The organism is Comamonas sp. A7-5, from assembly GCF_039581385.1.
Lineage (GTDB): Bacteria > Pseudomonadota > Gammaproteobacteria > Burkholderiales > Burkholderiaceae_C > Comamonas > Comamonas thiooxydans.
This window is the reverse complement of record NZ_JBCPWO010000011.1, coordinates 1-54,113: the sequence shown is the minus strand read 5'-3', so window position 1 is coordinate 54,113 and position 54,113 is coordinate 1. Positions and strand designations below refer to the sequence as shown.

61 protein-coding genes (1 of these 61 running past the window's edge) are annotated in these 54,113 nt (G+C 62.1%); 36 read left to right on the top strand and 25 right to left on the bottom strand.

The window, feature by feature from the left end; all coding sequences use genetic code 11:
* Together AAIL67_RS17865 and apbC are read right to left on the bottom strand one after the other, a co-directional pair.
* Positions 1–307 carry the 5' end (the start) of a LysR family transcriptional regulator gene (locus AAIL67_RS17865; protein ID WP_063665002.1) on the bottom strand. 635 nt of this gene lie to the left of the window's left edge, so 307 of the gene's 942 nt are visible here — the first part of the coding sequence; it begins with the start codon at positions 305–307; its stop codon lies off the left edge, out of view.
* Complete coding sequence (apbC, locus tag AAIL67_RS17860) at positions 307–1,398, bottom strand: iron-sulfur cluster carrier protein ApbC (protein WP_003065831.1); 1,092 nt, start codon at positions 1,396–1,398, stop codon at positions 307–309. Before apbC ends, AAIL67_RS17865 begins: the two co-directional genes overlap by 1 nt.
* A gap of 123 nt (positions 1,399–1,521) precedes the next feature.
* On the opposite strand from apbC, the gene AAIL67_RS17855 reads away from it, so the two are divergent.
* From AAIL67_RS17855 to soxZ, 11 genes are all read left to right on the top strand, one after another.
* The gene (locus AAIL67_RS17855; protein WP_003065830.1) at positions 1,522–2,091 is read left to right on the top strand and encodes a restriction endonuclease; all 570 of its coding nucleotides are present in this window, start codon (positions 1,522–1,524) and stop codon (positions 2,089–2,091) included.
* Positions 2,092–2,184: 93 nt separating this feature from the next.
* A complete protein-coding gene (locus AAIL67_RS17850; protein WP_343484495.1) occupies positions 2,185–3,471 on the top strand; it encodes a patatin-like phospholipase family protein in 1,287 nt (428 codons plus the stop codon).
* A 75-nt stretch (positions 3,472–3,546) separates the two neighbouring features.
* Complete coding sequence (locus AAIL67_RS17845) at positions 3,547–5,292, top strand: diguanylate cyclase (RefSeq protein WP_343484494.1); 1,746 nt, start codon at positions 3,547–3,549, stop codon at positions 5,290–5,292.
* A 229-nt stretch (positions 5,293–5,521) separates the two neighbouring features.
* Positions 5,522–7,669: a methionine--tRNA ligase gene (gene metG / locus AAIL67_RS17840; protein WP_034405108.1), complete on the top strand. Its 2,148-nt coding sequence runs from the start codon at positions 5,522–5,524 to the stop codon at positions 7,667–7,669.
* Positions 7,670–7,853: 184 nt separating this feature from the next.
* Complete coding sequence (locus AAIL67_RS17835) at positions 7,854–8,123, top strand: hypothetical protein (RefSeq protein ID WP_238585691.1); 270 nt, start codon at positions 7,854–7,856, stop codon at positions 8,121–8,123.
* Positions 8,124–8,462: 339 nt separating this feature from the next.
* Positions 8,463–8,792 carry a c-type cytochrome gene (locus AAIL67_RS17830; protein WP_034391663.1) on the top strand — a complete coding sequence of 110 codons (330 nt, stop codon included), beginning with the start codon at positions 8,463–8,465 and terminating at the stop codon, positions 8,790–8,792.
* Complete coding sequence (locus AAIL67_RS17825; RefSeq protein WP_045838587.1) at positions 8,792–10,069, top strand: NAD(P)/FAD-dependent oxidoreductase; 1,278 nt, start codon at positions 8,792–8,794, stop codon at positions 10,067–10,069. The genes AAIL67_RS17830 and AAIL67_RS17825 overlap by 1 nt, the downstream gene beginning before the upstream one ends.
* 173 nt (positions 10,070–10,242) lie before the next feature.
* On the top strand, positions 10,243–11,265 hold the full coding sequence (locus tag AAIL67_RS17820) for a YeeE/YedE family protein (RefSeq protein ID WP_224648769.1): 1,023 nt from the start codon (positions 10,243–10,245) through the stop codon (positions 11,263–11,265).
* Positions 11,266–11,452: 187 nt separating this feature from the next.
* The gene (locus tag AAIL67_RS17815) at positions 11,453–12,784 is read left to right on the top strand and encodes an FAD/NAD(P)-binding oxidoreductase (RefSeq protein WP_343484493.1); all 1,332 of its coding nucleotides are present in this window, start codon (positions 11,453–11,455) and stop codon (positions 12,782–12,784) included.
* A 159-nt stretch (positions 12,785–12,943) separates the two neighbouring features.
* Positions 12,944–13,432 (top strand): thiosulfate oxidation carrier protein SoxY, encoded by a 489-nt coding sequence (locus tag AAIL67_RS17810; protein WP_034355701.1) that lies wholly within the window; start codon positions 12,944–12,946, stop codon positions 13,430–13,432.
* Positions 13,433–13,622: 190 nt separating this feature from the next.
* The gene (soxZ, locus tag AAIL67_RS17805) at positions 13,623–13,952 is read left to right on the top strand and encodes a thiosulfate oxidation carrier complex protein SoxZ (RefSeq protein ID WP_343484492.1); all 330 of its coding nucleotides are present in this window, start codon (positions 13,623–13,625) and stop codon (positions 13,950–13,952) included.
* Positions 13,953–14,116: 164 nt separating this feature from the next.
* Here the strand turns inward: soxZ and AAIL67_RS17800 are convergent, their stop codons facing one another.
* Both AAIL67_RS17800 and AAIL67_RS17795 read right to left on the bottom strand, forming a co-directional pair.
* Positions 14,117–14,824, bottom strand: a complete 708-nt coding sequence (locus AAIL67_RS17800; protein ID WP_063664993.1) for a YitT family protein — start codon at positions 14,822–14,824, stop codon at positions 14,117–14,119.
* A 321-nt stretch (positions 14,825–15,145) separates the two neighbouring features.
* Positions 15,146–15,652, bottom strand: a complete 507-nt coding sequence (locus AAIL67_RS17795; RefSeq protein WP_343484491.1) for an outer membrane protein assembly factor BamE — start codon at positions 15,650–15,652, stop codon at positions 15,146–15,148.
* A 106-nt stretch (positions 15,653–15,758) separates the two neighbouring features.
* On the opposite strand from AAIL67_RS17795, the gene AAIL67_RS17790 reads away from it, so the two are divergent.
* From AAIL67_RS17790 to AAIL67_RS17770, 5 genes are all read left to right on the top strand, one after another.
* Positions 15,759–16,217, top strand: coding sequence for a hypothetical protein (locus AAIL67_RS17790; RefSeq protein WP_343484490.1), 459 nt, complete (start codon positions 15,759–15,761; stop codon positions 16,215–16,217).
* A 377-nt stretch (positions 16,218–16,594) separates the two neighbouring features.
* Positions 16,595–16,801, top strand: coding sequence for a DUF3460 family protein (locus AAIL67_RS17785; protein WP_003051953.1), 207 nt, complete (start codon positions 16,595–16,597; stop codon positions 16,799–16,801).
* A gap of 70 nt (positions 16,802–16,871) precedes the next feature.
* Positions 16,872–17,729 (top strand): ScpA family protein, encoded by an 858-nt coding sequence (locus tag AAIL67_RS17780; RefSeq protein WP_003065796.1) that lies wholly within the window; start codon positions 16,872–16,874, stop codon positions 17,727–17,729.
* Positions 17,730–17,865: 136 nt separating this feature from the next.
* Positions 17,866–18,504 (top strand): 7-carboxy-7-deazaguanine synthase, encoded by a 639-nt coding sequence (gene queE / locus AAIL67_RS17775; protein WP_224648779.1) that lies wholly within the window; start codon positions 17,866–17,868, stop codon positions 18,502–18,504.
* Positions 18,505–18,642: 138 nt separating this feature from the next.
* A complete protein-coding gene (locus tag AAIL67_RS17770; protein WP_034391679.1) occupies positions 18,643–19,008 on the top strand; it encodes a 6-carboxytetrahydropterin synthase in 366 nt (121 codons plus the stop codon).
* Between the two features lie 165 nt (positions 19,009–19,173).
* Here AAIL67_RS17770 and AAIL67_RS17765 read toward each other — a convergent pair whose 3' ends face one another.
* The gene (locus tag AAIL67_RS17765; RefSeq protein WP_343484489.1) at positions 19,174–20,202 is read right to left on the bottom strand and encodes a porin; all 1,029 of its coding nucleotides are present in this window, start codon (positions 20,200–20,202) and stop codon (positions 19,174–19,176) included.
* A 347-nt stretch (positions 20,203–20,549) separates the two neighbouring features.
* On the opposite strand from AAIL67_RS17765, the gene panD reads away from it, so the two are divergent.
* The 3 genes from panD (at position 20,550) to AAIL67_RS17750 (ending at position 22,139) form a co-directional block, all read left to right on the top strand.
* A complete protein-coding gene (gene panD, locus AAIL67_RS17760) occupies positions 20,550–20,930 on the top strand; it encodes an aspartate 1-decarboxylase (RefSeq protein ID WP_003065787.1) in 381 nt (126 codons plus the stop codon).
* A 38-nt stretch (positions 20,931–20,968) separates the two neighbouring features.
* Complete coding sequence (locus AAIL67_RS17755) at positions 20,969–21,334, top strand: 5-carboxymethyl-2-hydroxymuconate Delta-isomerase (RefSeq protein ID WP_034355716.1); 366 nt, start codon at positions 20,969–20,971, stop codon at positions 21,332–21,334.
* Positions 21,335–21,455: 121 nt separating this feature from the next.
* On the top strand, positions 21,456–22,139 hold the full coding sequence (locus tag AAIL67_RS17750) for a tRNA-uridine aminocarboxypropyltransferase (RefSeq protein WP_224648781.1): 684 nt from the start codon (positions 21,456–21,458) through the stop codon (positions 22,137–22,139).
* Positions 22,140–22,166: 27 nt separating this feature from the next.
* On the opposite strand, the gene yiaA is transcribed toward AAIL67_RS17750, so the two are convergent.
* The 6 genes from yiaA to AAIL67_RS17720 form a co-directional block, all read right to left on the bottom strand.
* Positions 22,167–22,685, bottom strand: coding sequence for an inner membrane protein YiaA (yiaA, locus tag AAIL67_RS17745; RefSeq protein WP_224648782.1), 519 nt, complete (start codon positions 22,683–22,685; stop codon positions 22,167–22,169).
* Between the two features lie 197 nt (positions 22,686–22,882).
* Positions 22,883–23,455, bottom strand: a complete 573-nt coding sequence (locus AAIL67_RS17740; protein WP_003065778.1) for a DUF4274 domain-containing protein — start codon at positions 23,453–23,455, stop codon at positions 22,883–22,885.
* Positions 23,456–23,504: 49 nt separating this feature from the next.
* Positions 23,505–24,137: an aminotransferase class IV gene (locus AAIL67_RS17735; RefSeq protein WP_034355724.1), complete on the bottom strand. Its 633-nt coding sequence runs from the start codon at positions 24,135–24,137 to the stop codon at positions 23,505–23,507.
* On the bottom strand, positions 24,134–25,318 hold the full coding sequence (gene pabB / locus AAIL67_RS17730; RefSeq protein ID WP_034377893.1) for an aminodeoxychorismate synthase component I: 1,185 nt from the start codon (positions 25,316–25,318) through the stop codon (positions 24,134–24,136). The genes AAIL67_RS17735 and pabB overlap by 4 nt, the downstream gene beginning before the upstream one ends.
* Positions 25,319–25,480: 162 nt before the next feature.
* Positions 25,481–25,780: a DUF4148 domain-containing protein gene (locus AAIL67_RS17725; protein ID WP_343484488.1), complete on the bottom strand. Its 300-nt coding sequence runs from the start codon at positions 25,778–25,780 to the stop codon at positions 25,481–25,483.
* Between the two features lie 131 nt (positions 25,781–25,911).
* Positions 25,912–26,646 (bottom strand): Crp/Fnr family transcriptional regulator, encoded by a 735-nt coding sequence (locus AAIL67_RS17720; RefSeq protein WP_034355733.1) that lies wholly within the window; start codon positions 26,644–26,646, stop codon positions 25,912–25,914.
* Between the two features lie 204 nt (positions 26,647–26,850).
* On the opposite strand from AAIL67_RS17720, the gene panB reads away from it, so the two are divergent.
* Both panB and panC read left to right on the top strand, forming a co-directional pair.
* Positions 26,851–27,720, top strand: coding sequence for a 3-methyl-2-oxobutanoate hydroxymethyltransferase (panB, locus tag AAIL67_RS17715; RefSeq protein ID WP_003065769.1), 870 nt, complete (start codon positions 26,851–26,853; stop codon positions 27,718–27,720).
* 38 nt (positions 27,721–27,758) lie between these two features.
* Positions 27,759–28,598, top strand: a complete 840-nt coding sequence (gene panC / locus AAIL67_RS17710) for a pantoate--beta-alanine ligase (RefSeq protein ID WP_343484487.1) — start codon at positions 27,759–27,761, stop codon at positions 28,596–28,598.
* 153 nt (positions 28,599–28,751) lie between these two features.
* Here panC and AAIL67_RS17705 read toward each other — a convergent pair whose 3' ends face one another.
* Positions 28,752–29,153 (bottom strand): hypothetical protein, encoded by a 402-nt coding sequence (locus AAIL67_RS17705; RefSeq protein ID WP_034391691.1) that lies wholly within the window; start codon positions 29,151–29,153, stop codon positions 28,752–28,754.
* Between the two features lie 98 nt (positions 29,154–29,251).
* Between AAIL67_RS17705 and AAIL67_RS17700 the strand changes: the two genes are divergently transcribed.
* Positions 29,252–29,701 carry a MaoC family dehydratase gene (locus AAIL67_RS17700; RefSeq protein ID WP_012839648.1) on the top strand — a complete coding sequence of 150 codons (450 nt, stop codon included), beginning with the start codon at positions 29,252–29,254 and terminating at the stop codon, positions 29,699–29,701.
* 91 nt (positions 29,702–29,792) lie between these two features.
* Positions 29,793–31,274, top strand: a complete 1,482-nt coding sequence (locus tag AAIL67_RS17695) for a SulP family inorganic anion transporter (protein WP_343484486.1) — start codon at positions 29,793–29,795, stop codon at positions 31,272–31,274.
* A 20-nt stretch (positions 31,275–31,294) separates the two neighbouring features.
* On the opposite strand, the gene AAIL67_RS17690 is transcribed toward AAIL67_RS17695, so the two are convergent.
* Entirely contained in the window at positions 31,295–31,666 is a 372-nt protein-coding gene (locus tag AAIL67_RS17690) for a polyhydroxyalkanoate granule-associated phasin (RefSeq protein ID WP_003072662.1), read from the bottom strand.
* An 87-nt stretch (positions 31,667–31,753) separates the two neighbouring features.
* Positions 31,754–32,680 (bottom strand): LysR family transcriptional regulator, encoded by a 927-nt coding sequence (locus AAIL67_RS17685; RefSeq protein ID WP_343484485.1) that lies wholly within the window; start codon positions 32,678–32,680, stop codon positions 31,754–31,756.
* Positions 32,681–32,786: 106 nt separating this feature from the next.
* Between AAIL67_RS17685 and lysA the strand changes: the two genes are divergently transcribed.
* Both lysA and AAIL67_RS17675 read left to right on the top strand, forming a co-directional pair.
* A complete protein-coding gene (gene lysA, locus AAIL67_RS17680) occupies positions 32,787–34,034 on the top strand; it encodes a diaminopimelate decarboxylase (protein WP_343484484.1) in 1,248 nt (415 codons plus the stop codon).
* Between the two features lie 240 nt (positions 34,035–34,274).
* Positions 34,275–35,165 carry a DMT family transporter gene (locus AAIL67_RS17675; protein ID WP_343484483.1) on the top strand — a complete coding sequence of 297 codons (891 nt, stop codon included), beginning with the start codon at positions 34,275–34,277 and terminating at the stop codon, positions 35,163–35,165.
* A gap of 110 nt (positions 35,166–35,275) precedes the next feature.
* Here AAIL67_RS17675 and AAIL67_RS17670 read toward each other — a convergent pair whose 3' ends face one another.
* The 4 genes from AAIL67_RS17670 to AAIL67_RS17655 form a co-directional block, all read right to left on the bottom strand.
* A complete protein-coding gene (locus AAIL67_RS17670; protein WP_343484482.1) occupies positions 35,276–36,286 on the bottom strand; it encodes an NAD(P)H-dependent glycerol-3-phosphate dehydrogenase in 1,011 nt (336 codons plus the stop codon).
* 116 nt (positions 36,287–36,402) lie between these two features.
* Complete coding sequence (gene secB, locus AAIL67_RS17665) at positions 36,403–36,864, bottom strand: protein-export chaperone SecB (protein ID WP_003066740.1); 462 nt, start codon at positions 36,862–36,864, stop codon at positions 36,403–36,405.
* A gap of 197 nt (positions 36,865–37,061) precedes the next feature.
* Positions 37,062–37,319, bottom strand: a complete 258-nt coding sequence (grxC, locus tag AAIL67_RS17660) for a glutaredoxin 3 (RefSeq protein WP_003066738.1) — start codon at positions 37,317–37,319, stop codon at positions 37,062–37,064.
* Between the two features lie 73 nt (positions 37,320–37,392).
* Positions 37,393–37,800: a rhodanese-like domain-containing protein gene (locus AAIL67_RS17655; protein ID WP_003066735.1), complete on the bottom strand. Its 408-nt coding sequence runs from the start codon at positions 37,798–37,800 to the stop codon at positions 37,393–37,395.
* A gap of 285 nt (positions 37,801–38,085) precedes the next feature.
* On the opposite strand from AAIL67_RS17655, the gene gpmA reads away from it, so the two are divergent.
* From gpmA to AAIL67_RS17635, 4 genes are all read left to right on the top strand, one after another.
* Positions 38,086–38,829 carry a 2,3-diphosphoglycerate-dependent phosphoglycerate mutase gene (gpmA, locus tag AAIL67_RS17650; protein WP_003066733.1) on the top strand — a complete coding sequence of 248 codons (744 nt, stop codon included), beginning with the start codon at positions 38,086–38,088 and terminating at the stop codon, positions 38,827–38,829.
* A gap of 132 nt (positions 38,830–38,961) precedes the next feature.
* Positions 38,962–40,473: a S41 family peptidase gene (locus tag AAIL67_RS17645; RefSeq protein WP_034355765.1), complete on the top strand. Its 1,512-nt coding sequence runs from the start codon at positions 38,962–38,964 to the stop codon at positions 40,471–40,473.
* Positions 40,474–40,548: 75 nt separating this feature from the next.
* Entirely contained in the window at positions 40,549–41,316 is a 768-nt protein-coding gene (locus AAIL67_RS17640) for a HesA/MoeB/ThiF family protein (RefSeq protein ID WP_343484478.1), read from the top strand.
* Positions 41,317–41,422: 106 nt separating this feature from the next.
* Positions 41,423–41,803 (top strand): response regulator, encoded by a 381-nt coding sequence (locus tag AAIL67_RS17635; RefSeq protein WP_034355771.1) that lies wholly within the window; start codon positions 41,423–41,425, stop codon positions 41,801–41,803.
* 58 nt (positions 41,804–41,861) lie between these two features.
* Here the strand turns inward: AAIL67_RS17635 and AAIL67_RS17630 are convergent, their stop codons facing one another.
* Positions 41,862–42,494 (bottom strand): response regulator transcription factor, encoded by a 633-nt coding sequence (locus AAIL67_RS17630; protein WP_003051886.1) that lies wholly within the window; start codon positions 42,492–42,494, stop codon positions 41,862–41,864.
* A 133-nt stretch (positions 42,495–42,627) separates the two neighbouring features.
* Between AAIL67_RS17630 and AAIL67_RS17625 the strand changes: the two genes are divergently transcribed.
* From AAIL67_RS17625 to AAIL67_RS17605, 5 genes are all read left to right on the top strand, one after another.
* Positions 42,628–43,977 (top strand): CHASE3 domain-containing protein, encoded by a 1,350-nt coding sequence (locus tag AAIL67_RS17625; protein ID WP_063664983.1) that lies wholly within the window; start codon positions 42,628–42,630, stop codon positions 43,975–43,977.
* Between the two features lie 158 nt (positions 43,978–44,135).
* Positions 44,136–44,297: a DUF1328 domain-containing protein gene (locus tag AAIL67_RS17620; RefSeq protein ID WP_003051882.1), complete on the top strand. Its 162-nt coding sequence runs from the start codon at positions 44,136–44,138 to the stop codon at positions 44,295–44,297.
* Positions 44,298–44,458: 161 nt separating this feature from the next.
* Complete coding sequence (locus AAIL67_RS17615) at positions 44,459–45,001, top strand: hypothetical protein (RefSeq protein ID WP_082877425.1); 543 nt, start codon at positions 44,459–44,461, stop codon at positions 44,999–45,001.
* A 68-nt stretch (positions 45,002–45,069) separates the two neighbouring features.
* On the top strand, positions 45,070–45,390 hold the full coding sequence (locus tag AAIL67_RS17610; RefSeq protein WP_063664981.1) for a BON domain-containing protein: 321 nt from the start codon (positions 45,070–45,072) through the stop codon (positions 45,388–45,390).
* Between the two features lie 121 nt (positions 45,391–45,511).
* Positions 45,512–46,567 (top strand): putative zinc-binding metallopeptidase, encoded by a 1,056-nt coding sequence (locus AAIL67_RS17605; protein ID WP_063664979.1) that lies wholly within the window; start codon positions 45,512–45,514, stop codon positions 46,565–46,567.
* A gap of 4 nt (positions 46,568–46,571) precedes the next feature.
* On the opposite strand, the gene coaD is transcribed toward AAIL67_RS17605, so the two are convergent.
* From coaD to AAIL67_RS17585, 4 genes are all read right to left on the bottom strand, one after another.
* Entirely contained in the window at positions 46,572–47,066 is a 495-nt protein-coding gene (coaD, locus tag AAIL67_RS17600; RefSeq protein ID WP_034377907.1) for a pantetheine-phosphate adenylyltransferase, read from the bottom strand.
* Positions 47,067–47,226: 160 nt separating this feature from the next.
* On the bottom strand, positions 47,227–47,937 hold the full coding sequence (rsmD, locus tag AAIL67_RS17595; protein WP_343484473.1) for a 16S rRNA (guanine(966)-N(2))-methyltransferase RsmD: 711 nt from the start codon (positions 47,935–47,937) through the stop codon (positions 47,227–47,229).
* A complete protein-coding gene (locus AAIL67_RS17590; protein ID WP_343484472.1) occupies positions 47,934–49,286 on the bottom strand; it encodes a pitrilysin family protein in 1,353 nt (450 codons plus the stop codon). Before AAIL67_RS17590 ends, rsmD begins: the two co-directional genes overlap by 4 nt.
* Positions 49,287–49,303: 17 nt before the next feature.
* Positions 49,304–50,773: a pitrilysin family protein gene (locus tag AAIL67_RS17585; protein WP_343484471.1), complete on the bottom strand. Its 1,470-nt coding sequence runs from the start codon at positions 50,771–50,773 to the stop codon at positions 49,304–49,306.
* Positions 50,774–50,801: 28 nt separating this feature from the next.
* Between AAIL67_RS17585 and ftsY the strand changes: the two genes are divergently transcribed.
* A complete protein-coding gene (gene ftsY / locus AAIL67_RS17580; protein WP_343484470.1) occupies positions 50,802–51,959 on the top strand; it encodes a signal recognition particle-docking protein FtsY in 1,158 nt (385 codons plus the stop codon).
* A gap of 107 nt (positions 51,960–52,066) precedes the next feature.
* Here the strand turns inward: ftsY and cutA are convergent, their stop codons facing one another.
* Together cutA and AAIL67_RS17570 are read right to left on the bottom strand one after the other, a co-directional pair.
* Positions 52,067–52,441 (bottom strand): divalent-cation tolerance protein CutA, encoded by a 375-nt coding sequence (gene cutA, locus AAIL67_RS17575; RefSeq protein WP_034355786.1) that lies wholly within the window; start codon positions 52,439–52,441, stop codon positions 52,067–52,069.
* Between the two features lie 42 nt (positions 52,442–52,483).
* On the bottom strand, positions 52,484–53,488 hold the full coding sequence (locus AAIL67_RS17570) for a 2-dehydropantoate 2-reductase (RefSeq protein ID WP_343484469.1): 1,005 nt from the start codon (positions 53,486–53,488) through the stop codon (positions 52,484–52,486).
* 239 nt (positions 53,489–53,727) lie between these two features.
* On the opposite strand from AAIL67_RS17570, the gene AAIL67_RS17565 reads away from it, so the two are divergent.
* Complete coding sequence (locus AAIL67_RS17565; protein WP_063664967.1) at positions 53,728–53,940, top strand: hypothetical protein; 213 nt, start codon at positions 53,728–53,730, stop codon at positions 53,938–53,940.
* Positions 53,941–54,113 lie beyond the last annotated feature (173 nt).

Below are 54,113 nucleotides of genomic sequence, written 5' to 3'. Positions count from 1 at the left end.
TGGCCGTAGGCACGGCAGCCATGCGCAGCAGACCCTTGAGCTGGCCGGCTGCGGCGCTCAGATCCTGTCTCAGCGCCTCCTCGGCCCTGAGCATGGACAGTGCCGTGGCCAGCACCTGCTCGCCCTCGGGAGTCAGCCCGCCAAACACGCGGCCGCGCCTAACGATGACGGCACCGAACTCGTCCTCCAGCGCCTTGAGCGCATTGGACAGTGCAGGCTGCGTGATATGGCAGGCCTGCGCCGCCCTTGCGAAATGGCGGTGCTCGTTGAGCGCCACCAGATAACGCATGGAGGTCAGAAGGTTCATCAGGTATTGCTGCTCACCGTGATCGTGGGGAACTTGCTGGAGAAGTCCTTGGCCTTGAGAGCCACCTTCACGGCCAGATCGCGTGCCACCTTTTTGTAGACCTGTGCGGCTTCGCTCTCGGGCTCGGCCACCACCGTGGGCTTGCCGCTGTCGGCCTGCAGACGGATCTGCAGCGACAGGGGAAGCGCCCCCAGATAGTCGATGTTCTGCTCGCCTGCCATCTTCTTGCCGCCGTCGGCGCCAAAGATATGTTCGACATGGCCGCAGTTGGTGCAGACATGGGCAGCCATGTTTTCGACCAGGCCGAGAATCGGCACGCCGACCTTCTCGAACATCTGAATGCCCTTCTTGGCATCGATCAGGGCGATGTCCTGGGGCGTGGTCACCACCACGGCACCCGTCATGGGCACGCGCTGGGACAGCGTCAGCTGGATGTCGCCGGTTCCGGGCGGCATGTCGACCAGCAGATAGTCCAGATCCTTCCAGTTGGTCTGGCGCAGCATCTGCTCCAGCGCCTGGGTGGCCATGGGGCCGCGCCAGATCATGGCCTGGTCGTTGTTGACCAGCAGACCGATGGACATGACCTGGACGCCATGGTTCTCCAGCGGCTCCATGGTCTTGCCATCATGGCTTTCGGGCTTGCCCGAAACACCCATCATCATGGGCTGGCTGGGGCCGTAGATGTCGGCATCCAGAATGCCCACGCGAGCACCTTCGGCGGCCAGCGCCAGCGCCAGATTGGCCGTGGTCGTGCTCTTGCCCACGCCGCCCTTGCCGGACGAGATGGCGATGATGTTCTTCACGCCGGGCAGCAACTGCACGCCACGCTGCACGGCATGCGAGGCCACCTTGGTGGTGATGTTGACCGAGACATTGCCCACGCCCGCCACAGTCCTGGCCGCAGCGATGAACTGGCTGCGCAGGGCAGGCTGCAGGCTCTGGGCCGGATAGCCCATCTCCACATCGAACGAGACGTCGTCACCGGCAATCTGCAGATTGCGCAGGGCGCGCGTGCTCACAAAGTCCTTGCCTGTGTGCGGATCAAGCACGGTGGCCAGCGCGCTCAGAAGCGCTTGTTCTGTAACAGCCATTGGATTTAGTTTTCCAGAGGTTTCTTCAATGAGGGATAGTCTAGCGAAGCTGTCCAACCCCTGTGCACAGGAGACAATGCAGCCCTTTGCCCAAGATTTGAGAGACAGCCCGTGAAATTGAAGATGGCCGAAAATTCCCTGTTTGCAGTCCTGATGCGTTCACGCTGGTGGATCAGCTTTGCGATCTGCGCTGCGGTGGTGCTGGTGTCGCTGGCGGTGTTCCCCAAGGACATTTCGCCTTTTGCCGCTCTGGGAGCCTTCCCGTTCTTCGTCGTCGGCTGCATTGCCTGCTACAAGCAGCTGCGGGCCCCCAGCCCGGCCAGGCTGGAGCAGATTCAGCAGGTGATCGCCGAGCAGTCCTGGGCCGACTTCAGTGCACAGTTGCAGACAGCCTGGCAAGCCGAAGGCTATGAGGTTCAGCGCCTGAACCAGGCCGGTGCCGATCTGCTGCTGACGCGCAACGGCCAGACCAGCGTGGTCGGCGCGCGCCGCTGGAAAGCCGCCGCCCATGGCGTGGAGCCGCTGCGCGAGCTGCAGGCCGCACAACACAAGCTGAAAGCCGATCTCTGCGTTTACGTGGCTCTGCAGCCTTTGGGCGAAAATGCCGCCAGCTGGGCCGCGCAGAATCAATTGGTGGTGCTGGATGCCAAGTCCATCGCCACGCTGATTGCCAAGAACCAGAAAAAGAGCTGACGGCCGCCGCAGACTGTCACCAGGGCCGCCGCCGGCCCGCTCGATGGCCCGGCCCACCTACCGCCCGCGGCCCAATCCGGGCACACTGCAGCCATGGCGGCAGTGCAGTTCTCTCCCACCCTCCCATCCAGTCTTGCCGAAGCAGAGCGGCAGAGCTCCATAGGCCCTAGCTCCAGCATCGGGCAGACCGGCCTGTTGCTCAGCGGCGGCGGCGCCCGGGCTGCCTACCAGGTCGGCGTGCTGGCCGCCATCGCCGAGCTGCGCCGCGCTCGCGGTCTGCAGCATGGCCCCAATCCCTTTCCAGTGCTTGCAGGCACATCGGCAGGCGCCATCAATGTCGCAGCCCTGGCTTGCCATGCCGATGCCTTTGACAGCGCAGTGCGGCGCATGTTGCATGTCTGGGGCCATATGCATACCGAGCAAATCTACAAGGCCGACTCGCTCAGCGTGCTGCGCAGCGGCGCACGCTGGCTGACGCTGTTGTCGCTGGGCTGGGCGCTGGCCCGCTGGAGCCGCATGCGCCCGCGCTCGCTGCTGGACAATGCTCCGCTCAAAACCCTGATGAACAGCGGCCTCATGCCTTTCGAGCGCATCCCACAGCTCATCGACAGCGGTCATCTGCACGCCCTGGCCATTACCGCATCCAGCTACAGCAGCGGTCAGCACATCACTTTCTTTCAGACTCGCGAGGCCTTGAGCCCCTGGGTGCGCGACCAGCGCAAGGCCGTGCAGACCCTGCTGACCGCCGATCACCTGCTGGCCTCGTCGGCCCTGCCCTTCATATTTCCAGCCATGCCGCTGCCCATGGACGGACATCTCGAGCATTTCGGCGACGGCTCCATGCGCCAGACTGCGCCCCTGGCACCAGCGATTCATCTGGGCGCCAGCAAACTGCTGGTCGTCGGCGCGGGCAGACGCCACGAGCCTGTGAGCAGCCAGCCGCAGGTCGATGCCAGCTATCCCACACTGGCCCAGGTGGCCGGGCACGCGCTGTCCAGCATTTTTCTGGACACGCTGGCTGTGGACATAGAGCGTGCCGAACGCATCAATCACACGCTGAGCCTGATTTCTCCGGCCGAGCGCATTCACAGCCGGCTGCGCCCTATCGAGGTACTGGCCATCACCCCCAGCGAGCGCATCGACGATATTGCCACGCGCCACATCGACAAGCTGCCGCTGCCGGTGCGCACCCTGCTGGCCACGCTGGGCGTGCGCTCAGGCACGGGCAACCCCATGCGTGACGGTGCGCTGGCCAGCTACCTGCTGTTTGAGCAAGGCTATACCCGTGAACTGATAGCACTGGGCCGCAAAGACGCACTGGCCCGAAGTGAGGAGCTGTGCGCCTTCCTGGGTTGGCCTCAAGAATGTAACAAATGTTAATGATGCGAAAGGAGCCAGGCAAATGATGCGTGAGACACTTTGCATGACCTTCATCATCTTTCCGGCAATCGCCTAGTGACTCCATCCCCACAGCCCATCCGCGCTTCCAAATCGCTCAAGCTCTCGCTGATCCTGCCTTTTGTTGCACTGATTGCGCTGCTGACATCGGCCCTGGGCATGCTCTGGTACTGGACGGGCAGCAACACGGTGTCCGCCTTGTCCGAACAGGTGATGGAAGAGAAAGCCGAGCGTATCGCGCTGATCGTGGATCGTCACCTGCACCCGTCCAGCGCCGTGCTGGAGGCTGCGTTTCCCAGCGGCCAGCCCGTAGCTGCCGACATCCGCGAACATATTCCCGACCTGATCTCCCGGCTGTGGGTGGCGACCTCGCTGCATACCCGGCCCAATGACTATGTTTACTACGCCAATATCGCGGGCCAGGGCATTGCTCTCAAGCGAGTGGCTCCAGAACTGGGCCAGTTGCGCCTCAAGATTCAGCCCGGCGAGCACCGCAGCTACTTCAAGGTCGCCGGCATGCATGCCGAGCCGATCTACGAATCCACCGAAACCAATCTGTTCGAGCCGCGCCAGCGCCCCTGGTTCAAGCTTGCCGCGGAGTCGACCGATGTGATCTGGACTCCTGCCTATATCGACTTCAGCGCCAAGGACCTGGTGCTCACTCGCGCACGCCGCATTCTCTCCAGCAAGGGCAGCCTAGAGGGTGTGATTGCCACTGATATTTCGCTGCGCGCGCTCAACGAATTCGTCAACCAGCTGCATCTAAGCGAACATGGCCGCGCCTTCATCATCGAGGCCGACGGCTCCCTGATCGCAGCCACCGGCATGCCCAACATCCACCGGCGCGAAGACGGCAAGCTGGAGCGCATGAGCGCCGCCAACAGCCAGGACCCGCTGATTCAGGCGGTGTACGACAAAATCCAGGGCGCCTTCCAGTCCTCGCTGTCCAGCGACGGCCCCGGCACGGCCCTGCTCGAAGATGACAGGCACAACCATATTCGCATTGCCTACCGGCGCCTGAGCAATGGAGCCGGTCAGGACTGGATGGCCGTGGTGGCCGTGCCGCACAAGGACATGCTGGCCGGCGTCTACCGCCATATGGCCCTGGTGGGCAGCCTGGGCCTGCTGGCCCTGGTCGTGGCCGTCGTCATCGGCACCCGCATCTTCGGCGCAGTGGCCAACGATATGCGCTCGCTGACCCGCGCCGTGCGCCGCGTGGGCCTGGGCGAAATCGACACGCCGATCGAAGTGCAGCGCCGCGATGAAATTGGCGAGCTGGCCCACAATTTCCACCGCATGCGCCACAGCCTGTTTACCGATCCACTGACCGGAGCCAGCAACCGCAGCGCACTGCAGCATATTCTGACCACACTCACCCGCCCCCTGCCCGGCCAGAACATGGCCGCCCCGTTTGCCCTGCTGTTTGTGGACCTGGATCGCTTCAAGCCGCTCAATGACCGCTGGGGCCATGACAACGGCGATCTGGCACTGGCCGAGATCAGCCTGCGCCTGCGCAATCTGCTGCGCCCGGATGACGTCGTGGCGCGTCTGGGCGGTGACGAGTTCATCCTCATCCTGCGCGGCGTCAGCGACGAGGAGCAGGTTCAGGCCGTGCGCCTGAAGATAGAGCATGCGCTGCAGCAGCCGCTGGGCACGCTGCAAGGCATTCCCGAGGGCGAAGCCGTGACTGTGGGCGCATCCGTGGGGCAGGCCCTGTATCCCAGGGATGCCCAGGACGCGCAAAGTCTGCTCAAGGTGGCCGACCAGGACATGTACCGCAACAAAAGGCCTGCGGTGAGTTGAGCGCAGCCTCGGCTATCGCTTCCAATTTTGAAGCTGCTTACGCTTTATATTCATAGAATTACTATTATTTTTACATTGAAAACAATATTTGAACTACGTAATTAGCTATAAAAAACAAAGCAACTACCGTTCCCGAACGAACTCGGTGGGCGCCGCCGCAAAACCCGCGCCCGCACCCTGGCGCCAAGCCCTTCTAGAATGACAGGTTCTCTGTGAAAGCTGTTTCCTCATGACCGCACGCAAACTATTCGTCACCACCGCCCTGCCGTACGCCAACGGCAACTTCCACATCGGCCACATCATGGAATACATCCAGGCCGACACCTGGGTGCGTGCGCAGCGAATGCAGGGCAATGCGGTCAACTTCGTGGGTGCCGACGACGCCCACGGCGCGCCCATCATGATTGCCGCCGAAAAGGCCGGCAAGACGCCCCAGCAGTTCGTGGCCGACATCGCCGCCGGCCGCAAGCAGTATCTCGACGGCTTCCATATCGCCTTCGACAACTGGAGCAACACCGACAGCGCCGAAAACCACGAGCTGTCCAAGCAGATCTATCTGGACCTGAAGAAGGCCGGCTTCATCGAAACCCGCACCATCGAGCAGTTCTTCGATCCCGAGAAGAACATGTTCCTGCCCGACCGCTTCATCAAGGGCGAATGCCCGCGCTGCCACGCCAAGGACCAGTACGGCGACAACTGCGAAGTCTGCAGCTCGGTTTACGCGCCCACCGACCTCATCAACCCGTTCTCGGCCCTGTCGGGTGCCACGCCGGTGATGAAGTCGTCCGAACATTTCTTCTTCAAGCTCTCCGATCCGCGCGCCGTAGAGTTCCTGACCGAGTGGACGCAGAACGGCAAGCATGTGCAGCCCGAAGTGGCGGCCAAGATCAAGGAATGGTTCGGCGTGCGCACCAACCCCGACGGCTCGACCAGCGAAGGCCTGGACGACTGGGACATCAGCCGCGACGCGCCTTACTTCGGCATCGAGATCCCCGACGCGCCGGGCAAGTACTTCTATGTCTGGCTCGATGCGCCCGTGGGCTATCTGGCATCGCTCAAGGAACTGCTCAACCGACGCGGCGAAGACTACGACGCCTATATGGCCGACCCCGACCTGGAGCAGTACCACTTCATCGGCAAGGACATCATCACCTTCCACACGCTGTTCTGGCCTGCGATGCTCAAGTTCAGCGGCCGCAAGACTCCGACCAGGATCTGCGTGCACGGCTTCATGACCGTGAACAACGGCGAGAAGATGAGCAAGAGCCGCGGCACCGGCCTCGACCCGCTCAAGTACCTGTCGCTCAAGATGAACCCCGAGTGGCTGCGCTACTACCTGGGCGCCAAGCTCAACGGCAAGAACGAAGACATCGACTTCAATCCCGAAGACTTCATGCTGCGCGTCAACTCCGACCTGATCGGCAAGTACGTCAACATCGCTTCGCGCGCCGCAGGCTTCATCAGCAAGCGCTTTGACGGCAGGCTGGGTCAGGTAAGCGAAGACGGCCAGGCCCTGCTGGCCGCTCTGCGCGAGCAGCAAACCGCCATCGTCGCCGCCTACGAAGCCCGCGACAGCGCCCGTGCCGCGCGCGAGATCATGCTGCTGTGCGACAAGGTCAACAGCTATGTGGACGCCAACAAGCCCTGGGAACTGGCCAAGAAGGAAGGCATGGATGCCCGCCTGCACGATGTGTGCACGACCTGCATCGAAGCCTTCCGCATCCTGACCATCTACCTGAGTCCCATCCTGCCCGGCGTGGCCGCCGAAGTGGCCCGATTCCTCATCGTGCCGCCCGAGAGCTTTGCCGACGTGGTCAAGCCTCTGGGCGCAGGCCACCAGATCGGCATCTACCAGCATCTGATGCAGCGCGTCGATCCCAAGCAGCTCGAAGCCCTGTTCGAAGCGCCCGCCGGCCAGGCCGCCCCCGCCGCCGAACCCGCCAAGGCCGAGAAGAAGGCGGCCAAGAAGGCCGAGCCCGTGATCGACCCCAATGCCCCCGGCGGCGAGCCGCTGGCCGAGACCATCAGCATCGACGACTTTGCCAAGGTCGATCTGCGCATCGCCAGGATTCTGGAATGCAAGACGGTCGAAGGCTCGACCAAGCTGCTGCAGCTGACGCTGGACGTGGGCGAGAAGGACGAAAACGGCCAGCCCAGGACCCGCAACGTGTTCAGCGGCATCAGCAGCATGTACCAGCCTGAGCAGCTGCAGGGCAAGCTGACGGTGATGGTGGCCAATCTGGCTCCGCGCAAGATGAAGTTCGGACTGTCCGAAGGCATGGTGCTGGCCGCCAGCCATGCCGACGAGAAGGCCCACCCCGGCATCTATGTGCTGGAACCCTTCCCCGGCGCCCAGCCCGGCATGCGGATTCATTGATCTCATGATCCCCCCTGAGTCGCCTTCGGCGCCTTCCCCCCGAGGGGACGATACCTTCGCCGCGAGGCGGCAGGGCCGCCTTAGGCGCTTGCCCGGTGTCTCCTCCCGGGGGCGTGCCTCATCAGGCTCCTGCGGCTTCTGGCTGGCTGGAGCTTTTTTATGCCTGGCGCTTTCGGGCTGCACCGTGATCGCCGTCACCGGCACTGCCATCAGCGTGACAGCCGGGGCCGTGGGCCTGGCCGCCGATGCCGCCATCGGCACAGCCAAGATCGTGGGCAAGGGGGTTGGCAAGGCCGCCGATGCCTTGATGGATGAGGATCAGCCCGATGCCAGCGGCGTGAATATTCGCTACCGCGATCCGTCGGCAAGCGCTCCCGCAGCGGCAGAAATGCCGGCAGCGACCGCCAACACCATACCTGCCGCGCCCTCTGACGGACTGCCGCCGCAAAACTGACGAATCACCCGTATCCGTTCACAGGAAACCGCATCGCGCTACACATCAGATAGCGCAATGCGGTTTTTTCATGCCCTGGCGCGCACCCACAAGCACAAGCGCAGCGCATAACTAAATAACCAATAACTTCCTGTTACACCACCGGGATATTGAGCTTGTCAGAGCCGGTCCGCTTCCTAGAATCCGACTCCATCAGCTCTGCCTGCTCCGCCCCTGCCCAGAAGAATGCTCGACATTCGCCACACATAACAAAGGCCGCGCACATTCAGGCATCGAGGTCATAAATCCCCCACGCGGCCTTGCGTGGGGACAACGGGAGGCCCCATGCGATCGAAACCCTTGCTCACTTCAGCGCGCTCTGCGCTATGGCTGGCTCTTGCCCTGGCAGCGCCGCTGCCCAGCCTGGCCAGCTCTGCTGCCACCTCCTTGCGTGTGCAGGATGTGGCCGTGCTGGCTGCCAGCTGCGCCAACTGCCACGGCCCGGACGGCCGCTCCACGGGCGTCATTCCCCAGCTGCGCGGCCTGCCCGAGGCCCATCTGCTGCAGCGCCTGCAGGCCTTCAAGGCCGGCACCGCCAAGGACGCCACCGTCATGACCCGTCTGGCCAAGGGCTACGACGATGAGCAACTCAAAGCGCTGGCCCAGTGGTTCAGCAAGAAGGGCCAGTAATGCAGATCAATCGTCGTCAAATTCTCGGCGGTGCCGCCGCCGGCGCAGCCAGTTTCGCCGTGCCCGCCATCGTCCAGGCCAAGGCAGCTTCGGCCCACGTGGTCGTGATCGGAGGCGGCTTTGGCGGAGCCACGGCCGCGCGCTATCTGCGCCAGTTCGCACCGCATATCCAGGTCACACTGGTGGAGCCGGCCGAGCGCTTCTATACCTGCCCCTTCTCCAATCTGTACCTGGCCGGCCTGCGCAGCTGGGACAGCATAGGCCACGGCTACGGCGGTCTGCGCAAGGCCGGCGTGAACGTGGTCCATGCACGTGCCGACCAGGTCCTGACCGACTCCAGGCGCGTGCTGCTGTCCAACGGTCAGGCGCTGAGCTATGACAAGCTGGTGCTCTCGCCCGGCATCGACATGCGCTGGAATGCACTGGAAGGCTATGACGAGGCGGCCGCCCAGCTTGCTCCCCATGCCTGGAAGGCCGGAGCGCAGACCCAGTTGCTCAAGAAGCAGCTCGAAGCCATGCCCGACGGCGGCAAGTTCGTGATGGTCATCCCTGCCAACCCTTTCCGCTGCCCGCCCGGTCCCTACGAGCGCGCGGCCATGGTGGCGCACTACCTCAAGAAGCACAAACCCCGGTCCAAGATTTTGCTGCTGGACGACAAGGATGCCTTCTCCAAGCAAGGTCTGTTCATTCAGGGCTGGAAAGCGCTTTATGGCGACATGATCGAATGGGTCAAGCAGGCCGATGACGGCAAGGTCACACGCGTGGATGCCAAGAACCTGGAAGTGGAAACCGCGTTCGGCACCAGGCACAAGGCCGATGTGCTCAACGTCATCCCGCCCCAGAAGGCCGGCTTTATTGCCGACCGTGCCGGCGTGACCAATGCCAGCGGCTGGGTGCCCGTCAAGCCCGAGTCCTTTGAGTCCACTCAGGTCCAGCATGTCTATGTGCTGGGCGACGCCACGATTGCCGCGCCCATGCCCAAGTCCGGCTTTGCCGCCAATACGCAAGGCAAGGTGGCCGCTGCCGCGATTGCCGCCGAACTGAGCGGCCAGCCCCTGCCTGCGGCGGCCTTTGCCAATACCTGCTACAGCCTGATCGGCACCGACTACGGCATCTCCGTGGCCGGCGTCTACCGCACGGCGGCGGGCAAGCTGATCGAGGTGCCAGACTCCGGCGGCGTGAGCCCCTTGAACGGCGATGCCGCCTTCCGCAAGGCCGAGGCCGACTACGGCGCAGCCTGGTACAAAGCGATCAGCGCGGATATCTGGGGTGGTTGAATAGAGGCATCCGCGCCTTCCCCCTTCTCTCGCGACGCTTCGCTTGCGGGAAGGGGGACGCTGGCTTTGCTGCGGGGCGGCCCTTGCTCGCCAGCCCGAGCGAAAGTTCACGCTTCATGCGCTGGATGCGAATCTCTGCCACCCGCCCTCCTCTGCTTTATTGAACGACTGATATGTTGTTGTGGTCTGTTTTTTTGCTGGGCATGGCCTTCGGCGTCGCCGCGCGTCTGGGACGTTTCTGTCTGCTGCGCGGCCTGCGCCAGCAAATGGGGCGAGATACCGAAGTCGCTGCGGGCCAGGCACCTGCATTGCAGGCCTTTGCGCTGGCTCTGGCAGTGGCCTTGCTGGCCTCGCAGGGGCTGCAGGCTCTGGGAATGCTCGATCTGAGCCAGGCCGCCATTGCGCGGCCCAGCTTTTCCATGGCTGGCGTGCTGATTGGTGGTTTGCTGTTTGGCATCGGCATGGTGCTGGCACGCGCCTGCGGAGCACGCTCTCTGGTGCTGCTGGCGGGAGGCAATCTGCGCTCTCTGGTCACCCTGGTGTTTCTGGCGCTGGGCGCGCAACTGGCCATGACCGGTGTGCTGACGCCTCTGCGCCTGTGGCTGCAGGACATCACCCCCCTCACTCTAGCTCACGCCACCTTGCCCGCCTATCTGTCTTCCTTGAATACATGGCTGCTGACGCTTGCGCTGGCCTTGCTGCTGCTGGCCTACGCCCTGCTGCGTCCCGGCCTGCGCCAGAGCCGGCTGCAGTGGGGCAGCGCGTTGCTCATCGGCCTGCTGGTAGCTGCCGGCTGGTGGATCACCGCGCATATCGGGGTCGATGAATTCGAGTCGGCCCGCCTCACCTCGCTGAGCTTCATCGGCCCGATTGCCGAGGCCCTGCTCTACCTGCAGCTGTCCGTGGGCCGCGAGCCCGGCATAGGCCTGGCACTGACGGCGGGCGTGCTCGCCGGCGCCTTTCTCGCAGCCCTTGGCAGCCGCACGGCGCGCTGGGAAGGCTTTGACTCCACCAGCCGCCTGGCTGCCAGCGCCGGTGGCGGCCTGCTGATGGGCATTGGCGGCGTGCTGGCCGCAGGCTGCTCCATCGGCCAGGGGCTAAGCGGGCTGTCCACGCTGTCGCTGGCCAGCTTTGCGGCCGTTGCCGGCATCCTGCTCGGAGCGCTTCTCAGCCTGCGCCTGCTGCGCCAGCAATAGCGCTGGCTTCGCTTGGGTATTCGCCGACGCCGGATCAGGGCCTGCTCCTAGAATCTGCAGCCACCAGCTCTGCTTGTGCCGCGTGTCGGCTGAGAGGCAATCCCATCGCGCTGCGCCCAAGCTTGCTTCCCTCCCCCGAATCCGAGGCCTTGATCAGGCCTTCATTCCCATTACAGGAGCAATGCTCATGCAACGTCGCCATTTCCTCTGGACTCCGCCCGCACTCGCCCTGGGCGCCGCTGCCGGCCCGGCAATGGCTGCACCCGCCATCATCAGCAGCCAGTCGCCCATCCTGCCGCGCAAGGGCAAGGGACCGCGCATCGTGATCTGCGGCGGCGGCTGGGGCGGCCTCACGGCGGCACGCTATCTGCGCGAGCTGATTCCCGCTTCCGACGTCGTGCTGCTGGAGCGCAATCCGACCTTCTGGTCAGGCCCCATGAGCAACAAATGGCTGGTGGACATAGTTGGCACGGACTTCGTGAACCGCGACATGCTGCACCCGGCCAACAAATACGGCTACACGCTGCTGCAGACCGAAGTCACGGGTTTCGAGCGCGACAAAAAGCTGGTGCGCACGGCCCATGGCCTGATCGAGTACGACTTCCTGATTCTCTCGGGCGGCATTCGCAACGATTACGAGGCCTGGTTTGGCAACGACCAGCACGCCATCGAGTACACGCGCACCCACTTTCCCAACGCCTACATCCCCAATCAGGAAATGCTCTCGCTCAAGAGCAAGGTCAAGAACTTCAAGGGAGGCACGCTGGTGATGACGCTGCCGCCTCCACCGCATCGCTGCCCGCCCTCGCCCTATGAGCGCGCCTGCCTGATCGCCTGGCATATCAAGAAGAACAAGATTCCCGGCAAGATCCTGATCCTCGACCCCAAGCCCAAGATCGCCCCCATCGGCGTGGGCTACAAGCAGGCTTTCGAGGAGCTGTACGTAGACATCATCACCCATGTGCCCAATGCCGGCGTCAAGGAAGTGGACCCCTTCAACAAGCAGATCAAGACCGCTGCAGGCGACTTCAAGTTTGACGATGCCATCCTCATGCCGCCCCACCAGGCCGCAGACATGGTCTGGAAGGCAGACCTCATCGGCAAGGATGCGGCCACCGGCAAGCCCACGGGCTGGGCCGATATGCACAACCGCCTGTTCCACGCCAAGAGCGACGACCGCGTGTATTTTGTCGGCGATCTGATGGGCGCGATCTCGCCCCAGTTCGGCCACTACCCCAAGAGCGGCCATGTGGCCAACTACATCGGCAAGATCGTCGCCCGGAACATTGCCGAGCGCGTGGCCGGCAAGGAGGTCGTGGCCCGGCTGCCCGACAACCTCTGCTACATGATGGTCAACGGCGACCCTCAGGAAGAAATTTCGGTGAAGTTCGAATACGAGGTGGACGCCAGCGGCCAGGTCAACCAGACCCAGATCGACATGGACGTGCGCACCTCCGATCTCGTCAAGGAAGACTTTGCCTGGATCAACGGCAAGTTCGGTGATTTCTTGGGCACTTAAATCTCCCCCTGAGCGGCTTTGCCGCTTCCCCCTCTCTCTTCGGGAGGGGGACGACGCCCTCTGCTAGGCGCCCCCGCCGCGAGGCGGCTCTTGCTTGGCGTCTCTCGCTTGGAGCCGGTGCGAGTTTTGAAGTTCTGTTGATTGGATTGAAGAAAAGCAATGTTCAAGAACACCACCCGTAGAAGCATGGTGCTGAGCGCGGCGGCAGCCGGGGCCAGTCTGGCTCTGCCCGCCCCTGCTCTCGCCCAGGCCAAGGCTCCGTTGGTCGGACCGCTGGCCCCCAACCCGGCCGAGTTCAGAAAAGCCATGGAGCAGTTCACGAGCGGCAAGCCTGGCCTGGCCGAAGGCCTGCAGCTCGATGTGCCCGTGCTGGCCGACAACCCCAGCGCCGTGCCCGTCAAGGTCAAAGTGACGCTGCCCATCACCGAGCAGGACTGGTGCGAGGAGATCATCGTGCTGGCCGAGCTCAACCCCTCGCCGCTGACCTGCCGCATGCAGTTCACTGCAGCAGCCGGAACGGCCGAGGCGGCGGTGCGCATACGCCTGTCCCAGTCGCAGACCGTGCATGCCCTGGCACGCATGAAAAGCGGCAAGATCCTGGTCGCCAAACAGGCAACGACCGTGGCCGCCAGCGGCTGCGGCATGTGAATCTGGAAACACCCCCTGAGTCGCTGCGCGCCTTCCCCCTCTGTTGTGCCACGCTTTGCGTGGCCGAGGGGGACACCGCCCGCGCGGCAGGGCGGCCTTTGCGCGGCGGTTGCTGGCCCAGGCCCGCTTCTGGTATGGAGCGTAGTTGCATCCACATTCACGATAGATGCCTGAACTGAAAGGAATTTTGATGAATAAACCACCCCGCGTATGGGTCAGCAATGCCACCCCCAAGAAAGGCGAAGTGCTGCGCGTGCGCGCGCAGATGGAACATGTGATGGAAAGCGGTCTGCGCACCGACCCGGCCACGGGCAAGGTGCGCCCGCGCAATATCGTCAGCCGCTTTGAAGCCAAGCTGGGCAATACCTTGCTGTTTGCCTGGGAGCCAGGTATTTCGATTGCCCAGAACCCTTATATCGAGTTCACCTTTGTGGCGCGCGAAAGCGGCGAGCTGAATATGCAGTGGAAGGACGAGCAAGGCCAGACACTGAGCGCCCAGAAGACAATCAGCGTCACCTGATCGCGAGAGCCATGAGAAATGGCTCCCCACGCTTGCCCACTAGGTGTGGCTGGGCCCTCGGAGAGGGCCTAGGCGGCCCCGGCGTTTTATCTTGGGGTGGCCCGGCGATGAAAAAGCCCCGCCCGGTTTGCACCGGAGCGGGGCTTTTTCATGAATGACAGACCTCAGTTGCCCTGATAGCGGCCGGGGCGATGACTGATCCACAGAAACATGCTCATGATCACCGCCGCAAGCACCGAATACGCCACACGCTCCAGCGGCACGACGACCAGCGCCAGCAGCACAACAGTGCAGTCGATCATCATCTGCACCTTGCCGGCGCGAATGCCGTAGCGGTCCTGCAGATAGAGCGAGACGATGGTGGCCCCGCCCAGGCTGGAATGATGGCGTGCCAGGAACAGGCAACCCGATCCCATGAGCAAGCCTCCAGCCACGGCCGCATAAAGCGGATTCAGGTAGTCGATATGAATGAAGCGCGGGCCCACATCGGCCATCAGCGCCAGCATGGCAACCGAGACAAAGGTCTTGATCGTGAATTCCGCGCCCATGCGCTTCCAGGCAAACCAGTAGAACGGCAGATTGATGACGAAGAAAATGGCACCGAAAGGCAGTCCCGTCACATAGTGGAGCAAAAAGGCCACGCCCGCCGTGCTGCCCGTGAGCAGTCCCGCCTGCGCAAACAGCATCATGGTGATGGAGACAAACAGCGAGCCCGTGAACAGGGCCTGCGCGTCCTCGAAGCGGCCATGGCGCAGGCCCGAAGTGGCCGGTGCAGCAGCAGCGGGGGCATCCATGCGGCCGGCCAGTGCAGAGCTGGCCGAAGAAGATAGCGGTGTGGACATGTCGGGTAAGACAGCAAGATTGATGCCCATGATCTCGATAAAGACCGGGGCGAGCCGGTGCGGATAACACCGGGAAACCCCTTAATTTTACGGATGGACTCATGCTGTATGCACATGATTTGCTGCAACGCAACAAATCTCGAAGGGGAATTTCAGGCGCAACTCCGCCGTATATTTCACTCTTTTCGGCTTCCGTCGCTTACAGTTAAAGCGCCAATAGCTATCAATTCAGAAGCATCTCGACTCCCCCGCCACCACAGCATTCAGCCCCTCTTCAGACCAGAGGCAAAAAAGCCCTGTCTGCGCCATCGCAAACAGGGCTTTGAACAGATCCGGTGGCTTTGCAGGCGATCAGCCGCGCGACTCGTCGGGCAGGCGCTCGCGGTTGAGCGTGCGCAGCACCCGGCCATCGGAGCCAAAGGTGACCGTGAACTGCATCTCGCGAGTGGGTGGATCGATGTAGTTCCAGTCCCAGTCGGTTTCCTGCTTGAGCTTGTAAGTCATCATCTTGGCGGGCTTGCCCAGCATGCGGCGCACCTCGTTTCCCTCCATGCCGGGCACGACCTTGGCAAACACATGCGGAGCCAGCACCTGGCGCAGCGCACTCATCTTGCCGTCCGCGCCTATGGTGATCATGTAGTTCCTGGCGCCGGCAGGCTGACGGTTGTACTCGAAGGTTCGCGAGCCATCTTCCTCGTTCCAGATGCGCTCGGGCTCGCCAAACTTCGCACGCACATCGGCCTCGGTGGACAGGCCTTCCTCCAGCTCCTTGATCTTCTGCTCGTCACAGCCCAGCAGCGCCAGGGTGCTGATTGCAGCCGCCGCCAGGGCCGCCGTCAAACGGGAAAAAATATTCATGGGCTTGAATCACAATGCTTGCCAGACAGAATGCGAATTCTGACATCAAGCCACCCGCGCACACGCGCCACTTTTGCAAACGCTTGTCAAAACGGAGTCATCCCCAGTGAGCACAACCCTAGAACAACTGTTTTCCCAATTCAGCAGCGCAGCACAGGCGGCCCGGGATCAGCAGGACAAATGGCTGATCATTGATCCCGTCTACGAACACCTGGAGACACTGCAGGACGCCGCACTGGAGCAGGTCCTGCCCCATATCCTGGCGCTGATCGAAACCTATCCCGAACTGGACTACGGCGGCCCCGGTCCGTTCGGCAGCCTGATCGAGGAGCACCCCATGGCCTCCTACACCCCAGCCTTGCTGGCGTCGCTGGAGCGCCAACCCAGCGTGCAGGTGATAGGCTGGCTGGACCGCACCATGCGCGTGGACGAGGACTTCCAGCGCAATGATCCGAACCCGGTCGGATCCGCCGAATTTGCCGCTGTGCTGCGCAAGATCGTCGATTCGCCATTGGCCTCGGACGACTGCAAGGAGTTCGCGCAGATCTGTCTCAAGGATCTATAAGAACGAGCTTGCGATCTCTACGCAGCCGCGTTGGAGCGCAATCGGGATGAGTTCGAAGCGGTGGCTCGCCGCTTGCACCGGGGTGCAAGCAAGGGCCAGCGCGCAGAAATCGCCCGATTTCGCTCCAACCCTTCGGGACAGTGTCTTTGCGGACGTCCGGTCAGGGGCGGTCTGCGGCGTTGCCTCGCCGTCCGCGCAAATCCTCGCAACAGCAGAGCTATTGCTGCGGTATCGCGCGCAGGGTGCCGCCCCCTGGCATCCCATCCCGCAAAGCCTCTGTCGCGGCGCGAGGAGATCGCAAGCACGTTCTAAAGGCCCGGTGCGGGCCTGGCGCCCGCGTCGGGCTAAAATCCGCTGTTCTGAGAGGTTTTACACATATGTCTTTCTTCCGCCGCCCCGACTACCGTTCCGACACCACCAACTTCATCAACGACCTGAAGCAGCAAAAGCCCGAGCTGGACAAGCAACAGCAAGCCGGTCGCGCCCTGCTGTGGGACAAGGACGTGAACTATGAAGTCTGGGAAGATCTGCGCGCCGGTCGCGTGGAACAACAGCCCTACGTGTACCAGACCAACCACTCCTGATCTTTTCGATGAAATCAGCCTCAAGCGCTTACTCATCAAGCGCGCTCAGCTCTGCAATCCATAGCAGACCATGAGCGAGGCTGAAGAACAGACCCTGTTGCCGGGCCAGAACCCGGACGCTTCTGATCCGTCGCCTTCGGTCGTCGATCAGGTGGCCCTGGCACGCCTGTACGGCGAGCCGCTGTTTGCGCTCCCCCAGGATCTCTATATCCCGCCCGATGCGCTGGAAGTCTTTCTCGAAGCCTTTGAAGGCCCGCTGGACTTGCTGCTCTACCTGATCCGCAAGCAGAACTTCAATATCCTCGACATCCCCATGCTGGACGTGACGCGCCAGTACATGACCTATGTGGACGAGGTGCGCAGCCGCAATCTGGAGCTGGCAGCCGAATATCTGCTGATGGCGGCCATGCTCATCGAGATCAAGTCGCGCATGCTGCTGCCGCCCAAGAAGCAGGAGGACGGCGAAGAAGCCGAGGATCCGCGCGCCGAGCTGGTGCGCCGCCTGCTCGAATACGAGCAGATGAAGCTGGCCGCCCAGCAACTGGGACAGCTGCCCACCTACGGGCGCGACTTTCTCAAGGCCACGGTCTATATCGAGCAAAGCCTGCAACCGCGCTTTCCGGATGTGGAAATCGGCGAGCTGCAAGCCGCCTGGCGCGACATCCTCAAGCGCGCCAAGCTGGTGCAAAGCCACAAGATCACGCGCGAAGAGCTGTCGGTGCGCGAGTACATGAGCCAGATCCTCAAGCAGCTGCAGGGTCAGCGTTTTGTGGAGTTCGAGCGCATCTTCAATCCGGAAAAAGGCTCGACCGTGCTGGTCGTCACCTTTATCGCCATGCTGGAGCTGGCCAAGGAAACGCTGATCGAAATCACCCAGGCCGAAGCCTACGCGCCCATTTATGTGCGCCTGGCCTATACCCCGGTGTGAGGCCGGAGAACAGTTGCAGGGCCTCGGCCTTGTAACCCTATGGCCCACCAGAAGTTCAGCAAGGGCTTACATTCGCATCCTGGGCTGCAGCACGCCAGCCTCCTGTTCCACCGCGCCTTGACGCGACACACACGACATGACATACAGCGTCAAAGAAATTTTCTACACCTTGCAAGGCGAAGGCGGCCAGGCCGGCATGCCAGCCGTGTTCTGCCGCTTTGCGGGCTGCAATCTGTGGACCGGCCGTGAGCAGGACAGGCCCAAGGCCATCTGCCAGTTCTGCGACACCGATTTTGTCGGAACCGACGGCACGCTGGGCGGCAAGTTCGCCACGGCCGATGAACTGGCCGAGCGCATTCTGGGCCAGTGGCCCGCCGACGACAGCCGGCACCGCATGGTGGTGTTGACGGGCGGCGAGCCTTTGCTGCAGGTCGACCAGGCCCTGATCTCAGCCCTGCATATGCGCGGTTTTCGTATCTCGGTGGAAAGCAATGGCACGGTGGCCGCACCCGAAGGCATAGACTGGCTGTGCATCAGCCCCAAGGCCGGTGCGGACTGGATTCAGCGCAGCGGGCAGGAGCTCAAGCTGGTCTGGCCTCAGCCCACGTTCGATCTGGCGGCCATTGAAGCCAGCACCGAGTTCCAGCACTATTTTCTGCAGCCCATGGACAACGCCCAGCAGGGCAGCAATATTGCCGCCTGTATCGCGCAATGCATGCAGCGCCCCGGCTGGCGCCTGAGCCTGCAAACCCACAAGCTCACGGGAATTAGATGACCCCCCTGAGTCGCTTCGCGCCTTCCCCCCGGGGGGACGACGGCCTTTGCTGCGGGGCGGCCCTTGCTGGCCGTGCGCCATGGGGTTCGTTCCCAGCTCAAAGGCCGAAGGCAATGCTCAGCGCCACCGATCACTGATATGCAGTTCACCGTTCACCAGCGTTTTTTCTTCGATGCCGCCCACACGCTGGAGCGCGCTATCGAGACCGAGGGCAGCCGCCGTATTCACGGCCACACTTATTGGGCGGAAGTCAGCGTGAGAGGCCCGCGCAATCCGGACAACGGCATGGTCATCGACCTCGGCCACCTGCGCGCGCGCCTGGAGTTGCTGCGCGATCAACTAGACCATCACTTTCTCGATGAAGTGCCGGGCCTGGGCAAGCCCACGCTGGAAAACCTCTGTCTCTTCATCGCCAATGCCCTGGCCGATCTTGAGCCCGCGCCCAGCCGCATCCGCGTCTGGCGCGACAGCATCGGCGACGGTTGCGTGCTCGATCTGTCCTGAAGACAGCCGCCGCATAAGCCCCGAAACACCCCCCAAAAAAAAGCCCCGCTATTGCGGGGCCAGCTTGCTGAGAGTCAGACGGCTTCCCCACCAGGAGGCCTAACTCGGCAAGATCATCAGGCAGCAGAGTGCGGCAGCCGCCACAGCTCTTTGCTGCCCATGCTCTTAGAAATTGTGGCGCAGGCCGATTTCGTAGCCCGTCAGGCTCTTGCCCACAGCGGGTGTAGGGCTCAGCGACGAACCCAGCTTGCGGGAAGCCTTGTCGTCGTTGCTCATGCGTGCCACGGCCGCATAGATTTCGGTGCGCTTGGACAGCTTGTAGCCATAGCCCAGGGCAAGACGCTGGGAGTCCGCATCGCTTTGCTTCTTGTCCTTGTACCAGGTATAGGCTGCGCGCAGTTCGCCGGCGCCCAGAGGCATCTTCACGCCCAGGCTGTACAGATCGACACGCTTGCCGTTGCCGCGGTCGGACGCGATCAGCAGCATGGGAGTGACAACGCCGAAGTTGTAGGAAGCGCCCAGATTCATGGTCTTGTAGTCCACGCCAGCGGCAGCCGTGCCGCCGCGGGCGATGCCGTAGGCTGCGGCAACGTTCAGGGGACCGTTGGCATAGCCCAGACGCAAGCCGGTGGAGCTGGCCAGGCTGTGGTCGTCGGCCTGCTCGCCGAAGCTGTGGGTCAGCTGACCGTAGACGCCACCCAGCTTGGGCAGCAGATAGCTGATGGCATTGGAGTTGCGCTTGGGGTTGGAGCCTTCGGAGGTGCCTGCAGCCGAGCCGCTGATCAGGTTATGGCCGTTGATGGCGCCCATGCCGGTGTCGCCAAAGGCATGGAAGGTTTCCAGGTTCTGGTAGGCGGGGGTCTTGTCGCGACCCAGGCGGACTTCACCGAAGTTGCCCAGCAGGCTAACGGTGGAGCGGCGATCGAACTTGAAACCGGAAGCCGTGCCGTCGTCCACGCTCAGGCTGCCCTCCAGCCAGAAATCGGCCTTCATGCCGCCGCCCAGATCTTCCACGCCGCGAAAGCCCAGACGGCTGCTGGAGTTGCCGCCGTTGGCCAGGCCGGAAACGCTTTTGCCGGTCGTGGAGATATGGGCCACCGACACGTCGGCCACGCCAAAGACGGTCACGCTGGATTGAGCCAGGGCACCGGCGGAAACGGTCAGGGCGGCAAGGGCGAGAAGAGTTCGTTTCATGCTGTTCACTTGTTTGTAGAAATGAGAAAGCCCATGCAGTACGGAAATGGCCTGCCTTGGACGGGCCCCGTCTGGGACTGAAGTCATTAAACAAAGTGAAAATGAAACATTAGTTACAACCCTTAAATTCTCAACAAAACAACAATCTCAACCACAATCGTCACATCGTCCTACATCAGCGGTTGGCAGAACTATCGACATCGAGAATGCGCAGGCGCCGCATTTCCCTGTCAATGCCCTCAATGAACTACATGGGTTTTACCGATCGCATTTAGACTTGCGTGATTTTTCGCAAGCACAGGCCTGCCCCATTTCAGCAACGCGCAAAGCGCCCCAGAGAGACAACCATGTTCCGCACCCTGCTCAAATCCAAGATCCACCGCGTCAAGACCACGCAATGCGAGCTGCACTACGAAGGCTCCTGCGCCATCGACGAGGATCTGCTGGATGCCGCCAACATTGCTGAAAACGAACAGGTCCATATCTGGAATATCGACAACGGAGAGCGCTTCGTGACCTACGCCATCAAGGGCGAGCGCGGCTCGGGCATGATTTCCGTCAACGGTTCGGCCGCTCGCCGCGCCAGCGTGGGCGATCTGCTCATCATTGCCGCCTTTGCCCAGGTTCATGAAAGCGATGTGGCCGAGCACCAGCCCCAGCTGGTCTTTGTGGACGACAGCAACAAACAGGTCGAGCTGCGCCACAAAGTGCCCACCCAGATGCTGTAAAAACGGCTTTTGCCTCCAACACCGAGCGAGAGAACTCCATGCCTCATCTGCATATTGAATACACCGACAACCTGACCGGCCTGAACGAGCGCGAACTGATGCGCGACATCAACGCTGTGGTCTGCTCCCATCCCACCGTTCTCGATGAAGCCGATGTGAAGGCCCGTATTGCCCGCCTGAACATGGACCATGTCTATATCGGCACCCAGCCCGAAAAGCGCGGCTTTGTCCATGTACACCTGCAGCTGATGGCAGGCCGCAGCACCGAAGCCAAGAAGCAGATGTCGGACGGCATCGCCGAAGTCCTGAGCCGCCTCGTGCCCCAGCCTGCCGATGTGATGGTGCAGCTGAGCGTGGACGTATCCGATATGGACAAGGCCACCTACTTCAAGGGTCGCCTGTAAGTCCTTCACGACTCCCGCAACAGCGCCCGCAGCCCATGCTTGCGGGCGTTGCTGTTTCAGGGACATCGGCCTGAATAAAAATCGCCTTGCCTTCTCCAAAGGCACAAACAGCTCTTGAATCATGAGCAGACCTGACTCTCGCCCCCGCTGCCCCCACTGTCACCGAGCACTGCGCACCTGCATCTGCTCGCTGGCCCAGGCGGTCGCGCATCAGGCCGAAGTGCTGATCCTCATGCATCCCATGGAATTGCATGAAGCCAAGGGCACGGGGCATTTGCTGCATCTGTGTCTGCCGCATAGTCGGGTCATGGTGGGCGAGGAATTCGATGCCGCCGAGCTGGAAGCGGCTCTCCATGGAAGCTGGGCCAGCTGGGCCGATACCGATGGTGCGCCACGCCACAGCCTGCTGCTCTACCCCGATACCGCAGAGCAGGATGCCGCCCTGGGGCTGGCTGCGGCCAGCCCCCTGCCTTTGCCCTGGCCGCAGCCGCCAGAGCGCTTTCGGCTGGTGGTCATCGACGGCACCTGGCGCAAAAGCCGCAAGATGCTCTATCTCAATCCTGCACTGCAAGCCCTGCCGCGCCTGCCCCTCCAAAATGTGGAGGACTCCGGCTACGCCATCCGCAAGGCCCATCTGCCAGGGCAGCTCTCCAGCTTCGAGGCAGCGGCCCAGGCCCTGGCACAGCTGCACAACTGGACCGCAGATGGGTCAGCCAATTCAACACTACATGAAGTCTTCAAGCAGTTTGTGGCGCAGCAAATGCAGCTGCGCCAACACAATCAGGCGCCCCAAAGGAGCGCCTGATGTTCAGCCATCAAACGGCTTTTCGACTCAGCGGTTATTGACCACCTGCTCAGGCACATCGGCAGGCTTGGCGGGATCGGTCACCACCAGAGCGGGGCCGCTGCGCTCGCTCTTGCCGCGCTTGCGCTCTGCTGCTCCATCGTCGGCGCTCAGGCTGTCGCGGGTGTTTTTCTGCACGGCAATCGCACCGAACAGGGCCAGCGCAAAAGCCATGGCATAGAAACCTTTTTCGCTGAGCTGCAACGTGGCGTTGAAGAGACCTGTGCCCAGAAGCAGCACCGCGATGATCAGCGCCACCCAGCTGATGCCGTAGTAAATGCCGGTCACGGCAACGCCTTCGAGCTTGTCGCGCACGGTTTTCTGCAGCGAGATGGCCGAGTACATGCCCAGCACCAGCACGGCAAAGTAAAAGCCTTTCTCGTTGAGCTGCATGGCTGCATTCCACAGCCCGGCCATGAAGGCTACGACACCCAGCAGCAAGGCGGCCCAGGATGCGCCGACAAAGGCTGTTGAAGGCTTGTGGCTGGTGACGGCTTGAGAGTTCATGAGCTTGTCTCGAAAGTTGTGGTGAACGGATAGTAGAAAATCCATTCTCTCAAGCCAAGAGTTTCTTCACAAGGTATCGCCAGAAGATACCCAAAGAGCTGTTTTTACTCACCAGGCGCTGGGCTTGGGTTGCAAGCATGCTTACATATGCCCTGAGCTACAACCATTGCCAGGCCATCGCGCGCAGGCTCTGGGCCTCAGTCCTCATCCTCGACTTCGTCCCCATCCATGGCGGCATTGAGCTCCTCCTGGACATGGGGCGGCATGCCGTCTTCCCAGCCATGCTCGTCGACATAGGCATAGATATCGGGTTGCTCGCCGGGCACGGCCTGCAGCATGATGGCCGGAATCTGCCATTTGGCTTCATCGCCCTTGACGGCTTCGCTGGTCCAGTCATAGCCAGGATGCTTTTCATTGCCCGTGGGCGAGGCCAGATCGTTGGCCGGATCCCAGCCAATGGTGGCCGGAGCAAGATTGCCCTGTTCAAAGCGCTGGCTCAGTGCCTGCACACGGGCCCAGCCTGAGCGGTTGATGCTGGGGACCTTGTCCTGCGAAGCATAGTGCTGGAAGTAGCCCGGCTGCTGATACCAGTACAAGGCCTTGGCAACGGCCGGCTCCAGCTTGGGATGCTTGCTGATCCAGTCGGGTAGCGCGCTGCCGTTGTCGTAGTTCATGGTGGTGACCACGGCCAGCCACTGAAGGGGCGTGGCAGTGGCCAGGAATTCCTTCATCAGGTCCAGATACAGGGCATCAAAGTCGTCGTCATCCATGGCTGAGACTCCTCCAGGTTGCTTACGTCAGCACAATAACAAACCAGGCCTAGGCGATCAAACGAGCATCCAGCCAGCCACGCAGGCTATTGATAAAGGCCCAGCCGCTGGCATGACGCGCCTGCTCCAGCGTCACCACCTGCTCCGTCAGCCGGCCTTGGGACAGGGCCAGTGCCCGCCCCACGCCCGGCAGCAGCCCGCATTGCAGCGGCGGGGTGACCCAGCGCCCATCCAGCTGCACGGCAATATTGCCGCGCGTGCCTTCGGTGATCTGACCGTCCTCGTTGAAAAGCACGATATCGAAAATGCCGGCGCTCTGGGGCTTGAAAGCGTCGTAATGCTGACGTACCGAGGTTTTGAAACGCACCACATCACTATGCGCCACCGCGTTTGCAATGGGTTGATGCGCCAGCTGCAGCGCCACCGGCTGGACCGAGGGCGGCAATGGCTCGGCCGTGATCTGCACTTCACCGGTGATCGAAAGCGCCAGCCGCACGCGCCAGTCGCCCATGGAATGCGTCTGACTGGCCATGCGCTCCATATCGGACTCCAGCTGCATCTGCATCAAGGGATAGCGAAAATGCTGTGCAGTAATCTGCAAGCGGGCCCAGTGCAAGGCCCAGTTCTGCCAGCGGCCATCCTTGAGCGCCAGGGTTTCGAGAATTTCAAGATTTGTGTTCATGCTCCAACACCTTGCTCAAGCACCTTTAGAAAAGCCTGCTTGTGCTGCCATTCCATCCATTCATCGGCCGCATTGGCGCTGGCCGTGATGCCGCTGCCTATGCCGCAGCTCAGGCGCCCATTCCTGAGCACCACTGTGCGAATGGGAACATTGAAAGTTGCATGAATACTCCCCGGCTTGGCCCCGGGTCGCACCACGCCCAGCGCACCGCAGTAGACACCACGAGGCTCGGGCTCCAGCTCGCGAATCAGGCGCATGGCCTGGCGCTTGGGCGCCCCGGTGATCGAGCCGCAAGGGAACAGCGCCCCGAATACATCCACCAGCCGCACATCCGGGCGCGTGCGTGCCACCACATCCGAGGTCATCTGCCAGACGGCCGGCAGTGCCTGGACCTGAAACAGCTGCGGCACTTTCACGCTGTACGGCACGGCTATGCGTGACAGATCGTTGCGCAGCAAGTCCACGATCATCACGTTCTCGGCCCGCTCCTTGGCCGACTCGCGCATGGTCTGCGCGGCCTTCGCATCGGCTTCGGGGGTCCTGCCGCGCGCCGCCGTGCCCTTCATGGGGCGGGTCAGAATCCGCTCGCCGTCCCAGTCGAAAAACAACTCCGGGGACAGCGACAGCACCTGCATGTCGCCGCTGTCGACCAGCGCCGCATAGCCTCCGGGCTGGGCCTGCTGCAGCCTTGCAAACAGCTCTTGGGCCAGGGCGGAAGTATCGGACTCTTTCTCCCCCGAAAGCTCTGCAGTCAAGGGGGCCGTGTAATTGATCTGATAGCAGTCGCCCGCCGCGATGGCCGCATGAATGCGCGCCACATGGGCATCGAACTGTTCGCGGCTCAGAGCCGTCTGCCAATGTATTGCCGCAGAAGGCACGGGCGGGTTCTGCCCGCAGGCAGCCAGCGGCCCACGATGCAGGCCGAACCAGACCAGCGGCTGGCCAGTGGAATTCCTATGCACGGCCTCGGCATAGGCGCGATCAAACCCGCTGGCCGCCTCATAGGCCAGCCAGCCCACGCACCACAGGCCTTGCTCGGCAGCCTGCTGCACGGCTTCCAGCACGGCAGGCACGTCCTCGGGCCGATACGCTTGCAAGACCTTCTCGGGCTCGCCAAAGCCATGCTGCAAACGGGCAACCCCCGTCTGCCAGGGAGCGGTGAAATCAAGAACGGTTTTCAAGTCAGATCACCTGCAAGCACACTATCAATATGCGCCGAATGCTATCAAACTTGCTATATCCATCAGCCTGGCATTGCCGGCATAAAAAAACGCGCTGAAGGAATCCCTCAGCGCGCATCCACCAATAGGCCACCTCTGTCGGGTGGCTAAGAGAGAACTCTGTTACTTGCCGCCCAGTTGCGACTGGTACTTGGCCACGGCAGCCGTGTAGGCGGGGCTGGCCAGCAGACGCTGGTATTCGGCATAAGCCTTGCGGTACTCGGTGCTGAACTCTGTTTCGACATAAGCCGCAGGCGTGGGCATATAACCCAGACCTGCACGCTGGTACATCTCAAGGTCGGCCATCACTTCGGCACGACTTTTGCTGGAGGTTACGGAAGTTTGGGGGAGGTCTTGAGCCATGGCAACCGCGGCGCTGGCGGTCAGCACAGCTGTGGTCAACAAACGGGTGAGGGAGCGCATTTTCAATCCTTTCAACGGCGCAGCGGCGGAAAGAAGACCTGCCGCGTGCTGCACGACTGAACTATGCGCCCGGCCCCCGCGAGCCGTCTGTGCGTTTTCTCACGCAAAAACTCATTTCACATTGCGAAAAATCAATGCGCTTCTTCGAGCAACAGCCGCAGGCCATCGACGCGGCAAAGACGCAGATTGCGCCCTTCACGTCTGAGCAGACCCAGGCGCGTGAGCCGCGACATCTCGCGTGCGACCTCTTCGCGGCTGGTGCCCAGCATCAAGGCCAGATCGTTCTGGCGCGGAGCCGGCGACAGCAGGGCCTCGTCGTTCTCGATTCCCGCCATCTCGGCCCGCTCCAGCAACTGGGCATGCAGGCGGCCTCGCACCGTGAGGGTTCCCAGGCTGACCACACGCCGCGCCAGCACCCCGGCCAGCTCGCTGAGCCGCTGGACCACGGCCCGCATGACCAGAACATCGCTCATGATCAATGCTTCGAGCTCGGCACTAGAAAGCGATGCCACCAGGCTTTCATGCGTGGCCTGCACCTGCACGGACACATGCTTGACCAGAGGCTTGGACGCGAAAGCACCAAAAAAGAAACCGGGCTCCAGATAACCCAGAATCATGGCCCGCCCGCTGGTGCTGTAGCTGCCGACACTGAGCTGGCCGTTGATCAGCATGTACATGCGCTCATCGGTATAGGCCCCGTGCAGCACCTGTCCCGACTCCAGCCGGTGCCAAAGGCATTGCCCCGCCAGCACGGACAGCCTCTCGTCGGACAGCGACTCCAGCCAGCTCACGCTGCGCAGCCCCTGCCAGGCCACGGCTGAAACAGGGGAAGAAACCGACGACAGCTGAGGCTCGACCATGGACATGAACAACCTTGTGCAAAAAGAAATGGAAGGCCGCAAAACGCAGGGCCATGCAATGCATGGCCACACAGCATAGTAAGGTGGCCGACAGCAGCCATACCCTTTTTCAACGTGGCGCTGCAGCGCAGCATCGCATAGACTCGCGGGCAAATTTGCCTGCAGGCTTTTCTGCGGGGCCCAGCCATAGACAAGACCAGGAGACATCCCATGACCGCTACCGGCACGCCTTACGGCACCATCCCCCCCTCTTCGCCCCAGCCCCAGCGCCGCCCCGTCAGCCTGCCGCGCCTGGCTCAGATGCGCGCGGCCGGTGAAAAAATCACCATGCTGACGGCCTATGACGCCACGTTTGCCGCAGTGGCCGACGCGGCCGGGGTGGAGTGCATCCTGGTCGGCGACTCGCTGGGCATGGTCTGCCAGGGCCTGCACAGCACCGTGGGCGTGACGCTTCAGGATATGGCCTATCACACGGCCAGCGTCACGCGCGGCCTGCATCGCGCCCAGGCCACAGCCTGGGTGATTGCCGACATGCCCTACGGCAGCTATGCAGAAAGTCCCGAGCAGGCCATGCGCAGCGCCTGCCAGCTGATGCAGGCCGGCGCCCATATGGTCAAGCTCGAAGGCGGTGGCTGGACCGCTCCCACCGTGCGCTTTCTCGTCGATCGCGGCGTGCCCGTCTGCGCCCACCTGGGACTGACACCGCAGACCGTGCATGCACTGGGCGGCTACCGCGTCCAGGGCAAGGACGAGCAGGCAGCGGCCACGCTGCGCCAGCATGCGCTGGAGCTGCAGGACGCCGGGGCCGCCATGCTGGTGCTGGAGATGGTGCCCGCAGCCCTGTCCGCCCAACTGACCGAAGAGCTGCCACTGTGCCACACCATAGGCATTGGCGCGGGCAATGGCACGGCCGGCCAGGTTCTGGTGCTGCACGACATGCTGGGCGTGAACCTGGGCAAGATGGCCAGGTTCGTGCACAACTTCATGGCCGATGCAGGCAGCGTCAAGGGCGCCATGGAGGCCTATGTGCAGGCCGTCAAGAATGGCAGCTTCCCCGACAATGCCCTGCACGCCTGGTAAGTCCGGGCTTTTGTTTTTGTTTTCCCACTGTTTGAGTCATGCAAATCGTTCACACCATCGCCGACCTGCGCGCTGCCCTGGCCGGTCGCGGCCGCCCTGCTTTTGTGCCCACCATGGGTAATCTGCACGAGGGCCATCTCTCCCTGGTGCGCCAGGCCCGCCAGCATGGCGATGTGACCGTGGCCAGCATCTTCGTGAACCGTCTGCAGTTTCTGCCTCACGAAGACTTCGACAGCTACCCGCGCACCTTCGATGCCGACTGCGCCAAGCTGGAAGCCGAGGGCTGCGACATCGTCTTCGCCCCCAGGGAGAAAGACCTCTACCCCGAACCGCAGACCTTCAAGATCCAGCCCGATGCGCAGCTGGCCGACATTCTGGAAGGGCACTTCCGCCCCGGCTTCTTCACCGGCGTCTGCACCGTGGTCATGAAGCTGTTCCAGGCCGTGTTTGCCACCACGGGCGGCGGCACGGCCGTTTTCGGGCAAAAGGACTATCAGCAGCTGATGGTGATCCGCCGCATGGTGCAGCAGTTCGCCCTGCCCATAGAGATCATCGGCTGCGCCACGGCGCGCGCCGACAGCGGCCTGGCACTGAGCTCGCGCAACGGCTACCTCAGCGATGAGCAGCGTGTGCAGGCCATGGCGCTGTCGCAGGCGCTCAAGGCACTGGCCGATGCCGCACGCCAGGGCGGCAATCTGGCCGATCTCGAAACGCAGGCCATGGCCGCGCTGCGTGCCAAGGGCTGGGAACCCGACTATCTGAGCGTGCGCCAGCGCAGCGATCTGCAAGCGCCTGCTGATGCGCGCAGCGGCGATCTGGTGGCCCTGGGCGCTGCACGCCTGGGCAGCACCCGGCTCATAGACAACCTGGAGTTCTAGCCCCTCTTAGGCGCTTTGTGGCGGGGCATGTGGGCAACGGGCGGCACACCCGCTGTGGCGCGGCCAACCCAGGATCAGGCCCTTGCCCCGTGTCTCTGATTCAGGCCGCGCCAGTGTCAGGCATCAAGAACAATGCAGAGGCTAGTAGCGCTCTCAGCACTGGTAGGAGTCCACGGAGCATTGGCTTGCCGGTGCCCTCAACTCCAGGCCCCGGCCCTGCAAGCGGCAGAACAGGCCGCTGCCCATTTCCAGCTCCAGCACAAAATCGGCATCGCTGACAAAAGGCAGGGGCAGGCTGCGCAGACGCTGACCAGCAATATGCAGCTGCGCTTGCCGGACACGGCCCACGGCAGCCAGGATTGGAGTCAAATCAGCCTCTGAAGCTTCTTCAGTAAGCGCAATGTGCTTGCATATCAATAGCAACGGCTGCCACAGGCCCTCGCCAGCGCCTGCTCTGTCGCCGTCATACAGACGGGCGGCGGAAAAGCGGATCTGCAATGCGCCGTCCTGCAGGCTGATTGCGGCGACCTCGGAATCTTCAAACTCGAAATTCATGGGCCCGAGCATAGCGCTCTGGCACCTTGGCAACAGCAGCCAGGGCCGCTGCCGCGCATACTGCCGGCTACTCCACACAAGAAGGAACGAGGAGCCAAATGAGCGAAAAACTGTATCTCGATGATCTGTACGTGGGCCAGAAGTTCGTCAGCGAGGGCTACCCGCTGGATGAAGCGCAAATCATTGCCTATGCCAGGCAGTTCGACCCCCAGGTCTTTCACCTCGACCCCGAAGCCGCCAAGCACACCTTCTTCCAGGGCCTGGCCGCCAGCGGCTGGCATACGGCCTCCATCAGCATGCTGCTGGTGACGCAAAGCATTCCCCTGGCCGACGGCGTGATCGGTGGCGGCATGGAAGAGCTGGCCTGGCCCCAGCCCACACGCCCTGGTGACGTGCTGCAGGTCGAGTCGGAAATCGTGGAGATCATTCCTTCCCAGTCCAAACCCAACCGGGCCCTGGTGCGCGTGCTCTCCCACACCAAAAACCAGCGCGGCGAGGTGTTGCAGCGCTTCAGGCCCAAGATGGTGTGCTTCAAGCGCCCGGCCTGACCCTCGCGCAGCAAAAGTCCTGGGCACTGCTTAATATCGCCCACCGGCGCTGCCTGCTCTGCACAGGCAGCGCATCACTTGCTGCTGCGATATGAATCCCCATTTTTCCATGAGCCGATGGCGCGCCGAATGGGCGCCCAGCGTACCGCGCGAGCTGCTGGCCGGCGCCGTCGCCACGTTTGCGCTGATTCCCGAGGTCATTGCCTTTTCCTTTGTCGCGGGTGTAGACCCGGCCGTGGGGCTGTATGCCTCCTTCATCATCAGCATCGTGATTGCCGTTTTCGGCGCACGTCCGGCCATGGTCTCGGCAGCAGCCGGCTCGGTGGCCCTGGTGGCGGCTCCGCTGGTCGCATCGCATGGTCTGCCATATCTGCTGGCCGCAGGCTTGCTGGCGGGTGCCATGCAGATCGCCTTCGGCCTGTGCAAGATGGGCAGCCTGGTGCGCTTTGTCTCCAGCTCGGTGCGCACGGGTTTTGTCAACGCACTGGCCATTCTGATCTTTTCAGCCCAGCTGCCGCATCTGCATGGAGCCAACACCGCCACCTGGGCCATGCTGGCCCTGGGCCTGGCCCTGATCTACGGCCTGCCCTGGCTGGGACAGAGACTGCAGCTCAAGGCGCTGGGTGCCATTCCCTCACCACTGATCTGCGTGCTGGTGCTGACGCTGCTCGCCAGCTTCATGGGTCTGCCGCTCAAGACCGTGGCCGATCTGGGTCATCTGCCGGACAGCCTGCCGCTGTTCGCCCTGCCCGAAATCCCTGCGAGTCTGGAGACGCTGCGCATCATCGCCCTGCCGGCCCTGGCGATTGCCATGGTGGGCCTGCTGGAGTCGGTGCTCACGGCAGCCGTGGTGGACGACCTGACGGGCACGCCCAGCAACAAGAGCCGCGAATGCACGGGCCTGGGCCTGGCCAATGTCTCGGCCAGCCTGTTCGGCGGCATTGCGGGCTGCGGCATGATAGGCCAGGCCGTTGGCAATGTGAAATACGGCGGCCGCGGCCGCCTGTCCACCCTGTTTGCCGGGGTGTTCCTGCTGATTCTGATGGTCGCCCTCAAGCCCTGGGTGTCCCGGGTACCGGTGATTGCTCTGGTGGCCATCATGGTCATGGTGTCGGTCTCGACCTTCGACTGGAAGTCGCTGGGCAATCTGGTGCGCCACCCGCGCCTGTCCAGCTCGGTGATGCTGGTGACGGTGGTCATCACCATCGCCACCCACAATCTGGCCGCCGGCGTGGTGGCGGGCGTGCTGCTCTCGGGCGTGTTCTTCACCTTCAAGGTGGCCAATATGCTGCAGGTCCAGGGCGGCCTGAACGAGGCTGGCGATCTCTATACCTGGACGGTGAGCGGCCAGGTGTTTTTTGCCTCTGCCGATGCTCTGATCGAAGCCTTCGACGTGCGTGCCGCAGCCGGAAAGCAGGCCCGCATCGATGTCGGTGGCGCGCATTTCTGGGACATCACCGCCGTGGGCGCGCTGGACAAGGTGATGGAGCGCCTGCGCCAGCATGGCTGCCACGTGGAGCTGACGGGGCTGGACGAGGCCAGTCAACGACTGATAGAACGCATCAGGGTCTAGGTTTGGCGGCTGGTGGCCGCTTATTTCAGGCTGGTCTGCGACAGGCGCTTGGCATTGGCCACGGCCTTGCGGCGAATCGGCGCCAGGCTTCTGGCCGCCACCTTGTCGGCCGCCACGGGCAGCTTCTGACCCATGGTCCAGGGGTTGCGCATCCAGGCCAGACACAGTTGCTGCTGCACCTTGAACATTTCGGCCCCCATGGTCAGCCAGGCCTGACTGAAGGCGACCTGCTTTTCCACCACCATGCGCGTGAACTCCTTCTGGTCGCGCGCAGAGAGCACCGGACCGCTGAGGGCCATGCGCGTGAGCCGGTGGTTGATGACCTGAGGCACGGCCATGCTGATGTCCAGCAGTTCGCTGGCAGTGCGGTGGGGGATGGCGGATTCAGGCATGTGTAACTCCTTGCATTCAGGCGTTTTATTGTGCACTGCAACATAGAAGTTTGCGCAAGCTCACCTGTGAAAGCCCTATCGCCGAATTCAGCGCCTGTGCCCAAGCAGGCTGAGTGCCTCCTGCTCCAATGCCGCCGTCAGCCAGGGCAGGCCCGCATCGGCAGGCCGGTGCAGCGGCAGCAGCATATGCACCTGAAACGCTATCGAAAACGCCAGCGGCCGCACCACCAGCTGCGGGCCGGCACAAGCCCGCGCAGTCAGCGGGTTGACGATGGCCAGACCCAGGCCGTGCTGGACCATGGCGCAGACGGCCACGGCGCTGGCGGTCTCCAGGCTCAGCCGGCGCTGCACGCCGGCGCGGGCAAACACCGCATCGATCTGGGCCCGATAGGGGTCGTCGCGCGCCAGGCTGATGAAGGATTCGCCTTCAAAGTCCCTCTCGCTCAGCAGCGCCTTCTGCGCCAGCGGGTGGTTGGCAGGCAGCACGGCCACTTCGTCCATGGCAGGCAAGGGCTGGCTGCGTGTGCCCGGTGGCGCATCGGCCAGCTCGGACAGACCCAGATCGAAGCGCTGGGCCGCCATCCACTCCTGCAACAGCGGTGCCTCCTGGGTGCTCACGCTCACGGCCACTGCGCCGTGACTGGCCTGCATACGCGCCAGCGCGCCCGGCAGCAAGGCGTGGCTGAGGGCTGGCAGACACAGCACGCTGATGCTCGCCCCTTGCGGGCGCCCCAGCTCCACGGCGCGGTCGATCACGCGCTCCAGGCCCTGCCAGCTACGCCGCACCTCGTCCCAGAGCAGCAAGGCACGTGCATTGGCACGCAGCCGGCCCTGCACGCGCTCGAACAGCGCATAGCCCAGCAGTTGCTCCATGCGAGCCAGCTCGCGGCTCACCGTGGGCTGCGAGGTATAGAGCAGTTGCGCCGCACCCGTGACGCTGCCGGCCGTCATGACGGCACGGAACACCTCGATATGGCGATGGGTGATGCGCTGAGAAGCTTCTGAATCGGTCATACCCAAAGCATATCAATATTGAATGATCTTCAAAAATCAAGCTATTGGACTGAATAGATAGTCGCATGCATGATGCGCTGAACTATTCCCTTTCAAGAGACCACCCATGGCAAACCCCTTCTCTCCCGCACAGCTCTGGAACCTGGCCGACCAGTACGGCACGCCGCTGTGGGTGTATGACGCCGCCACCATCCGCGAGCGCATTGCCCAGCTCAAGGCTTTCGACACCGTGCGCTTTGCCCAGAAGGCCTGCTCCAACATTCACATCCTCAAGCTCATGCGCGAGCAAGGCGTGAAGGTGGATGCGGTCTCGCGCGGCGAAGTCCTGCGCGCGCTGGCGGCGGGCTTCACGCCCGGCTTCGGCGAACCTGCCGACATCGTCTTCACGGCCGACGTGATGGACGAAGCCACGCTGGCGACCGTGGTCGAGCACCAGGTGCCTGTGAACGCGGGCTCCATCGACATGCTGCACCAGTTGGCCGCCGTGTCCAGGGGCCACCATGTCTGGCTGCGCATCAACCCCGGCTTCGGCCACGGCCACAGCAACAAGACCAACACCGGCGGCGAGCACAGCAAGCACGGCATCTGGCACAGCGAACTCGAAGACGCGCTGGACGCCATCAAGGCCGGCGGCCTGGTGCTGGCCGGCCTGCACATGCACATCGGCTCGGGCGTGGACTACGGCCATCTGCAGGAAGTCTGCGGCGCCATGGTCAAGCTGGTCGAGCGCACCAAGGCGGCGGGCGTGGACCTGCATGCGATTTCGGCCGGCGGCGGCCTGTCCATCCCCTATCGGGCTGGCGATGCCACCATCGACACCCAGCACTACCACGGCCTGTGGGATGCGGCGCGCAAGCAGGCAGAAGGCATCGTGGGCCACAGCCTGGGTCTGGAACTGGAACCCGGCCGCTTCCTGGTGGCCGAGTCCGGCGTGCTGCTGGGCACCGTGCGCGCCACCAAGAATGCGGGCAGCAACCACTTCGTGCTGGTGGACACCGGCTTCAACGAGCTGATGCGCCCCAGCATGTACGGCAGCTACCACGGCATGGAAGTGCTGCGCCGCGACGGCCAGAGCCTGCCCGCGCAGGACAGCGTGGTGGCCGGCCCGCTGTGCGAATCGGGCGATGTCTTCACCCAGGGCGACGGCGGCGTGGTGCTGCCGCGCTCGCTGGCCGGCGCCAGCGTGGGCGACCTACTGGTGATTCATGACACGGGCGCCTACGGCAGCTCCATGTCCAGCAACTACAACACCCGCCCGCTGGCCGCCGAAGTGCTGGTCGATGGCGCGCAGACCCAGCTGATTCGCCGTCGCCAGACGGTGGAGGAACTGCTGGCCCTGGAATTGGGCTTGTAAGCTCCCCCTGAGCCGCTTTGCGGCTTCCCCCTCTCTCTACGCGCTGCGCGCTATGGGAGGGGGACGCAGCCATCGCTGCGGGGCGGCCCTTGCTTGGCTGCTCTTGTTTGGCCCGCGCCCTTTAGCAATTGCATCTTCAAGTTAAATAGCAGCTAGCGCTTATCTTTAAAGGGTTTCAGGCCAGAATCACCTGAATTTCTTTTCTCTATGGCACCGCGCAGTGCCCAATGAGCTCTCTCCATGTCACAGCAACCCGCCACTTCCCCCCATCGCCACACGCTGACGGGTATTGGCTTTACGGTGCTGGCCTGCGCCTGTTTTTCGATACTCGATACGGGCTCCAAATATGCGGGCGCCCTGCTACCACTGCTGATGGCGTTGTGGCTGCGCTATGCGCTGCAGTCGGCGCTGACCGTGGGCTTTGGCGTGGCTCGCCATGGACTGGACATCTTTCGCACCCGGCGCCCGGGCTTTCAGTTTCTGCGCGCCATTCTGTTTTGCCTGAGCAATGCGCTGGCCATGCTCAGCCTGCGCTATCTGCCGCTGGCGGAGTTCACGGCCATCGTGGCGCTGACGCCGCTGGCACTGACCCTGCTGGCCGCGCTCTGGCTGGGCCAGCAGGTCAGCCCCTTGCGCTGGGTGCTGGTGGCGCTGGGCTTTGCGGGGACGCTGGTCATCCTGCGGCCGGGCGGCGGCCAGTTCAGCGGCTGGGCCCTGGTCTGGCCTGCGCTGCAGCTGCTGGCCAATACCGCCTATCAGATCCTGAGCAGCCGCATGGCGGGCAAGGAGCGCCCGCTGACCACGCAGATCTACACCAGCCTAGTGGCCCTGGGCCTGAGCTGCATGGCCCTGCCCTGGGTCTGGCAGCTGCCGGACAGCGCCGCTCTCTGGCTGGCCGCGATTGCCATGGGTGCAGGCAGCGCCGTCGGACACCTGATGCTGCTCAAGGCCTATGAAAAAGCCGAGCCTGCGACCATCACGCCGTTTCTCTACAGCCAGATTCCCTGCGCACTGCTGGCAGGCTGGCTGGTCTATGGCCATATCCCCGACCAATGGGCCGTACTGGGCATGGTCGTCATTGCGCTGTGCGGGGCGGCGAGTGCCTGGCTCAGCGTCAGAGAGGGGAAATAGGCATTACCCCCTAAAACAATAGCTGCAAGCGCATGAATTCATTGCATTTCAGACACAAAATCATCTGAAATCCATGAATACCAGGCGATAGAAGCTATTGTTTTATTGGCTTATTCGCCGCGCGGATCGCGCACCATCAGGTGCTGCACGGCTTCGGTGACCGGCAGCTGGCCGTCCAGCAAGGCAACCACGGTTTCGGTGATCGGCATTTCCACACCGACCTGGCGTGCCCGGGCGAGCACGGTGCGGGCGCTGTACACGCCCTCGGCCACATGGCCCAGCGAGGTCACGGCCTGCTCCAGGCTCTTGCCTTCGGCCAGCAGCAGACCCACCTTGCGATTGCGCGAGAGATCGCCGGTGGCGGTCAGCACCAGATCGCCGAGGCCGGACAGGCCCATGAAGGTCTCGGCGCGCGCGCCCAGCGCCACGCCCAGGCGCGTCATCTCGGCCAGGCCGCGCGTGACCAGGGCTGCACGCGCGTTCAGCCCCAGTTGCAGGCCGTCGCAAAGACCCGTGGCAATGGCCAGCACATTCTTGACGGCTCCGCCGACTTCCACGCCCACGATGTCCTGATTGGCATAGACGCGCATGGCCTCGCCGTGAAAGGCCGACACCAGCAGCTCGCTCACGCCCTCGTGGGCGCTGGCTGCCACCAGAGCCGTAGGCTGCTGGCGCGCCACCTCGGCCGCGAAGCTGGGGCCGCTGAGCGCACCGCTTTGCAGCTGCGGCGCCACCTGCTGGCAGACTTCATGCGCCATCAGTCCATAGCTGCCGGCAGGTGCGTCGGCGGCCACGGCCTCGAAGCCCTTGCACAGCCAGACCACGGGCTGGCGGCAATCCTTGAGCTGGCCCAGCCACTGGCGCAGCGCCGCCATGGGCGTGCCCAGCACGATCAGATCGGCATCCGCCACATGGGCCATCACATCTCCGCTGACCACCGTGAGCGCATCCGGGAAGCGGATGCCGGGCAGATAGCGACTGTTGGCGCGCTCGGCCTGCATGAGCTGCGCCTGCGCCGGGTCACGCGCCCAGAGGCTGACGCGGTCCTGCTCCGGATGGGTGGCCGCGCTGATGGCCATGGCCGTACCCCAGGCGCCAGCGCCGATGACAAGAATTTTCATACCTGAATTTTGATAGCAGTTTGTGCACAACGCACAAGAAAAAGAGGCCGCTAGGGCCTCTTTTTTGCCTGGCTGCCGATTCTTGCACATCGCAGGAATCAGCAATTGCCATCAGCTTACTGGGGCAGCTGGCCTTCGGCCTGTGCTGCGGCAGCCGCTTGCTGCTGCTCGTACATGGCCTGGAAGTTGATTTCGGCCAGGTGCACGGGAGGGAAGCCGGCGCGGGTCACCACGTCGGCCACGTTGCCGCGCAGATAGGGGTAGATAATCTGGGGGCAGGCAATGCCGATCACGCCGCCCATCTGATCTTCGGGCACGTTGCGGATTTCGAAGATGCCGGCCTGCTTGGCTTCGACCAGGAACACGGTCTTGTCCTGAATCTTGGTCTGAACCGTGGCGGTCACGGCCACTTCGTAGACGCCTTCAGCCACGGGAGTGGCTTCCACACCCAGCTGGATGTCCACGCTGGGCTGCTCTTGCTCCAGCAGGATGGCGGGAGAGTTGGGCTGCTCCAGGGACAGGTCCTTCAGATACACGCGCTGGATCTGGAACACGGGGCTGTTGTCTTGTTCGGCCATGATGAGCTAGGTCTTTCAGAAAATCTTGAGAGGGAAATGAAAATGCCTGCGCAGAGGACTAGCACGCAGCTATCCTCACAGCAGGCATTTCCATGAAATAGCGCTTTGCATTATGCAGTGACAGCCAGAGGCTGCATCGTAGCAAGCAGCACAAAGCGCAAATTCATGCCGTTTGGCGGCAGTGGCACGGCAAGTAATCAGCTTTGCAGCAGGGGCAGCAGACCGCCCTTGGCATCCAGCGCCATCAGATCGTCGCAACCGCCCACATGGGTATCGCCAATGAAGATCTGGGGTACGGTGCGGCGGCCGGTGACCTGCATCATGTGATCGCGGGCAGCGGTATCGAAATCGATGCGCACTTCCTCGATCTGATCCACGCCCTTGGACTTGAGAATCTGCTTGGCACGAATGCAATAGGGGCAGACGGCGGTGGTGTACATCTTCACGGCTTGCATGAGCAACTTCCTTGTAGTTTTTGCAATGCAGCATGCTGTGCTGCAGTCGTCAGAGTTCTCAGTTGCGGCCGAATCAGGCTTTTTCAACCGGCAGGCCGGCATCGCGCCAGGCCTTCATGCCGCCAGCCAGCGCCTGGGCCTTCTCGTAACCCAGCTTCTTGGCCACCGCTTCGGCACGCACGGCACGGGCGCCCGATGCACACACCAGCACCACGGGCAGCTGCTTGTTCTTGACGGTGGTGGGCAGCTTTTCTTCCAACTGGCTCAGCGGCAGGTTCCTGGCTCCGTTGACATGGCCGGCCGCAAACTCTTCGGGCTCGCAGACGTCCAGCACCACGGCTTTTTCGCGGTTGATCAGGTGCACGGCAGCCGCTGCCGACAGCGAACCACCTGTGGCACCGCGCAGTGCGGGCAGCAGCAGCATCACACCCGAAGCCACGGCAATCAGGATCAAATACCAGTTATCAATGATGAATTTCACGTCATTCCTTGGGATGGCAAACCGAACGATTTTAGAGGCAGGCTTGCCGGCGGATCGCCCCAGAGGGCCACAGCCCCTCCTCCCGTAATCCCAAACCCTCTGTTCATATGCCCTAGGCCGCAAGTGAGTGCTCTGCACAATCCCCGAAGGGCCCAACAGGAATAGCTTGGCGGCCACCGCTGGACACGACCGGCTTACCTTGCCTCAAGCCCGGACAAAGGCCAGCCCCTAAAATGCACGGTTTTGACTTTGTGTCATTACTGCTTTGCTACTTTGAGAGAATCCATGTACAAGCTCGTTCTGATCCGCCACGGTGAATCCACCTGGAACCTTGAAAACCGCTTCACCGGCTGGACCGATGTGGATCTGACTGCCACCGGCGTCGAACAGGCCAAGAAGGCCGGCCAACTGCTCAAGGCAGAAGGCTATGACTTCGATGTGGCCTATACCAGCGTGCTCAAGCGCGCCATCCGTACCCTGTGGCATGTGCAGGATGAAATGGACCGCACCTGGCTGCCCGTGGTGCATAGCTGGCGTCTCAACGAACGCCACTATGGCGGCCTGCAGGGTCTGAACAAGGCCGATATGGCCAAGCAGTACGGCGACGAGCAAGTGCTGGTCTGGCGCCGCAGCTACGACGTGCCGCCTCCCGCCCTGGAAGCCACCGACCCGCGCAGCGAACGCAGCGATGTGCGCTACGCCAAGCTGCAGCCCGAGCAGATCCCGCTGACCGAGTGCCTCAAGGACACGGTGGCCCGCGTTGTGCCGTTCTGGGACGAGTCCATCGCACCCGCCATCAAGGCCGGCAAACGGGTGGTTGTGGCCGCACACGGCAACTCCATCCGCGCCCTGATCAAGTATCTGGACAACATCGCCGACGACCAGATCGTGGGCGTGAACGTGCCCAACGGCATTCCTCTGGTCTATGAGCTGGACGCCGACCTCAAGCCCATCCGCCACTACTACCTGGGCGACGCCGAAGCCGCAGCCAAGGCTGCAGCGGCAGTTGCAGCCCAGGGCAAGGCCTGAGAGAGACCTCTTCACCGTTCCTGTTCAGGCCGCTTGCGCAGTCTGAACAGGACTGACACGGCAAAAGGCCTGTGGAACCTCATGGGCCTTCCGCCGTCCAAGGTGTATATTGCGAATGGTTTAAGGGGTGCTATGGGTCAAAAAATCAAAATTGCAGGCTGGATCTCTGTGGGCGTGGTCGCCGGTGCGTTGACCACCGTATCCCTGCAGACGCTGGCTCGCGGGGGTGTGACGCCTCTGCCACTTGAAGAAATCCAGCAGTTGTCGGCCGTCTTCGGCCTGATCAAGACCGATTACGTGGAGCAGGTCAGCGACAAGAAGCTGATCACCGACGCAATCTCCGGCATGGTCTCCAGCCTGGACCCTCACTCCCAGTACTTCGACAAGAAAACCTACAAAGAATTCAAGGAAGGCACTTCCGGCAAGTTCGTGGGCGTCGGCATCGAGATCACCATGGAAGACGGGCTGATCAAGATCGTCTCCCCCATCGAAGGCTCGCCCGCTTTCCGTGCGGGTCTCAAGACCGGCGACCTGATCACCAAGATCGATGACACGGCCGTCAAGGGCCTGACGCTCAATGACGCTGTCAAGCGCATGCGTGGCGAACCGAATACCAAGGTGCGCCTGAACATCTTGCGAAAGGATGAAAGCCGCAGCTTCCCCGTCACCATCACCCGTGAAGAAATCAAGACCCAATCGGTCAAGGGCAAGGTGATCGAGCCTGGCTACGCCTGGATCCGCCTGAGCCAGTTCCAGGAACGCACCGTCGATGACTTTGTCCGCAAGGTCGAGGAAATCTACAAGCAGGAACCCAATCTCAAGGGACTGGTGCTGGACCTGCGCAACGATCCAGGCGGTTTGCTGGATGCTGCCGTAGCCATCTCTGCGGCCTTCCTGCCACCCGATGTGCCCGTGGTTTCGACCAACGGCCAGTTGGCCGAAAGCAAGGCCGTCTACAAGGCTTCGCCCGAGTTCTACGCCCAGCGCGGTTTTGGCGACCCCTTGCAACGCCTGCCTGCAGCACTGAAAAAGCTGCCTCTGGTGGTGCTGGTCAATGAAGGCTCGGCCTCGGCCAGCGAAATCGTGGCCGGAGCTCTGCAAGATCACAAACGTGCCACCGTCATGGGCAGCCAGTCCTTTGGCAAGGGCTCGGTGCAAACCGTGCGCCCTCTGGGGCCCGATACGGCTCTCAAGCTGACGACGGCGCGCTACTACACGCCTAGCGGAAAATCCATTCAGGCCAAGGGCATCGTGCCCGATGTGATGGTGGACGAGACTGCAGACGGCGATTTGTTTGCGGCATTGAGCATGCGTGAAGCAGACCTTGAAAAGCATTTGTCCAGCGGACAGGGTGCGGAGGTCAAGAACGATTCACTTGAAAAGGCCCGCGAGGAAGCGCGCAAACGCCTGGAAGAGGAAGCCAAGAAGCCAGCCGCCGAACGCCGCCTGCCGGAATTCGGGTCTGAAAAGGACTTTCAGCTGCAACAGGCACTGAACAAGCTCAAAGGCCAACCTGTCAAGGTCAGCAAAACCCTGACGGAGCGCAAAATCGAAGAGAAGCCCGGAGACGCGACGGCCGCGGACAAAAAGCCCGCTGACAAGAAAGCGCCCGAAAAAGGCGACTCCGACAAGAGCAAAAAATAAGCACCGGGTTATGGAACCCGCTCAAAATCAGCCGGGCTTGCCCGGCTTTTTTCTTGGAACCATGGAAGCAAACCGATGAATGACGATCAATTGCTACGCTATTCCCGTCACATCATGCTCGACGAGATCGGCATCGAAGGCCAGGAGCGCATTCTGGCGGCGCATGCAGTGATCATTGGAGCTGGCGGCTTGGGCTCGCCTGCCGCACTCTATCTGGGCTCGGCAGGTGTAGGGCGCATCACCATCGTCGACAACGACGTCGTGGACATGACCAATCTGCAGCGCCAGATTGCCCACACGACCGAGCGCATAGGCATGCCCAAGGTGGAATCGATCCGCACTGCCGTACATGCCATCAATCCCGGGATCGAAGTTCGCTGCATCCAGCAGCGTGCAACCGAGACCCTGCTCGATGAACTGCTGCCCGAGGCAAGCATCGTGCTCGACTGCACCGACAACTACAAGACCCGCCAGACCATCAATGCGACTTGCGTACGCCACGGCGTACCCCTGGTCGAAGGAGCTGCCATCCGTGTCGATGGCCAGTTGATGGTCATTGATCCACGCAACCCCGACAGCCCATGCTATGCATGCATCTTTCCGCCAGAGGCTGAATTCGAAGAGGTTCAGTGCTCAACCATGGGCGTCTTTGCTCCGCTGGTTGGGCTGATCGGCACCCAGCAAGCTGCAGAAGCACTGAAGCTGATTGTCGGTTTTGGCCGATCTTCTGTCGGACAACTTCAAATGCTTGATGCACGTTCCATGGAGTGGAGTAGGATGAAAATTGCTAGGGTTAAAACCTGTGATATCTGCGGAACGCCAAACACAAATTACAAAAAATGACAATACAATGATTTTTTCATGGGCCGTAATTGATTTTCCACATTGAGAATTGAAATGACTCTCGCCGCTTGATCCTTGGCGTCCACCTCATCAGCTTGCTACCGTCGTGAAACTGCGTACCTTTCTTGTTGAAGACAATCCCACGATTCGCGACAACCTGATTGCGACGATGGCGGAGCTTGCCGATGTGGAAGCGGTGGGGGTGGCAGAGACCGAAGCCGATGCTGTACGCTGGCTCAGCCACAACCCTGACGCCTGGGATCTGGTCATCGTGGACCTGTTCTTGCGCGAGGGCAGCGGTCTCGGCATCGTCACAAGCCTTCAACATCGACCACCGCAGAAAAAGCTGCTCGTGTTGAGCAATTACGCGACCGCCGATATACGACAGCGCTGCCTTGAACTCAGCGCAGATGCCGTATTTGACAAATCCAACGAAATCGATGCGCTTATAGATTTCTGTATTGATTTAAATACCAGTAAATCTTGAAAATAACGCAAAATAAAAAAGGCTTGAATATTTCAAGCCTTTTTTATTTGAGTCTCCATTAATCGATCAATCGATTTTTCAACGCATAGTATGTCAGATCGCTATTTGAGGAAAGGCCCATTTTTTCCATGAGCCTTGTCCGGTAAGTGCTCACTGTTTTCACGCTCAACGAAAGCGATTTGGCAATGTCTCCAGCCGTCTCGCCGCGCGCAAGCTTCAGGAATACCTGAAACTCACGCTCCGACAATTGCTCGTGTGCCGGAACATCATCCTTGCGGTTGAGTTGCTGGGCCAGGAGATCGGCCACTGCCGGCGTCAGGTAACGCCTTCCCAGAGCCACAGTCCGGATGGCCTCTGCAATATCCTGAGGATCGCACTCCTTGTTGAGATATCCGCTGGCCCCCTGACGAATCAAGTTGATTGCGTAATGCTCCTCAGGGTATCCACTAAGTATCAGGATGCCCATATCAGGTGCTTTGGCTCTGAGCATGGCCAAGGCATCTATGCCGCTTTGCCCTGGCATGGACAAGTCCATCAACAGCACGTCAATTTCATGCTCCCGAACCAGGTCAATGGCCTCCCGCCCATTGCCCGCTTCTCCCACGACCCTCAGATCTACATGTTCCGACAGGAATTGGCGTAATCCCGAGCGAACAATCGCATGGTCATCCACTATGCCTACTTTTATCATGAACACCTCTTTTCATGAAACTGCGCTCATCTCCAGGGCGCATCACATTTTAAGACCCGCACTATGATGTCAGTCGTTGACGCTACGGTTATGCAGAATATCAGGTAATTGCCTTGTAGGTGAGAGGATGTAGATGCGTTGGACCAATATCCGCAAAATTGCAGTCAGCCTGACGATCGCAGTCATTGCGGCAGTCTTAATGGTAAGCATTAATGAAGCAGGCTATAAGCGCTCGCTGCAGGCTCTGGACACGCTCACCAAGACGCAAGCCACCAGAGCAAAGCTCAATTTGCTGATGCAGCAAATGCTGGATGCGGAAACCGGCCTGCGCGGCTACCTGCTGACAGGAGAGGAGCGCTATCTCGAGCCCTATAACTCCGCCTCCGCCGCTATCAGCAGCAGCATGGATGACCTGCGCGGCATCTTCATCATGGATCCCAAAGAGCTGGCAACCTTTACTCCGCTGGCCCGCCAGGTCGAGCGCAAGACCAGCGAAATGGAGCTGAGCCTGCGCCTCTATCGCCAGGGCAACGATGAAGCGTGGCGCTTTGTGATGTTTACCGACGTAGGCATGGAAAACATGGATGCCATACGGGGCCACATCAAAACCCTGATGGACAGCATCGATCAGCGCGTCAAGTCCAATCTCGCGGATATCGAACAAACGCTGGGTCTGTCACGCCTGGGAATTGCGACAGTGACCGCCCTGGGGATTCTGGGCTTCTTCATGTACCTGCGACAGGCCAATGCGCTGCAGCACTCACATCAGCGCGAGCAGGAGATTCAGCGCGATGAACGCAATCGTCTGGAGGAAGTCGTTCGCGACCGCACCGCGGCCCTCACCGAGCTGGCAACCCATTTGCAGCAGGTACGCGAGGATGAGCGAGCGCACTTGGCACGCGAGTTGCACGACGAACTGGGCTCGCTGCTGACCGCCGCGAAACTGGACGTTGCGCGCCTCAAGTCCAAGATCGACACCTCGACACCCGACGTCTCCGAACGCATCACCCACCTGATCGAGACGCTCAACAGCGGGATTGCACTCAAACGCCGCATCATTGAAGACCTCCGCCCCTCTTCTCTCTCCAACCTGGGCCTGACCACCGCGCTGGAAATCCTGACCCGAGAATTCGGTGAACGCAGCAACATCGAGGTGGAATGCAGCCTGGAGCAAGTGGACCTGCCTGAATCCACGCAGCTGACGGTCTATCGCGTCGTACAAGAGTCCCTCACCAACATCGGAAAATACGCCAGAGCCAGCCATGTAATCGTGACGGTGCACAACTATCCCACCTATGTGGCCGTGCAGATCCAGGACGATGGCCAAGGCTTCGAGCCGGCCAGCATGCGCCCCAACTCCCATGGGCTGGCAGGCATGAAGCACCGCGTTGAAGCTGTCGGCGGCAGGCTTACCGTGGCATCCCAGCCCGGCAAGGGAACCACTATCTCGGCAGTCATTCCTTTGACAATGGCAAACACCTGAACTGGGTGCGCAGGTCAACGCAGTCCTACATGACTGTCCCTAAATACCCCGACCCTGGTGACAGAAACTCACCGTCAAGCTTGGGCTGCTCAGTTCTCTACAGTCAATACATGGCCGCACGGCAATGCCTGTCGGCCTGCATTCGATAGGAGAAAACCATGTTGCACTACGCCATTGTCTTTCTGGTGATTGCCTTGATCGCTGCAGTTTTCGGCTTCGGCGGCATCGCGGCCAGCGCCGTAGGTATCGCCAAGATTCTGTTTTTTGTCTTCCTGGTCATGGCCGTCATCACCTTCCTGATGGGCCTCGTGAAGAAATAGCACTGGCGCCAAATGTGTAGAACTTTGTTCCTGCACATTGCACAAACCACCAGTATTCGCCATGATCGCTCTCAGCTTCTGCCTCCGAGAGGCCGAGTTACGAAGACTGGCGTTACTTCACGCTGTCACGATAATTTCTAGATTTCAGGGAGTTCCAAACAATGAGCCAAGCCGTAAAAGACGCCAAGGACACGGTTGAAGATCTCAAGGACGCGGCCAAGGAGCTGGCTGCCGATGTCAAGGACTCGGCAAAGCATGCCGCCCAATCAGCCCAGAGCGCGGCACAGAAGATGGCCGATAGTGCTGAGGACGCCGTGGACTCCGGCAAGCAGGCCGCCCAGAAAATGGTGCATGAAGCTCAGGACATCGCAGAGGACGTCGCAGACAAGGTTCATGACGCCGCACGCCGCTCCCGTCGCACAGCCTCCGAGGCCATTGACTCCACGGGGCGTCATATGCGCAATGTAGAAGACAGCGAAAACCCGCTGATCGACAACCTGGCCAACCGCGCACAGGATCTGGCTGAGCGCAGTATCAACTTCTGGGCCGACAACTCACATCGTGCACGTCGTCAGTTCAACACCGCAGCGGATGCGACCACCAAATATGTGTCCGAACAGCCCGGGCGCTCCGTGCTGATTGCAGCTGCGACCGGCGCGGCTCTGGCGACCGCTTTCTTTCTGGGCCGCTCGCGCAGAAAGTAAGAAAACCTCATTCTGAGCCGTTTTTCGCAGGCGTTCTTTACGCCTTTTTAAAACCAAGGGAGAACCATATGAAAAATCTGACTCGTGCTTTGGCTTTCAGTCTGGTCGCTGCAACGACCGTGCTGGCAACCACGGCCTGTTCGGTTGCTCGTGACCAGCAGACTGTGGGCTCCTATGTGGACGACGCTGGCATCACCACTGCGGTGAAAGCCAAGATGGCCGAAGACAAGACCGTCTCGGCAACCGCCATCAGCGTAGAAACCATGAACGGCACTGTGCAGCTCTCGGGCTTTGCCAAATCCGAAGCAGAGAAAGCCCGAGCCGGCGAAATCGCCCGCACGACCAAGCATGTGCGTGAAGTGCGCAACAGCATCGTGGTCAGGCCTTGACGATGCGCACCTGAAGCCAGCTCCTGTCTGAGGGCTGCACTTCCAGCCCCAAAGCCAGCTTTTGAGCTGGCTTTGTTTTTTCCTACAACCGGGTCGCTGACTTCGCCATTAAAGTGTCCGCATGCAAGTTTTCAATTGCGAGGCCTGCGGCCACCTGATCTATTTTGAAAGCCTGCAATGCGTGCATTGCGGAGCAAGCCAGGCCTTTCTTCCCGACCAATTGCGCGTGGGCATTCTGCCCCCGGCCGGGGGCCCCGACACACGCTACCGCGCCTGCGCCCACCGACACAACATCAGCCTGTGCAATTTTGCGATCGAGGCCTCAGACCCGCAGCCGCTTTGCGTTTCCTGCCGACAGACCGAATGGCTGCCGGACGGCAGCGATCCCGCCAATGAGCTGCGCTGGGCCAAGATCGAGGTCGCCAAGCGCAGGCTGTTCTACACCCTGGCCAGGCTGGGCCTGCTGGACCCGCATGAGCACCGCGTGGCCGAACCGCGCTTTTCCCTGCTCGCAGACCTGCCCGGCCAGAATCCCGTCATGACCGGCCATGCCAGCGGCATGATCACGCTCAACGTGGTCGAGGCAGACGACGACGAACGTGCCAAACGCCGCCAGGCCTTGCACGAGCCCTATCGCACGCTGATAGGACATTTGCGTCACGAATCGGGACATTTCTACTGGGATCAGCTGATAGCCAACAGCGAGCATCTGGAGCGCTTCAGGGCATTGTTTGGCTATGAGAATCAGGACTATGCCCAGGCTCTGCAGCGCCATTACGGCAAGGACCCTCTGGACAACAGCTGGCGCGGTCAGTTCATCAGCGCCTATGCCACCTCACACCCCTGGGAGGACTGGGCCGAAACCTGGGCTCACTATCTGCACATGGTGGACTTGCTGGAGACCGCTGCCAGCTACGGCACCTGCATTACCGTGCCGGACATACCCAGCACGGGCCAGCAACTCATTCAAAACCCGCTGGGGCCGGTGCCGCCCGATTTTTCGGTGATGCAGTCCCAGTGGGTGCCGCTGACCCTGCTGCACAACAGCCTGAATCGCAGCCTCGGCCATGGCGACGCCTATCCCTTTGCCATTTCCGGCCCGGCCTGGGACAAGCTGCGCTTCGTCCACGAGACCATCAGCAGCTATCGCAGCAGGGTGACTAGCCAGGGAGGCTGAAAGCTCAGGCCTTGCGGCCGACCTTGACCATCAGGCGCTCATGCACGCCCTTGGAGACAAACTTGTCCACATCGCCATTGAGCGTGGCAATCTCGCGCACAAAGGTGGAGCTGATGAACTGATAGCGATCGCTGGGCGTGAGGAACACGGTTTCCACTTCGGGCATCAGCGTGCGGTTCATGCCGGCAAGCTGGAACTCATAGTCGAAGTCCGTCACCGCACGCAAGCCGCGCACCATGGCCTTGGCACCTCGCGCGAGCACAAAATGCGCCAGCAGCCCGTCAAAGCTCTCCACCTCCACCTGCGGATAGTTGGCGCAGGACTCGCGCACCATGGCAATGCGCTCTTCCAGCGTGAACAGCGTCTTTTTGTGATGGCCTGCCGCCACGGCCACGATGACCTTGCCAAACAGCTGTGCAGCCCGGCGCACCACATCTTCATGCCCCAGCGTGATCGGGTCAAAGGTTCCGGGGTAAACAGCAATCAGGTCCTGGCTCATGGCTTATCTCTCTCCTGCGGGTCTTGATGAGGGTGAGGGCTGCTGCAGTGCAGCGTAAAGAGATTATGCATTCAGGCCTGCACAGTGCTGACCCATGCAAAAAAGAGCTGCTGACGCCTCTGCTCAAAGCGCCAGCAGCTCCCGGTTCGCCAGCAAAGGTTTACTGCTTCTTCAGCAGATGCGCATGGACGGCGCCCGCCTTCAGATAGCGGTGCAGCTCCAGCCCCATTTCCAGCAAGCGGTCCTCGGCCCAGGCTTCGGGAGCCTCCAGATAAATGAAGCCGCCATCATTCAAGGCCGCCGTGGCGGCCTTGAGCGCGGGCTCGAACAGCTCGGTCTGACCGAATGGCGGGTCCAGCAAGATCAGATCCTGGCCCGCCACGGTCTTCAGGCAGCTCAGCGCATCACCGCGCTGCACCTTGACCATCCTGGCATCGAGCTTTTGCTGCAGACGCTGCAGCTGCTGCACCAGGGCCGCATCCTGCTCGTTCATGATGACGCTGCTGGCGCCGCGCGATGCGGCCTCGAAGCCCAGCGCCCCCGTGCCCGCGAAGGCATCGATGCATTTCCAGTTGCTCAGATCCTGGCCCAGCCAGTTGAACAGTGTCTCGCGCACGCGATCGGGTGTGGGCCGCAGACCGGGCTTTTGCGCCACGGAAAGACGCGTGCGGCGCCATTGCCCGCCGATGATGCGGATTTCACCGGCCCCCGTGGCGGCCGGCTTGGCTGCAGCGGGCTGGGCAGCCTTGGCTCCGGGGCGGGCCGGACGGCTGGCCGCCAGCTCCTGTGCCTTGCGCTCGGACTCGTGAATCATCTTGTCCAGCGCCTTGCGGCCTGCGGGGGTGTGTAGCTTGATGGCGCTGCGGCTCATGGCTTGGCTCCGAGAGTGATGGTGACCATGCGCTCGGGCTGAACCATGCGCTGCATCGCCTCCTTCACGTCCTTGGTGGTCAGAGCCTGAACGCGATCGGTCCAGTGCTCCAGATAATCGAGCGGCAGGCCATTCCAGGCAATGTTGGCCACATTGCCCAGCAGCTTGCGATTGCTGTCTATGCGCAAGGCAAAGCCGCCGATCAGGTTGTCCTTGGCCGCCTTGAGTTCCTTGTCGCTAGGACCTTCGGCAATGAATTTGCGCAATACGTCCTGCGAGACCTTGAGCGCCTCGGCCGCCTGATCGGGCCGGGTCTGCAGGCCGATAATGAAGGCGCCGCGATCCAGTCCGGGTGAGAAGTCGCTGGAGACGCCATAGGTCAGGCCCCGCTTTTCACGCACCTCTTCCATCAGTCGCGAAGTGAAGCCGCCGCCGCCCAGGATATGGTTGCCCACCATCACGGCCAGAAAATCGGGGTTGTTGCGTGCAATGCCCGGCTGGCCGATCAGCACCTGGGCCTGGGCCGACTCGAACGGAATGCTCTCGACCTTGGCTTGCTGCAGATCCTGCACCTTGGCCACGGCAGGCAGCGGCGGGCAGTCGTTGCCATTGGTGGCCTGCAGCGGCCCCAGCAACTGCTTGACCATGGCATCGGCCTGCTGGCGATTGACCGCCCCCACCACGCTGACCTTGGCGCGGCAGGCGGCAATCAGCTTGCGGTGAAAGTCCTGCATGGCCGAAACATCGATCCGGCCCAGGCTGTCGACCGTGGTCTGATAGCCATAGGGCGAGCTGCCGAACACGGCCTTGCGGAATGCCTTGGAGGCCACGGTGCCGGGACGGGTGTCGGCTTCCTTGATGGAGGCACTCCAGCGCTCGCGGTCACGCTGCCACACGGCCTCGGGCCAGCTTGGCGAGGCGATCTGGCGCGCCGCCAGGGCCACGGCCTTTTGCTGCAGATTGGGCTCGGTCAGAGTGCGCAGGCCGTAGCTGAAGCTGTCACGCCCCGCACTGGCGCCAAAGCTGGCCCCCAGGTCGGCCCAGGCCTGACCCAGGCCATTTTCATCCAGCGCAGGCGCATCGCCTGCCGCCTTGATGCCCTTGGAGGACATCATGGCCACGGCTGTCGCCAGGCCCACCTTGTCCTCGGGATCACGGCGGCTGCCGGCGTCGAAGTCCACCTGCACATCCACCATGGGAATGCCAGGACTTTGCACCAGCCAGACCTGGGCGCCACTGGGCTGGGTCCAATGCTCTATCGGCAGCAAGGCCCAGGCAGATTTGGTTAGAAAACCCATTCCAGCGCTTACCACAAAAGCGCCAGCAGCTATCTTTTTCATAGTTTTCATATGTTTCTCCGCTGCGCTCAGTGCATGGATTTGTCTGCATCCGCCTTGCCCGACATGGGACGCTGGGGCTTGCTACCCGCCGGCAGAGGCTGAGGCACAAGGGTGCCGACAGTGAGCTGGTCGTCGCCAAAATATTTGGCGGCCACGGCCTTCACATCGTCAGAGGTGACTTTGCGCAGTTCGGCCAGCAGTTTGTCCTCGGCATCCAGCGGCATGTTCTGGATCCAGTAGTTGCCCAGGTTCTGGGCCTGGCCCATGACGGAATCACGCTCATAGACGTTGGAGGCCATCCACTGCGTCTTGACGCGCTCCAGTTCGTCAGCCTGCACGCCCTCCTCGGCCACCTTCTTGATCTGGGCACGCAGCGCAGCCTCCACATCGGCCACGGTCTTGCCCTGGGCCGGAACGCCGGTCAGCATGAACAGGCTGGGCCCGCGCCCCATGATGTTGGCCGAGCTGCCGGCGCTATCGGCCACACGGCCGTTGGCCTGGCCTTCGCCCTGTACCAGGGCGCGCTCCAGGCGAGCACCGTCATAACCGTCGAGCACAGCGGACAGCACCAGCAGCGCCAGCGCGTCCTTGTCCTCGGCCTGCAGCTTGTCCACGCTCTTCAGCGTGGGGGTACGATAGGCCATGGCGATAAAAGCCTGCTCGGCAGGCTGCTTGACCTCGATACGGCGCACGCCGATCTGCCGGGGTTCGGTCTGCGGCTTGCGCTGCGGCAGGGCACGCGCAGGAATGCTGCCGTAATACTTCTCGGCCCAGGCACGTACCTGGTTGACGTTCACGTCCCCCACCACGACCACGGCGGCGTTGGCAGGCACATACCAGCGCTTGTGAAAATCGCGCACATCGCCGGGCGTCATGGAGTTCAGATCGCTCATCCAGCCCACCACGGGGCGGCGATAGGGCGAGGCCATGAAGGTGGCCGCCATCAGTTGCTCCATCAGCATGGCGCGCGGCTGGTCGTCGGTGCGCATGCGGCGCTCTTCCTTGATGACCTCGATTTCCTTCTTGAATTCGGAGTCCGGCCACTGATTGTTGGCAAAACGGTCGGACTCCAGCTTCATCACGTCTTCCAGACGGCTGGACGGAATCTGCTGGTAATAGCCCGTGTAGTCACGCCAGGTGAATGCGTTTTCCTGGCCGCCCAGCGCCGCCACGCGACGCGAGAAGTCTCCGGGCTTGACGCTTTTGGAGCCCTTGAACATCATGTGCTCCAGCGCATGGGCCACGCCCGTGGTGCCGTCGACCTCGTCCATGGAGCCTACGCGCACCCAGACCATGTGCACGGCCGTGGGCGCGCGCCGGTCGGGCTGCACGATCAGCTGCATGCCGTTCTTCAGCGTGAACTGTTGCACCTGTGGCGCGGCCGCCGTGGCGGCAGCAGGCACAGGTTGCGACGATGCGCCCGGCGCAGCCAAGGCTGCCCCAGCGCTCAAACAGGCCATTAAGCCCAGTACAGGGAGTGCGCGTACATGTTTCATAGAATGATGCGATTCTAAAAACCCGCCAATGTTCAGTTTTTTCAAGAAAAAGCCCAGTTCACCCGATGCAGTGAACACCACGCCCGCTGCCGAGGCAGCCGCGGCGCCCGCTCCTGCCCCGCAAACCGGGCCCGCTCCACAGGATACGCCTGCCGAAAACGGCAGCAGCTCCTGGTGGCGCAAGCCCTTTGGTGGCGGCGCGGCGGCCAAGACCGCCGAAGATCAGCCTGCCACTCAGGATTTTGTAGCAGCCCCCGAGCCTACCGCAAAGCCGCAAGCCCCAAATTCCCGTCAAAACTGGATGGAACGGCTGAAAGCCGGTCTGCGCAAGACCGGCTCCAGCATCGCCACCGTCTTTACCGGCACGCAGATCGACGACCGGCTCTATGAAGAGCTGGAAGACGCGCTGCTGATGGCCGACACCGGCGTCAAGGCCACCCAGCATCTGCTGGAAGACCTGAAGCGCCGCGTCAAGGACACCAAGACCACCGAGCCCGCCGCCGTCAAGGCGCTGCTGACCGATGCGCTGACCGATTTGCTGAGGCCCCTGGAAAAGCCGCTGACCATCGGCGAGCACACACCGACCGTCATCATGGTGGCCGGCGTCAACGGTGCGGGCAAGACCACCTCCATCGGCAAGCTGACCAAGCATCTGGCCGACGGCGAGCAGTCCGTGCTGCTGGCCGCCGCCGACACCTTCCGCGCCGCCGCGCGCGAGCAGTTGGGCGTCTGGGCCAATCGCAACACCGTGGAAATCATCAGCCAGGACGGTGGCGACCCCGCCGCCGTGAGCTTCGATGCCGTTTCAGCCGGAAAAGCGCGCAAAAAGGATGTGGTGCTGGTCGATACGGCCGGACGCCTGCCCACGCAGCTGCATCTGATGGAAGAGCTCAAGAAGATCAAGCGCGTGGTGAGCAAGGCCGACGGCACGGCGCCTCACGAGGTGCTGCTGGTGATTGACGGCAATACCGGCCAGAACGCACTGACCCAGGTGCGCGCCTTCGACGATGCGCTGCAGCTCACGGGCCTGATCGTCACCAAGCTCGACGGCACGGCCAAGGGCGGCGTGCTGGCCGCGATTGCGCAGGAGCGCCCCGTGCCCGTCTACTTCATCGGCGTGGGCGAGAAGATCGAGGATCTGGAGACCTTCAGCGCACGCGAGTTCGCCCAGGCCCTGCTGTCCTGAAGCACAATAACCATAGCTTCCAGCGCTTTATCTATCGAGTTTTCAGATAGATTCAGTACTGAAACCCAATAAAGGAGCGCGCAAGGCGCTCCTTTATTATTCAGCCTTCAGAGCTGCACCTGCTGCTTGATCCACTTGGCATAGTCGTTCAGGCAGCGCTCGGTGCGCATGGTGATCTGGGGCACCTCGTAGCTGTGATGGCTGCGCAGCAGCGCGGTCAGCCGCGGCAGGGCTTCGGGCAGGGTCTTGCAGATCAAACGCCATTCGGGAGCGGTCTGCAGCACGCCGTCCCACTCGTAATACGAGGTGATGCGCTCGGTCTGCACGCAGGCCGCAGCCTTGGCCGAGACCAGCGCCCGCGCCATGTCCTCGGCCTCGGCCGAGTGCCCAACGGTCGTCGTCACCACGCACAGCGTGGCCCAATGGCTGTCCTGCGCGGACGCGGACTTGAGAGGTGCGGTCTGGGTAGATGTGGTGCTCATGCTGCCTAGTCTAGGCCCAAGACCGCCCTGCCCGCCACCGCCTTACACCGGATACAGACCCAGCTGCTGCGCGCGCAGCCGTGTCAGTCCCAGCAGCGCATCGGTGAACGGCGTGGTCATGCCACACATGGCGCCCATCTCGCGCACGGCGCCCACCAGGGCATCCAGCTCCACCGGCTTGCCGGCTTCCACATCCTGGAGCATGGAGGTCTTGAAGCCGCCCAGCTTGAGCGTGACCTGATGGCGGTCCTGCGGACTGTCGGCAATCGGCAGGCCGATGCGCGCGCCGATTTCGCGGGCCTCCAGCATCACGGCCGTGATGAAGTTGCGCACCAGCTCATCGCCCAGAATCCTGTCCGTGGTCGCGCCCGTGATGGCACTGACGGGGTTCATGGTCATATTGCCCCAGAGCTTGTACCAGGCATCGCGCTGGATGTTGTCGCTGAGCCTGAGCTCGATGCCGCCCACGCGCAGCAGCTCGGCCAGCGCCAGCAGACGCGGCGTGGGCGCATCGCCGGGCAGGGCAGTGGGCTCGCCGACGATCAGGCTGTTGCCGAAATGACGGCGCACCACCCCCGGCGCATCGAGAGAGCAGCTGGCATGCACCACCGAACCCAGCACCTGCCCGGTGGGGATGGCACGCGCAATCTCGCCCTGCGGATCCACTGTCCTGAGCTGCAGGCCGCGCAGGCCGGCATCCACGCCACCAGCCAGAAACCACCAGGGCACGCCGTTCATGGCGGTCAGCACCAGGGTCTGCGGGCCGATCAGCGGTGCGACGGCACGCGCCACATCGGGCATGGACGGCGCCTTGACGGCAATCACCACCACATCCTGCACGCCCAGGGCGGCCGGGTCCTGCTGCGCATTGACGGCCACAGTCTCGCGCTCCTCGCCATGCACCAGCGTCAGGCCGTTGTGCTGCAGTGCAGCCAGCGTCTGGCCCCGCGCCACGGCGCTCAGCTCACAGCCGGCCTTGGCCAGCGCCACACCCAGCCAGCCGCCAATGGCGCCGGCACCGTAGATACAGACTCTCTTCAGACCCATGCTCTTGTCTCTCCTGTCTTATAGAACTCTCAAAAAGCAGTAGCTGCCGGTGCTTTACCGTAAAGCATCTGAAGACCTTGCACCCTTGAAACCAGGCGATATCTTCACGGCCGCCGCTCATTGTTGATACGTTAACAGCAGTATCCACCCGCGCGACACTGAAGGCCGTTGACAGCTGGACACCCCGCACTGCGCGCCATGCCAGCTGCCCTGTTCATCGCATTTTCAAGGACCGATTCATGAGCTCCAACACCGCCGTCGTCAATCTCACAGCCCAGATCACGGCACTGGCCACCGCCTTGCGCATCGTGCTGGACGCCAGCCCCCAGGCTGCCCAGGCACGCGAGCAGCTGGCTGCCGCTCTGGACAAGAGCATTCATGACGCGCTGGAAGAAGGGGTCTGGGACAACGCCGACGGCGTCAAGACCATCAGGGCAGCGCTGCTGGGCTGATCGCCACAGCGCCATGAAAAAGCCGGGCTCAAGGCCCGGCAAAAGAAAAGCAACAATCAACGATCTCGCTCAAGCCAGCGCATCACGCGAGCGTATAGGCCGTCTTCACCGTGGTGTAGAACTCCTGGGCATAACGGCCCTGCTCGCGCGGTCCGTAGCTGCTGCCCTTGCGA

Coding starts and splice junctions, on each gene's coding strand:
- metG (WP_034405108.1), top strand. CDS start 5,522: ATGACCGCACGCAAACTATTCGTCACCACCGCCCTGCCGTACGCCAAC.
- secB (WP_003066740.1), bottom strand. CDS start 36,864: ATGGCCGAACAAGACAACAGCCCCGTGTTCCAGATCCAGCGCGTGTAT.
- AAIL67_RS17570 (WP_343484469.1), bottom strand. CDS start 53,488: ATGGGTCTGAAGAGAGTCTGTATCTACGGTGCCGGCGCCATTGGCGGC.
- panB (WP_003065769.1), top strand. CDS start 26,851: ATGACCGCTACCGGCACGCCTTACGGCACCATCCCCCCCTCTTCGCCC.
- AAIL67_RS17725 (WP_343484488.1), bottom strand. CDS start 25,780: ATGCGCTCCCTCACCCGTTTGTTGACCACAGCTGTGCTGACCGCCAGC.
- cutA (WP_034355786.1), bottom strand. CDS start 52,441: ATGAGCACCACATCTACCCAGACCGCACCTCTCAAGTCCGCGTCCGCG.
- AAIL67_RS17785 (WP_003051953.1), top strand. CDS start 16,595: ATGTCTTTCTTCCGCCGCCCCGACTACCGTTCCGACACCACCAACTTC.
- panC (WP_343484487.1), top strand. CDS start 27,759: ATGCAAATCGTTCACACCATCGCCGACCTGCGCGCTGCCCTGGCCGGT.
- lysA (WP_343484484.1), top strand. CDS start 32,787: ATGGCAAACCCCTTCTCTCCCGCACAGCTCTGGAACCTGGCCGACCAG.
- AAIL67_RS17625 (WP_063664983.1), top strand. CDS start 42,628: ATGCGTTGGACCAATATCCGCAAAATTGCAGTCAGCCTGACGATCGCA.
- AAIL67_RS17815 (WP_343484493.1), top strand. CDS start 11,453: ATGCAACGTCGCCATTTCCTCTGGACTCCGCCCGCACTCGCCCTGGGC.
- yiaA (WP_224648782.1), bottom strand. CDS start 22,685: ATGAACTCTCAAGCCGTCACCAGCCACAAGCCTTCAACAGCCTTTGTC.
- gpmA (WP_003066733.1), top strand. CDS start 38,086: ATGTACAAGCTCGTTCTGATCCGCCACGGTGAATCCACCTGGAACCTT.
- AAIL67_RS17825 (WP_045838587.1), top strand. CDS start 8,792: ATGCAGATCAATCGTCGTCAAATTCTCGGCGGTGCCGCCGCCGGCGCA.
- panD (WP_003065787.1), top strand. CDS start 20,550: ATGTTCCGCACCCTGCTCAAATCCAAGATCCACCGCGTCAAGACCACG.
- AAIL67_RS17765 (WP_343484489.1), bottom strand. CDS start 20,202: ATGAAACGAACTCTTCTCGCCCTTGCCGCCCTGACCGTTTCCGCCGGT.
- AAIL67_RS17700 (WP_012839648.1), top strand. CDS start 29,252: ATGAGCGAAAAACTGTATCTCGATGATCTGTACGTGGGCCAGAAGTTC.
- ftsY (WP_343484470.1), top strand. CDS start 50,802: ATGTTCAGTTTTTTCAAGAAAAAGCCCAGTTCACCCGATGCAGTGAAC.
- AAIL67_RS17640 (WP_343484478.1), top strand. CDS start 40,549: ATGAATGACGATCAATTGCTACGCTATTCCCGTCACATCATGCTCGAC.
- apbC (WP_003065831.1), bottom strand. CDS start 1,398: ATGGCTGTTACAGAACAAGCGCTTCTGAGCGCGCTGGCCACCGTGCTT.
- soxZ (WP_343484492.1), top strand. CDS start 13,623: ATGAATAAACCACCCCGCGTATGGGTCAGCAATGCCACCCCCAAGAAA.
- AAIL67_RS17755 (WP_034355716.1), top strand. CDS start 20,969: ATGCCTCATCTGCATATTGAATACACCGACAACCTGACCGGCCTGAAC.
- AAIL67_RS17670 (WP_343484482.1), bottom strand. CDS start 36,286: ATGAAAATTCTTGTCATCGGCGCTGGCGCCTGGGGTACGGCCATGGCC.
- AAIL67_RS17630 (WP_003051886.1), bottom strand. CDS start 42,494: ATGATAAAAGTAGGCATAGTGGATGACCATGCGATTGTTCGCTCGGGA.
- AAIL67_RS17615 (WP_082877425.1), top strand. CDS start 44,459: ATGAGCCAAGCCGTAAAAGACGCCAAGGACACGGTTGAAGATCTCAAG.
- grxC (WP_003066738.1), bottom strand. CDS start 37,319: ATGCAAGCCGTGAAGATGTACACCACCGCCGTCTGCCCCTATTGCATT.
- AAIL67_RS17605 (WP_063664979.1), top strand. CDS start 45,512: ATGCAAGTTTTCAATTGCGAGGCCTGCGGCCACCTGATCTATTTTGAA.
- AAIL67_RS17850 (WP_343484495.1), top strand. CDS start 2,185: ATGGCGGCAGTGCAGTTCTCTCCCACCCTCCCATCCAGTCTTGCCGAA.
- coaD (WP_034377907.1), bottom strand. CDS start 47,066: ATGAGCCAGGACCTGATTGCTGTTTACCCCGGAACCTTTGACCCGATC.
- AAIL67_RS17735 (WP_034355724.1), bottom strand. CDS start 24,137: ATGAACACAAATCTTGAAATTCTCGAAACCCTGGCGCTCAAGGATGGC.
- AAIL67_RS17695 (WP_343484486.1), top strand. CDS start 29,793: ATGAATCCCCATTTTTCCATGAGCCGATGGCGCGCCGAATGGGCGCCC.
- AAIL67_RS17585 (WP_343484471.1), bottom strand. CDS start 50,773: ATGAAACATGTACGCGCACTCCCTGTACTGGGCTTAATGGCCTGTTTG.
- AAIL67_RS17610 (WP_063664981.1), top strand. CDS start 45,070: ATGAAAAATCTGACTCGTGCTTTGGCTTTCAGTCTGGTCGCTGCAACG.
- AAIL67_RS17855 (WP_003065830.1), top strand. CDS start 1,522: ATGGCCGAAAATTCCCTGTTTGCAGTCCTGATGCGTTCACGCTGGTGG.
- AAIL67_RS17750 (WP_224648781.1), top strand. CDS start 21,456: ATGAGCAGACCTGACTCTCGCCCCCGCTGCCCCCACTGTCACCGAGCA.
- AAIL67_RS17685 (WP_343484485.1), bottom strand. CDS start 32,680: ATGACCGATTCAGAAGCTTCTCAGCGCATCACCCATCGCCATATCGAG.
- AAIL67_RS17590 (WP_343484472.1), bottom strand. CDS start 49,286: ATGAAAACTATGAAAAAGATAGCTGCTGGCGCTTTTGTGGTAAGCGCT.
- AAIL67_RS17820 (WP_224648769.1), top strand. CDS start 10,243: ATGTTGTTGTGGTCTGTTTTTTTGCTGGGCATGGCCTTCGGCGTCGCC.
- AAIL67_RS17800 (WP_063664993.1), bottom strand. CDS start 14,824: ATGGGCATCAATCTTGCTGTCTTACCCGACATGTCCACACCGCTATCT.
- AAIL67_RS17740 (WP_003065778.1), bottom strand. CDS start 23,455: ATGGATGACGACGACTTTGATGCCCTGTATCTGGACCTGATGAAGGAA.
- queE (WP_224648779.1), top strand. CDS start 17,866: ATGACATACAGCGTCAAAGAAATTTTCTACACCTTGCAAGGCGAAGGC.
- AAIL67_RS17645 (WP_034355765.1), top strand. CDS start 38,962: ATGGGTCAAAAAATCAAAATTGCAGGCTGGATCTCTGTGGGCGTGGTC.
- AAIL67_RS17810 (WP_034355701.1), top strand. CDS start 12,944: ATGTTCAAGAACACCACCCGTAGAAGCATGGTGCTGAGCGCGGCGGCA.
- AAIL67_RS17705 (WP_034391691.1), bottom strand. CDS start 29,153: ATGAATTTCGAGTTTGAAGATTCCGAGGTCGCCGCAATCAGCCTGCAG.
- AAIL67_RS17620 (WP_003051882.1), top strand. CDS start 44,136: ATGTTGCACTACGCCATTGTCTTTCTGGTGATTGCCTTGATCGCTGCA.
- AAIL67_RS17565 (WP_063664967.1), top strand. CDS start 53,728: ATGAGCTCCAACACCGCCGTCGTCAATCTCACAGCCCAGATCACGGCA.
- rsmD (WP_343484473.1), bottom strand. CDS start 47,937: ATGAGCCGCAGCGCCATCAAGCTACACACCCCCGCAGGCCGCAAGGCG.
- AAIL67_RS17720 (WP_034355733.1), bottom strand. CDS start 26,646: ATGTCCATGGTCGAGCCTCAGCTGTCGTCGGTTTCTTCCCCTGTTTCA.
- AAIL67_RS17795 (WP_343484491.1), bottom strand. CDS start 15,652: ATGAATATTTTTTCCCGTTTGACGGCGGCCCTGGCGGCGGCTGCAATC.
- AAIL67_RS17770 (WP_034391679.1), top strand. CDS start 18,643: ATGCAGTTCACCGTTCACCAGCGTTTTTTCTTCGATGCCGCCCACACG.
- AAIL67_RS17780 (WP_003065796.1), top strand. CDS start 16,872: ATGAGCGAGGCTGAAGAACAGACCCTGTTGCCGGGCCAGAACCCGGAC.
- AAIL67_RS17690 (WP_003072662.1), bottom strand. CDS start 31,666: ATGCCTGAATCCGCCATCCCCCACCGCACTGCCAGCGAACTGCTGGAC.
- AAIL67_RS17675 (WP_343484483.1), top strand. CDS start 34,275: ATGTCACAGCAACCCGCCACTTCCCCCCATCGCCACACGCTGACGGGT.